The 57,671-nt window shown below is 55.9% G+C and carries 56 protein-coding genes (1 of these 56 running past the window's edge); 17 read left to right on the forward strand and 39 right to left on the reverse strand.

Annotation, left to right across the window (positions count from 1 at the left end):
* From tuf to fkpA, 9 genes are all read right to left on the reverse strand, one after another.
* The coding region (gene tuf / locus RZ35_RS15960; protein WP_026744202.1) for an elongation factor Tu at positions 1–943 on the reverse strand (943 nt) is incomplete at its 3' end.
* 68 nt (positions 944–1,011) lie between these two features.
* Positions 1,012–3,120 (reverse strand): elongation factor G, encoded by a 2,109-nt coding sequence (gene fusA, locus RZ35_RS15965; RefSeq protein WP_026744203.1) that lies wholly within the window; start codon positions 3,118–3,120, stop codon positions 1,012–1,014.
* A 95-nt stretch (positions 3,121–3,215) separates the two neighbouring features.
* A complete protein-coding gene (rpsG, locus tag RZ35_RS15970) occupies positions 3,216–3,686 on the reverse strand; it encodes a 30S ribosomal protein S7 (protein ID WP_009111198.1) in 471 nt (156 codons plus the stop codon).
* Positions 3,687–3,782: 96 nt separating this feature from the next.
* Positions 3,783–4,157, reverse strand: coding sequence for a 30S ribosomal protein S12 (rpsL, locus tag RZ35_RS15975; protein WP_021013355.1), 375 nt, complete (start codon positions 4,155–4,157; stop codon positions 3,783–3,785).
* A 129-nt stretch (positions 4,158–4,286) separates the two neighbouring features.
* Entirely contained in the window at positions 4,287–4,574 is a 288-nt protein-coding gene (gene tusB / locus RZ35_RS15980; protein WP_026744204.1) for a sulfurtransferase complex subunit TusB, read from the reverse strand.
* Between the two features lie 10 nt (positions 4,575–4,584).
* Positions 4,585–4,944, reverse strand: coding sequence for a sulfurtransferase complex subunit TusC (gene tusC, locus RZ35_RS15985; protein WP_026744205.1), 360 nt, complete (start codon positions 4,942–4,944; stop codon positions 4,585–4,587).
* Between the two features lie 14 nt (positions 4,945–4,958).
* Entirely contained in the window at positions 4,959–5,348 is a 390-nt protein-coding gene (gene tusD, locus RZ35_RS15990; RefSeq protein WP_026744206.1) for a sulfurtransferase complex subunit TusD, read from the reverse strand.
* On the reverse strand, positions 5,348–6,070 hold the full coding sequence (locus tag RZ35_RS15995) for a helix-turn-helix transcriptional regulator (RefSeq protein ID WP_026744207.1): 723 nt from the start codon (positions 6,068–6,070) through the stop codon (positions 5,348–5,350). The genes tusD and RZ35_RS15995 overlap by 1 nt, the downstream gene beginning before the upstream one ends.
* Positions 6,071–6,604: 534 nt before the next feature.
* The gene (gene fkpA / locus RZ35_RS16000; protein ID WP_026744208.1) at positions 6,605–7,441 is read right to left on the reverse strand and encodes an FKBP-type peptidyl-prolyl cis-trans isomerase; all 837 of its coding nucleotides are present in this window, start codon (positions 7,439–7,441) and stop codon (positions 6,605–6,607) included.
* Positions 7,442–7,657: 216 nt separating this feature from the next.
* On the opposite strand from fkpA, the gene RZ35_RS16005 reads away from it, so the two are divergent.
* Positions 7,658–7,876, forward strand: coding sequence for a SlyX family protein (locus tag RZ35_RS16005; RefSeq protein WP_026744209.1), 219 nt, complete (start codon positions 7,658–7,660; stop codon positions 7,874–7,876).
* A gap of 21 nt (positions 7,877–7,897) precedes the next feature.
* Here RZ35_RS16005 and qhpR read toward each other — a convergent pair whose 3' ends face one another.
* Together qhpR and RZ35_RS16015 are read right to left on the reverse strand one after the other, a co-directional pair.
* A complete protein-coding gene (gene qhpR / locus RZ35_RS16010) occupies positions 7,898–8,941 on the reverse strand; it encodes an AraC-like transcriptional regulator QhpR (protein ID WP_026744210.1) in 1,044 nt (347 codons plus the stop codon).
* 210 nt (positions 8,942–9,151) lie between these two features.
* Complete coding sequence (locus RZ35_RS16015) at positions 9,152–10,165, reverse strand: phosphotransferase enzyme family protein (protein WP_026744211.1); 1,014 nt, start codon at positions 10,163–10,165, stop codon at positions 9,152–9,154.
* A gap of 299 nt (positions 10,166–10,464) precedes the next feature.
* Here RZ35_RS16015 and eat point away from each other — a divergent pair, with 299 nt between their 5' ends.
* Positions 10,465–11,832 (forward strand): ethanolamine permease, encoded by a 1,368-nt coding sequence (eat, locus tag RZ35_RS16020; protein ID WP_026744212.1) that lies wholly within the window; start codon positions 10,465–10,467, stop codon positions 11,830–11,832.
* A gap of 91 nt (positions 11,833–11,923) precedes the next feature.
* On the opposite strand, the gene slyD is transcribed toward eat, so the two are convergent.
* The 4 genes from slyD to kefG form a co-directional block, all read right to left on the reverse strand.
* Positions 11,924–12,496 (reverse strand): peptidylprolyl isomerase, encoded by a 573-nt coding sequence (gene slyD / locus RZ35_RS16025; RefSeq protein WP_026744213.1) that lies wholly within the window; start codon positions 12,494–12,496, stop codon positions 11,924–11,926.
* Positions 12,497–12,586: 90 nt separating this feature from the next.
* Positions 12,587–12,790 (reverse strand): YheV family putative zinc ribbon protein, encoded by a 204-nt coding sequence (locus RZ35_RS16030; protein ID WP_026744214.1) that lies wholly within the window; start codon positions 12,788–12,790, stop codon positions 12,587–12,589.
* A gap of 32 nt (positions 12,791–12,822) precedes the next feature.
* Positions 12,823–14,634 (reverse strand): glutathione-regulated potassium-efflux system protein KefB, encoded by a 1,812-nt coding sequence (gene kefB / locus RZ35_RS16035; protein ID WP_026744215.1) that lies wholly within the window; start codon positions 14,632–14,634, stop codon positions 12,823–12,825.
* 1 nt (position 14,635) lies between these two features.
* The gene (kefG, locus tag RZ35_RS16040) at positions 14,636–15,187 is read right to left on the reverse strand and encodes a glutathione-regulated potassium-efflux system ancillary protein KefG (RefSeq protein WP_026744216.1); all 552 of its coding nucleotides are present in this window, start codon (positions 15,185–15,187) and stop codon (positions 14,636–14,638) included.
* A 127-nt stretch (positions 15,188–15,314) separates the two neighbouring features.
* Here kefG and RZ35_RS16045 point away from each other — a divergent pair, with 127 nt between their 5' ends.
* Positions 15,315–17,219: an ABC transporter ATP-binding protein gene (locus RZ35_RS16045; protein ID WP_026744217.1), complete on the forward strand. Its 1,905-nt coding sequence runs from the start codon at positions 15,315–15,317 to the stop codon at positions 17,217–17,219.
* 40 nt (positions 17,220–17,259) lie between these two features.
* On the opposite strand, the gene RZ35_RS16050 is transcribed toward RZ35_RS16045, so the two are convergent.
* The gene (locus RZ35_RS16050) at positions 17,260–17,865 is read right to left on the reverse strand and encodes a LysE family translocator (RefSeq protein WP_026744218.1); all 606 of its coding nucleotides are present in this window, start codon (positions 17,863–17,865) and stop codon (positions 17,260–17,262) included.
* 81 nt (positions 17,866–17,946) lie between these two features.
* On the opposite strand from RZ35_RS16050, the gene RZ35_RS16055 reads away from it, so the two are divergent.
* From RZ35_RS16055 to RZ35_RS16065, 3 genes are all read left to right on the forward strand, one after another.
* Positions 17,947–18,939, forward strand: a complete 993-nt coding sequence (locus RZ35_RS16055) for a hydrolase (RefSeq protein ID WP_026744219.1) — start codon at positions 17,947–17,949, stop codon at positions 18,937–18,939.
* Position 18,940: 1 nt separating this feature from the next.
* On the forward strand, positions 18,941–19,171 hold the full coding sequence (locus RZ35_RS16060; protein WP_026744220.1) for a YheU family protein: 231 nt from the start codon (positions 18,941–18,943) through the stop codon (positions 19,169–19,171).
* Positions 19,172–19,296: 125 nt separating this feature from the next.
* Positions 19,297–20,166, forward strand: a complete 870-nt coding sequence (locus RZ35_RS16065; protein ID WP_026744221.1) for a phosphoribulokinase — start codon at positions 19,297–19,299, stop codon at positions 20,164–20,166.
* A 36-nt stretch (positions 20,167–20,202) separates the two neighbouring features.
* On the opposite strand, the gene RZ35_RS16070 is transcribed toward RZ35_RS16065, so the two are convergent.
* Positions 20,203–20,610: an OsmC family protein gene (locus RZ35_RS16070; protein WP_026744222.1), complete on the reverse strand. Its 408-nt coding sequence runs from the start codon at positions 20,608–20,610 to the stop codon at positions 20,203–20,205.
* 322 nt (positions 20,611–20,932) lie between these two features.
* On the opposite strand from RZ35_RS16070, the gene crp reads away from it, so the two are divergent.
* Entirely contained in the window at positions 20,933–21,565 is a 633-nt protein-coding gene (gene crp, locus RZ35_RS16075) for a cAMP-activated global transcriptional regulator CRP (protein ID WP_026741314.1), read from the forward strand.
* 50 nt (positions 21,566–21,615) lie between these two features.
* On the opposite strand, the gene argD is transcribed toward crp, so the two are convergent.
* The 15 genes from argD to pilM all read right to left on the reverse strand — a co-directional run bounded on the left by argD (position 21,616) and on the right by pilM (position 34,718).
* Complete coding sequence (argD, locus tag RZ35_RS16080; protein WP_026744223.1) at positions 21,616–22,848, reverse strand: bifunctional acetylornithine/succinyldiaminopimelate transaminase; 1,233 nt, start codon at positions 22,846–22,848, stop codon at positions 21,616–21,618.
* A gap of 115 nt (positions 22,849–22,963) precedes the next feature.
* Positions 22,964–23,545: an aminodeoxychorismate synthase component II gene (locus RZ35_RS16085; RefSeq protein WP_026744224.1), complete on the reverse strand. Its 582-nt coding sequence runs from the start codon at positions 23,543–23,545 to the stop codon at positions 22,964–22,966.
* A 167-nt stretch (positions 23,546–23,712) separates the two neighbouring features.
* The gene (ppiA, locus tag RZ35_RS16090) at positions 23,713–24,282 is read right to left on the reverse strand and encodes a peptidylprolyl isomerase A (RefSeq protein WP_026744225.1); all 570 of its coding nucleotides are present in this window, start codon (positions 24,280–24,282) and stop codon (positions 23,713–23,715) included.
* A gap of 241 nt (positions 24,283–24,523) precedes the next feature.
* Entirely contained in the window at positions 24,524–25,528 is a 1,005-nt protein-coding gene (trpS, locus tag RZ35_RS16095; RefSeq protein ID WP_026744226.1) for a tryptophan--tRNA ligase, read from the reverse strand.
* Entirely contained in the window at positions 25,525–26,229 is a 705-nt protein-coding gene (locus RZ35_RS16100) for a phosphoglycolate phosphatase (protein WP_026744227.1), read from the reverse strand. Before RZ35_RS16100 ends, trpS begins: the two co-directional genes overlap by 4 nt.
* A complete protein-coding gene (gene rpe, locus RZ35_RS16105) occupies positions 26,222–26,899 on the reverse strand; it encodes a ribulose-phosphate 3-epimerase (RefSeq protein ID WP_026744228.1) in 678 nt (225 codons plus the stop codon). Before rpe ends, RZ35_RS16100 begins: the two co-directional genes overlap by 8 nt.
* Positions 26,900–27,019: 120 nt before the next feature.
* A complete protein-coding gene (dam, locus tag RZ35_RS16110) occupies positions 27,020–27,850 on the reverse strand; it encodes an adenine-specific DNA-methyltransferase (protein WP_026744229.1) in 831 nt (276 codons plus the stop codon).
* Positions 27,851–27,927: 77 nt separating this feature from the next.
* The gene (locus RZ35_RS16115; RefSeq protein WP_026744230.1) at positions 27,928–28,947 is read right to left on the reverse strand and encodes an SPOR domain-containing protein; all 1,020 of its coding nucleotides are present in this window, start codon (positions 28,945–28,947) and stop codon (positions 27,928–27,930) included.
* A 127-nt stretch (positions 28,948–29,074) separates the two neighbouring features.
* Positions 29,075–30,160, reverse strand: coding sequence for a 3-dehydroquinate synthase (gene aroB / locus RZ35_RS16120; RefSeq protein ID WP_026744231.1), 1,086 nt, complete (start codon positions 30,158–30,160; stop codon positions 29,075–29,077).
* Positions 30,161–30,212: 52 nt separating this feature from the next.
* Positions 30,213–30,734, reverse strand: a complete 522-nt coding sequence (gene aroK, locus RZ35_RS16125; RefSeq protein WP_026741304.1) for a shikimate kinase AroK — start codon at positions 30,732–30,734, stop codon at positions 30,213–30,215.
* A gap of 316 nt (positions 30,735–31,050) precedes the next feature.
* The gene (hofQ, locus tag RZ35_RS16130; RefSeq protein ID WP_074729270.1) at positions 31,051–32,337 is read right to left on the reverse strand and encodes a DNA uptake porin HofQ; all 1,287 of its coding nucleotides are present in this window, start codon (positions 32,335–32,337) and stop codon (positions 31,051–31,053) included.
* Positions 32,337–32,702, reverse strand: a complete 366-nt coding sequence (locus RZ35_RS16135; protein WP_051625602.1) for a HofP DNA utilization family protein — start codon at positions 32,700–32,702, stop codon at positions 32,337–32,339. The genes hofQ and RZ35_RS16135 overlap by 1 nt, the downstream gene beginning before the upstream one ends.
* 35 nt (positions 32,703–32,737) lie before the next feature.
* Positions 32,738–33,241, reverse strand: coding sequence for a hypothetical protein (locus RZ35_RS16140; RefSeq protein ID WP_026744233.1), 504 nt, complete (start codon positions 33,239–33,241; stop codon positions 32,738–32,740).
* Between the two features lie 41 nt (positions 33,242–33,282).
* The gene (locus RZ35_RS16145; protein WP_026744234.1) at positions 33,283–33,858 is read right to left on the reverse strand and encodes a PilN domain-containing protein; all 576 of its coding nucleotides are present in this window, start codon (positions 33,856–33,858) and stop codon (positions 33,283–33,285) included.
* The gene (pilM, locus tag RZ35_RS16150; RefSeq protein WP_026744235.1) at positions 33,858–34,718 is read right to left on the reverse strand and encodes a type IV pilus biogenesis protein PilM; all 861 of its coding nucleotides are present in this window, start codon (positions 34,716–34,718) and stop codon (positions 33,858–33,860) included. The genes RZ35_RS16145 and pilM overlap by 1 nt, the downstream gene beginning before the upstream one ends.
* A 96-nt stretch (positions 34,719–34,814) precedes the next feature.
* On the opposite strand from pilM, the gene mrcA reads away from it, so the two are divergent.
* The gene (mrcA, locus tag RZ35_RS16155; RefSeq protein WP_071999815.1) at positions 34,815–37,391 is read left to right on the forward strand and encodes a peptidoglycan glycosyltransferase/peptidoglycan DD-transpeptidase MrcA; all 2,577 of its coding nucleotides are present in this window, start codon (positions 34,815–34,817) and stop codon (positions 37,389–37,391) included.
* Positions 37,392–37,446: 55 nt separating this feature from the next.
* Here mrcA and nudE read toward each other — a convergent pair whose 3' ends face one another.
* Positions 37,447–38,010 carry an ADP compounds hydrolase NudE gene (nudE, locus tag RZ35_RS16160; protein WP_026744236.1) on the reverse strand — a complete coding sequence of 188 codons (564 nt, stop codon included), beginning with the start codon at positions 38,008–38,010 and terminating at the stop codon, positions 37,447–37,449.
* Between the two features lie 388 nt (positions 38,011–38,398).
* On the opposite strand from nudE, the gene RZ35_RS16165 reads away from it, so the two are divergent.
* The 5 genes from RZ35_RS16165 (at position 38,399) to pckA (ending at position 44,463) form a co-directional block, all read left to right on the forward strand.
* Positions 38,399–40,543 carry an intracellular growth attenuator family protein gene (locus RZ35_RS16165; RefSeq protein ID WP_026744237.1) on the forward strand — a complete coding sequence of 715 codons (2,145 nt, stop codon included), beginning with the start codon at positions 38,399–38,401 and terminating at the stop codon, positions 40,541–40,543.
* Positions 40,544–40,634: 91 nt separating this feature from the next.
* On the forward strand, positions 40,635–41,321 hold the full coding sequence (gene yrfG / locus RZ35_RS16170) for a GMP/IMP nucleotidase (protein WP_026744238.1): 687 nt from the start codon (positions 40,635–40,637) through the stop codon (positions 41,319–41,321).
* Between the two features lie 9 nt (positions 41,322–41,330).
* Complete coding sequence (gene hslR / locus RZ35_RS16175; protein WP_026744239.1) at positions 41,331–41,744, forward strand: ribosome-associated heat shock protein Hsp15; 414 nt, start codon at positions 41,331–41,333, stop codon at positions 41,742–41,744.
* A gap of 25 nt (positions 41,745–41,769) precedes the next feature.
* Positions 41,770–42,642 carry an Hsp33 family molecular chaperone HslO gene (hslO, locus tag RZ35_RS16180; protein ID WP_026744240.1) on the forward strand — a complete coding sequence of 291 codons (873 nt, stop codon included), beginning with the start codon at positions 41,770–41,772 and terminating at the stop codon, positions 42,640–42,642.
* 201 nt (positions 42,643–42,843) lie between these two features.
* Positions 42,844–44,463 (forward strand): phosphoenolpyruvate carboxykinase (ATP), encoded by a 1,620-nt coding sequence (pckA, locus tag RZ35_RS16185; RefSeq protein ID WP_026744241.1) that lies wholly within the window; start codon positions 42,844–42,846, stop codon positions 44,461–44,463.
* A 297-nt stretch (positions 44,464–44,760) separates the two neighbouring features.
* On the opposite strand, the gene envZ is transcribed toward pckA, so the two are convergent.
* Together envZ and ompR are read right to left on the reverse strand one after the other, a co-directional pair.
* On the reverse strand, positions 44,761–46,134 hold the full coding sequence (gene envZ / locus RZ35_RS16190) for a two-component system sensor histidine kinase EnvZ (protein WP_051625603.1): 1,374 nt from the start codon (positions 46,132–46,134) through the stop codon (positions 44,761–44,763).
* Positions 46,131–46,850 carry an osmolarity response regulator transcription factor OmpR gene (gene ompR / locus RZ35_RS16195; RefSeq protein WP_026744242.1) on the reverse strand — a complete coding sequence of 240 codons (720 nt, stop codon included), beginning with the start codon at positions 46,848–46,850 and terminating at the stop codon, positions 46,131–46,133. Before ompR ends, envZ begins: the two co-directional genes overlap by 4 nt.
* Before the next feature lie 249 nt (positions 46,851–47,099).
* On the opposite strand from ompR, the gene greB reads away from it, so the two are divergent.
* From greB to poxB, 3 genes are all read left to right on the forward strand, one after another.
* Positions 47,100–47,582 (forward strand): transcription elongation factor GreB, encoded by a 483-nt coding sequence (gene greB, locus RZ35_RS16200; protein WP_026744243.1) that lies wholly within the window; start codon positions 47,100–47,102, stop codon positions 47,580–47,582.
* Positions 47,583–47,940: 358 nt separating this feature from the next.
* A complete protein-coding gene (locus tag RZ35_RS16205) occupies positions 47,941–49,683 on the forward strand; it encodes a lysophospholipid acyltransferase family protein (RefSeq protein ID WP_051625604.1) in 1,743 nt (580 codons plus the stop codon).
* Positions 49,684–49,894: 211 nt separating this feature from the next.
* Positions 49,895–51,616 carry a ubiquinone-dependent pyruvate dehydrogenase gene (gene poxB, locus RZ35_RS16210; protein ID WP_026744244.1) on the forward strand — a complete coding sequence of 574 codons (1,722 nt, stop codon included), beginning with the start codon at positions 49,895–49,897 and terminating at the stop codon, positions 51,614–51,616.
* 21 nt (positions 51,617–51,637) lie between these two features.
* On the opposite strand, the gene RZ35_RS16215 is transcribed toward poxB, so the two are convergent.
* The gene (locus RZ35_RS16215) at positions 51,638–52,921 is read right to left on the reverse strand and encodes a citrate synthase (protein WP_026744245.1); all 1,284 of its coding nucleotides are present in this window, start codon (positions 52,919–52,921) and stop codon (positions 51,638–51,640) included.
* Positions 52,922–53,190: 269 nt separating this feature from the next.
* Between RZ35_RS16215 and RZ35_RS16220 the strand changes: the two genes are divergently transcribed.
* The gene (locus RZ35_RS16220) at positions 53,191–55,509 is read left to right on the forward strand and encodes a Tex family protein (RefSeq protein WP_026744246.1); all 2,319 of its coding nucleotides are present in this window, start codon (positions 53,191–53,193) and stop codon (positions 55,507–55,509) included.
* A gap of 46 nt (positions 55,510–55,555) precedes the next feature.
* Here RZ35_RS16220 and RZ35_RS16225 read toward each other — a convergent pair whose 3' ends face one another.
* From RZ35_RS16225 to RZ35_RS16235, 3 genes are all read right to left on the reverse strand, one after another.
* Complete coding sequence (locus RZ35_RS16225; protein ID WP_036153693.1) at positions 55,556–56,398, reverse strand: ABC transporter permease; 843 nt, start codon at positions 56,396–56,398, stop codon at positions 55,556–55,558.
* Entirely contained in the window at positions 56,395–57,390 is a 996-nt protein-coding gene (locus RZ35_RS16230; RefSeq protein WP_026744248.1) for an ABC transporter permease, read from the reverse strand. Before RZ35_RS16230 ends, RZ35_RS16225 begins: the two co-directional genes overlap by 4 nt.
* Before the next feature lie 25 nt (positions 57,391–57,415).
* On the reverse strand, positions 57,416–57,671 hold the 3' end of the coding sequence (locus RZ35_RS16235) for an ABC transporter substrate-binding protein (protein WP_026744249.1). 1,445 nt of this gene lie beyond the right edge of the window; the window shows 256 of its 1,701 coding nt (coding positions 1,446–1,701); the start codon falls outside the window, past its right edge — the gene reads right to left on this strand; the stop codon is at positions 57,416–57,418.

A 57,671-nucleotide genomic window follows, 5' to 3' on the forward strand; every position in this document is an offset into this window, starting at 1 on the left:
CTTTGCTCAGAATATAAACTTCTGATTCGAACTGGGTGTGCGACTTGATTGAACCCGGTTTAGCCAGTACCTGACCACGTTCAACTTCGTCACGCTTAGTACCACGAAGCAGAACACCAACGTTCTCACCCGCACGGCCTTCGTCCAGCAGTTTGCGGAACATTTCAACGCCGGTACAAGTCGTTTTAGTCGTGTCTTTGATACCCACGATTTCAACTTCTTCACCCACTTTGATGATGCCGCGCTCTACACGACCGGTCACTACAGTACCACGGCCGGAGATAGAGAATACGTCTTCGATCGGCAGCAGGAACGGCTTGTCGATAGCACGTTCTGGTTCCGGGATGTAGCTGTCCAGTGCTTCGGCCAGTTCTACAATCTTCGCTTCCCACTCAGCTTCGCCTTCCAGCGCTTTCAGAGCAGAACCACGGATTACCGGAGTATCGTCGCCCGGGAAGTCGTACTGAGACAGCAGCTCGCGAACTTCCATTTCAACCAGTTCCAGCAGTTCTTCGTCATCAACCATGTCGCATTTGTTCAGGAACACGATGATGAACGGAACGCCTACCTGACGACCCAGCAGGATGTGCTCACGAGTCTGCGGCATCGGGCCGTCAGTCGCTGCAACGACCAGGATCGCGCCGTCCATCTGGGCAGCACCGGTGATCATGTTTTTCACGTAGTCGGCATGCCCTGGGCAGTCAACGTGCGCGTAGTGGCGAGTCGGGGTATCGTATTCAACGTGAGACGTGTTGATGGTGATACCACGTGCTTTTTCTTCCGGCGCGTTATCGATCTGGTCGAATGCGCGAGCAGCACCACCGTAGACTTTCGCCAGTACGGTAGTGATAGCAGCGGTCAGAGTAGTTTTACCATGGTCAACGTGGCCGATAGTACCAACGTTGAGATGGGGTTTTGTACGTTCAAATTTTTCTTTAGACACGGCGTTATTCCTTACTCGAATGCCCCCTCCTCACGGAGAGAGCACGGGATCAATATGTTAAACCCGGATTATTTACCACGGGCTTCGATAACAGTCTGGGCAACGTTGTTCGGTGCTTCAGCGTACTTCAGGAACTCCATGGAGTAAGAAGCACGACCCTGAGTCTGCGAACGCAGGTCAGTAGCATAACCAAACATTTCTGACAACGGAACCTGGGCACGGATAGTCTTACCAGTAGCGGTGTCTTCCATACCTTCGATGATACCACGACGACGGTTAAGGTCACCGATCACATCACCCATGTAGTCTTCCGGCGTTTCTACTTCAACCTTCATGACCGGCTCAAGCAGGACAGGCTTCGCACGTTTAAATGCTTCTTTAAACGCGATAGAAGCAGCCAGTTTAAAGGCCAGTTCAGAGGAGTCGACGTCATGGTAAGAACCGAAGTGCAGACGCACTTTGATATCCACAACAGGGTAACCCGCCATCGGACCCGCTTTCAGCTGTTCCTGAATACCTTTGTCAACGGCCGGGATGTATTCACCTGGAATCACACCACCTTTAATTTCGTTAACAAATTCGTATCCTTCACCACCTGGCTCCAGCGGCATCATATCGATTACGACATGACCATACTGACCACGACCACCGGACTGTTTAGCATGTTTACCTTCAACATCCTTAACGGTGTCACGGATGGTTTCACGGTAAGCAACCTGCGGTTTACCGATGTTGGCTTCCACGTTGAATTCGCGACGCATACGGTCAACGATGATTTCAAGGTGCAGCTCACCCATACCAGCGATGATGGTCTGGTTTGACTCTTCGTCAGTCCATACGCGGAATGACGGGTCTTCTTTCGCCAGACGGCCCAGAGCCAGACCCATTTTTTCCTGGTCAGCTTTGGTTTTCGGTTCTACGGCGATAGAGATAACCGGTTCCGGGAACTCCATACGTTCCAGGATGATCGCGTGATCAGGATCACACAGCGTATCACCGGTAGTCACGTCTTTAAGACCGATAGCAGCGGCGATATCNCCTGCACGAACTTCTTTGATCTCTTCACGCTTGTTAGCGTGCATCTGTACGATACGACCAAAACGCTCGCGAGCTGATTTCACTGAGTTCAGCACGGTATCACCAGAGTTAACCACACCGGAGTACACGCGGAAGAACGTCAGGTTACCAACAAACGGGTCGGTAGCGATTTTGAACGCCAAGGCAGCAAACGGTTCTTTGTCATCGGAATGACGCACAGCCGGAGTGTCTTTACCATCGTCCAGAATACCGCTAATCGGCGGAACTTCCGTCGGTGCCGGCAGGTAATCAATAACCGCATCCAGCATTGCCTGAACGCCCTTGTTCTTAAACGCAGAACCACAGGTAACCAGAATGATTTCGTTATTCAGAACGCGCTGACGCAGTGCTTGCTTGATTTCTTCTTCGGTCAGTTCTTCACCGCCGAGATATTTATCCATCAGCTCTTCGGAAGCTTCAGCAGCAGACTCGATCAGGTTCTGGTGCCATTCCTGAGCCAGTTCCTGCATATCAGCTGGAATTTCTTCGTAGTCGAAGGTGATACCGTGGTCAGCTTCATTCCAGTTGATGGCTTTCATTTTCACCAGGTCAACAACACCAGTGAAGTGCTCTTCAGCACCGATAGCCAGCTGAAGTGGAACCGGATTCGCACCCAGACGGGTTTTGATCTGGTTTACCACTTTCAGGAAGTTCGCGCCCATACGGTCCATTTTGTTAACGAACGCGATGCGCGGAACATGATATTTGTTAGCCTGACGCCATACGGTTTCAGACTGCGGCTGAACACCACCTACCGCACAGTAAACCATTACCGCGCCATCCAGTACACGCATGGAACGTTCAACTTCGATGGTGAAGTCAACGTGCCCCGGGGTGTCGATGATGTTGATGCGATGTGGTTCATACTGCTTGGCCATGCCAGACCAGAAGGCAGTCGTCGCCGCGGAGGTGATGGTGATACCACGCTCCTGCTCCTGCGCCATCCAGTCCATGGTGGCAGCGCCGTCATGAACTTCACCGATTTTGTGATTCACACCAGTGTAGAACAGAATACGTTCAGTGGTGGTGGTCTTACCGGCGTCGATGTGTGCACTGATACCGATATTACGGTAGCGTGCAATGGGTGTTGTACGAGCCATTTGTTTCCTCTATTCCTAGGGCGTTCAAAGTAGTAAAAAACCCAAACGGGTTGGCCTTTGAGGCGCCCGCTGGGTTATTAACATCTACGCCGGTATTACCAGCGGTAGTGAGCGAACGCCTTGTTGGCTTCAGCCATACGGTGAACGTCTTCACGTTTTTTAACAGCAGTGCCTTTGTTTTCTGCTGCATCGGAAAGTTCGTTCGCCAGGCGCAAAGCCATGGATTTATCACCGCGTTTACGAGCAGCTTCTACGATCCAACGCATTGCCAGGGCATTACGACGAACCGGACGTACTTCAACTGGTACCTGATAAGTAGAACCACCAACACGGCGAGACTTAACTTCGACAGTCGGACGCACGTTGTCCAGAGCTACTTCAAAGGCTTCCAGGTGGTCTTTACCAGAACGCTGAGCCAGGGTCTCCAGCGCGGTATAGACGATTGCTTCTGCAGTAGATTTTTTACCATCTACCATCAGGATATTTACAAATTTGGCCAGTAATTCAGATCCGAACTTAGGATCCGGCAGAATTTTACGCTGACCAATGACGCGACGACGTGGCATGGAAATACTCCGTTGTTAATTCAGGATTGTCCAAAACTCTACGAGTTTAGTTTGACATTAAAGTTAAAACGTTTGGCCTTACTTAACGGAGAACCATTAAGCCTTTGGCTTCTTCACGCCGTATTTGGAACGGGATTGCTTACGGTCTTTAACACCTGAGCAGTCCAGCGCGCCACGAACGGTGTGGTAACGCACACCCGGCAAGTCTTTAACACGACCGCCGCGGATCAGGATCACGGAGTGCTCCTGCAGGTTATGACCTTCACCACCAATATAGGAGGTCACTTCAAAACCGTTAGTCAGACGAACACGGCAAACTTTACGCAGTGCGGAGTTCGGTTTTTTCGGGGTGGTAGTATATACACGAGTACATACGCCACGTTTCTGCGGGCATGCTTCCAGCGCTGGAACGTTGCTTTTAGCAACCTTCAGTGCGCGCGGCTTGCGTACCAGCTGGTTAATTGTTGCCATTCAAAAAGCTCCTGGGTTTTGCTTCGTAAACACGTAATAAATCGTCTCGTACTCGCACAAGGCAAAGTATAAGGACGCAGAATTTTAGGGCTGCCCGGATGAGGAGTCAAGAAATATACAAAAATACCGCTACCAGGCCATCTGTCCGGAATGCTGGGCCGTGAGTTTCACAAATTCATTATAGCCAACCAGCGCCACATTGCTCGAAATTTGAGCAGTCATTCCCCGCGCTGCGACATCTTCTTTTAGGGCATAAACGGGCACGCCCACTGCCAGTATCGGCACCAGCATCGCAGCACCAGCCTGCGCCGCCGTCACCCCATCCTGAAATAGAAGAATGGCATCTTCGCTTCCGACGTTGCGCAACATGGCATCTATATCGATCTGGTAGGGAGAGCGAGAAAGCGTATGCAGCATAAATGTCTCACTAAAAGGTAAGGACGGTATCGTAGGTTTTCAATGTCTGGGACAGTAATTCCGAAGGCTGTATTTCGACCGGTAGAACCCACTGGGTGTCTTTTGAAATGCCACGCTGCTGCAATGACCGCTCGCAAACATAACATTGGTCGATATCGTATAGTGGCAGGACGCCAAAAGTCGCGATGTAGTCGCGCATGAGAATAACGTCCGGCTGTTGCCCTGGCAGAAGCTGAAAAACGCCGTCCGAGAGGAAAAACACGCCAATATCTTCCGTCAATGCCGACATCGCCAAAAGCGCATCCAGCCCTTCTCTACCAGAAGCGCTGCCGTGTGGGGAATGGGTAAATACAAAAGCGACACGTTTCATAGTATGAGTCCGCGTTAAAATTGCACGACCCTGTCGCAGGTCAGTACGGATTGAGCCAGTTCGCCCAAACCGCTCAAACTGAACCCGGGCTGCAGGTTCGCGCCGTCCAGTTTTAGCTGAGCCGCCTGTTCGCTATCGGTGACGCCGCGGCGTAGCGCAGCCGCGACGCAGACATTCAACGCGACCTGATGCTCCTCATGCAAATGTTGCCAGGCCCGCACGATATCGAATTCGTCGTTGGCCGGGGAGGTCAACTGGTTCGCATTGAGTACGCCTTCCCGATAAAAAAATACGCTTTGAAGGCGATAACCTGCAGCCAGCAGCGTCTGCGCAAACTGGAGTGCGCTGCTGGACTGCTGGGTTCCATATGCCGGTCCGGTGACCAGCAGACAGTATTCCAACATTAACGATCGTGCCCGCAGAGGTCGCCGTTTTTGAACTGGCGAATATAGAGATACACGGTGTGCTTGGAGATATTCAACCGATCGGCGACCTGGTTGATGGCGTCCTTAATATCGAAAATCCCTTTCTCATACAGGTTAAGCACAATCTGCCGGTTCTTGGCGTTATTGGACACATTGCGATCGCTGTTCACCTCTTCGATGGTGAACTCCAGCGTTTGCGTGACCAAATCTTCCACTGAAGACGCAAAGTTAACGGAAGATGCCACCGCTTTAATCTCAGGCGGCATAAATGTTTGCATGATTTGCGAGAACGGCACGTCCAGATTCATGTTCATACACAGCAGACCAATCACTCGCTGCTCACGGTTACGAATAGCGATGATGATTGACTTCATCAGCATACCGCTTTTGGCGCGCGTGAAATACACCTGCGACACGCTGCTGTCTTCACCGGCCATATCATGCACCATCCGTAGCGCCATATCGGTGATAGGCGAACCGATTTTACGCCCGGTATGCTCGCCGTTCGCGATACGTACCGCGGAACATTTTAAATTTTCCAGCGAATGCAGCACGACTTCGCAGTGTTCACCGATTAGCATCGCTAAACCATCAACGACGGCTTCATACGACTTCAGGATTTCGTAATCCGTTTGGGAAAACGGACGTTCATCCAGCAAATCAAGCTCATTCGACTCTGCTGAAAGAAGCGAACTAGACATGGCAAACACCACCTTCAATGTCATTCAATTGATCGTATTGACAGGAGGGATAGTCTAACAAAACTCCTCTCTCTCGTCCCTGAAATTCGCGGCGTCATATCGAAAGGCTGATGCGATGAGACCTCCATGATGCCTGCATTCATCAGCATTTTTTCGCCCCAAAAAGGAACGGGAGGATCAGCTTGGGATTGGCTGCCGCGCTGGAGCAGTATAACGTCTGCGAAGGTTTTTGCCGCCTTTATCACACGGAGGAGAAAGATCGTTGAGGTACGACACGGTGCCCCAATCCGATGACGGAAGATAAAACACGATAGTGCGGACTATTCCGGTACCTGATATCACCATGTACGCGGGCGATAGTTTGCTTCTGCTTATTGAAATTCGCTATCAGCGACAAACGCTTATCGTCATGTCTACGTCATGAACTCGCGAGGTGGGATTTAAAGGCACCCAAGCCTTAGCACCTAAAGGCGCTATGTTCACACACAAAAAAACCGCAGGATGACCTGCGGTTCTTCGTGGCAAAGCGCTGTATTACTTAGCGCTTGGCTGAGCGGCTTTCTCGTCGGCTGGTTTTTCAGCTTTTGCAGCATCAGCCGCTTTCGCTTCCGCTTCAGATTTAATATCCAGCAGCTCTACGTCGAACACCAACGTCGAGTTAGCAGGAATGCCCGGTACGCCCGTTTCACCGTAAGCCAGGGCCGGCGGGATGACCATTTTAATCTTGCCGCCTTTCTTCACGTGTTTCAGACCTTCGGTCCAACCCGGAATGACGCCGTCCAGACGGAAAGAAAGAGGTTCACCGCGTTTGTAGGAGTTATCAAACTCAGTGCCATCAACCAACGTACCTTTGTAGTTCACCACCACGGTATCGCTGTCTTTCGGCACGGCACCAGTCCCTTCCTTGCCTACCTGGTAAAGCAGGCCGGAGTTGGTTTTCTTCACGCCTTTTTCTTTGGCGAAGGTATCGCGGTACTTGGTGCCTTTATCCGCGTTCTCTTTCGCATCCTGCTTCATTTTGGTTTTGGCCGCTTCTTTCACTCGACCTTCAAATGACTGCAGCGTTTTTTCGATTTCTTCATCAGACAGTTTGCTCTTGTCCGCAAACGCGTCCTGCACGCCTTGGATCAGCTGTTCTTTATCCAGCTTGATGCCCAGTTTTTCTTGCTCTTTCAGAGAATTATCCATGTAACGCCCCAGAGAGGCGCCCAACGCGTATGCCGCAGCCTGTTCATCATTGTTGAATTTTGCTGTTGTCGTACTTGTCGAGCTGCTATCGGACGCTTTTGCTGTCTCCGCGGCCATTGCTCCGGTATTCAAAGCCAGTGTCATTGTGGTCGCTAGCAGCGTTACTTTAAACAGTGATTTCATCCATCTCTCCAGCATCCGAGACCCCGTAGGTCCCGGTAATCATTTAAAAAGTCGAAACTACTATAGCTGTGTGTACGGAGACATTACAACGAACACACCCCTATCTTCGATAAAATTCCCTTATGGCGCTCATTGCGCCCTACTCCGACCATTTTTACTACCAGAAGTTTCCGCTTTCTGACAAACTCTACCGCTGACCGTCTGGGAGGAAGTCACATGTCGCAGCAATTACTCGAACAGCGCCTTGAACTACTGGAAAGCCGCATCGCGTTTCAGGAGATAACGATTGAGGAGTTGAACCAAACCGTGGTCCAGCATGAACTGGAGATGGCCAGAGTGCGTGAACAACTGCACTTGCTGGNGGATAAACTGAAGGCGACGGCGCCGTCCCTGATTGCCTCGCAGTCTGAAGAAACGCCGCCGCCGCACTACTAAATACATCGTTCAGCCGTCGTGCTAAGCCTTACGCCACTGGCGCGGACTGATACCAAACCAACGGCGAAATGCGCGGGAAAACGCACTCACCTCCGAGNACCCCAGTAAAAAAGCCATTTCAGAAATTGAGAGCTGCCGCTGCTGCAAATAGTGCGTCGCCATTTCACGGCGCACCTTTTCCACCAATTGAGTGAAGTTGATGCCCACATCCTTCAATCTCCGCTGCAGCGACCAGCTCGACAAACCAATATTCTCCGCCACCTCGTCCAGCGAAGGTTCTCCCTGTGAAAGCACTTGGCGCAGCTGGGCGCGCGCCATATCCACCACGCTCTGGTGCTGCACGTCGCTGTTCAACTGCCGCAGCGAATCCTGTATCACCAGCAGCAGCAATGGATCGTGTTCCGGCATGGCTTTGAGCAAATCGCGCTTGGGAATCAACAACGAGTTGAACGGCTGATCGAAGTAGACCGGCGCATCAAATACTTTGCAGTGCTCATGCCACTGTTCCGGCCGAGGATGTTCGAAATGCACCTCCCGCGGCGCCCAGTGCTTGCCTGCGGCGTGGCGCACAAGGTTCAGAATCATCCCCAACGTCAGCTCGGCATCCTGCCGGCAGTGTAGGATCGCGCCATGACGCACCTGATAGTCGAAACGCCAGCACTCGCCCTTATCAACCAGGCGAACCAGCGTATCGTGCTGATGAAATGGAAAAGCATGGGCAACGTTATGCAATGCCTGCTCGAGGGTGGCACTGCATAACCCAACATAGCCTATCAACCCGAGCGCCTGCGGTTTGAATTGCCTGCCGTAATGCAGACCAAAATTGGTGCAGTCGGAGTAACGCGCCGCCTCTTCCAATACGCGACAGTAGTTGACCAACCCGACACTGAGCGTTGGACAGGCCAACAGCTCCGGATCAATACCGCTAATGCCGAGAATGCGATCGGCATCGCCGCCATTATCTCCGATGAATTGACCCAAGCCTGAAGCCGCTGCTGCCAGTACGCCCCGGTGGCCGAGCGGAATTCCCACCGGCGGAGGAAGCCGAAATGACGGTGNTCCCATAATTTCCCCCTCTGTCATACAAGACGCCAAATCGAACAGAAAAAGCAATTTCCATACCAGCGGATGGCCCCGGTTGACGGCATTAGACCGTTAACCGGGAAAACCGTGGGATAAATTTGGAAGGCCGAAGAATACGGAGGAAGACGCGCCGGCAAAAATCAAAAAAAGCACTGCCGCGGTACAGCAGTGCGTTGCGATGGTGCAAAAATTTCAGGACGACGCGGATGTAGCGCCCACCGGTAGTGCGCCCACCAGATAAAGTCGACACAGCCTGACGGTATCGGGGCACCAACGTTCCCCCATGCTTTTGGCCTGTTCCGTTTGCTGATGGGAACCAATCCAGGCCGTCATCTGGATGCGCCGCTGCACAATTAGCGAAGGGATCACCGCTAAGTCGGCGTCGCTCAGGGGACAGATCTGTTGATAGCCCCTCAACCACCCCGCTACCCATTCAGGCGCACGCGGATGATGCTCCACAAAGCTGATGGCCGCCGCGAGATCGTGCAGATACCAGCCCAAACCGCAGTCATCGAAATCAATCACCCGAGTTTCTCCGCGCAGCAGCAAGAGATTCGTCAAACGCAGGTCCGCATGGATCAATCCGTAGCGCTGGGATGATTTACCGTAGTCGGCCAGCGCCGCGCTCACCCGCTTTATCGTTTCTTCGATAACCGGATGGTCGGACGGAGAAAGGTAGGGCGCATCCTGCCAGCGCCCCCAGTGCGCGTTCGGACCGACCATCGTATCGTGATCCCACACGATACGACGAAAGCCAGCAGGGGGCTGCCAACGGCGGCTGTGCTGATGCAGCCGGGCGGTGATCCGACCCAATTGCTCAAAGGCCACGCCATCCACATCGGTCGTCGGCATCTCGCCCTCTATCCAGTGAAAGAGCACGACGTTGCGTTCCACGCCGTCGCCCAACGACACGGTCTGCACCGCCCTTCCATCCCGCCCCACCAGCGGTTCCGGCACGATGATGCCTTCCTGACGCAATTCAGCCAGCCAGCTCAGTTCGCCATAAATGTCGTCGCGATGGTGATAGCCGGGCCGGNGAATGCGCATGGCATAGCGTTTTCCGTCGGCATCCAGCCGATAGGTCGCATTTTCCGAACGACACAACAGCGTCAGCGTTCCCTGAAGCTCGGCAGAGTAGCGGCCCATCGCTCGCTCCGCCAACCGGTTCATCGTGATGTCGTCAAGCGTATCGTATTGTTCTGCCATCGTAAGATCTCATCAAGGGAAGTGGCTTACAGACCCTCAGCATGTAATGACGGCCATTCCGATGCTTGACGTAAAGGCAGTAAAAGTTGACCGCAGACGACACCTTGCCCTCTCTCCTTTTCTTCTTTGACTCCAGAGCGCAAAAAACACCTCGTTAGTGTCAAGTATCCGCGCCCATAACGGCGTCATCATCGAGCGGATGCAGCCCTACCGCAGAAAACGCCCTTAGACTCCATAACCAACTGTTGTACCAATAAAAATGCGGTTGGTTTCATCCATACTTTAGAGGGGATAACGTCATGACAATGCAGTTGAAACCCACGTTGGGGGCCCTGCATCTTTGGGGGATCGCCGTCGGTCTGGTCATTTCCGGCGAGTATTTTGGCTGGAGCTACGGCTGGGGCGTCGCAGGTACGCTCGGTTTTTTGGTCACGACCCTCATAATCGCCGCCATGTATACCTGTTTCATCTTCAGTTTCACCGAGCTGACCACCGCCATACCTCATGCGGGCGGCCCTTTCGCCTACAGCCGTCGTGCTTTCGGCGAAACCGGGGGACTGATCGCAGGCATGGCCACGCTCATCGAATTCGTTTTTGCGCCTCCCGCTATCTCGATGGCGATCGGCGCGTACCTGAACGTGCAGTTCCCCGATCTGGATCCGCGCTATGCCGCGACAGGCGCCTATCTGGTCTTTATGGGGCTGAATATTCTGGGTGTGAAACTCGCCGCGATGTTCGAACTTTGCGTCACCCTGCTGGCGGTGTTCGAACTGCTGGTGTTTATGGGCGTCGTCGCCCCCGGTTTCAGCTTCAGCCGCTTTGTCGCCAACGGCTGGGCCGGTAGCGATAGCTTCGGGTTGCCTGCCCTATCCGGCATCTTCGCGGCCATTCCCTTCGCTATCTGGTTCTTCCTGGCGATAGAGGGCGCGGCAATGGCGGCGGAGGAAGCCAAAGATCCGAAGCGGACCATTCCCAAAGCCTATATCACCGGCATTATGACGCTGGTGCTGTTGGCGCTAGGCGTGATGTTGCTGGCGGGAGGCGTGGGCGATTGGCGAACGCTCTCCAACATTAATGATCCGCTGCCGCAGGCGATGAAAGCCGTGGTAGGCGCCAATTCCGGGTGGATGCACATGCTGGTCTGGATCGGGCTGTTCGGGCTGATAGCCAGCTTCCACGGCATCATTCTTGGCTATTCCCGGCAGTTCTTCGCCCTCGCCAGAGCAGGCTATCTGCCGAGCGGGCTGGCCAAGCTATCTCGCTTCAGAACGCCTCACCGAGCAATCCTCACCGGCGGCGTTATCGGGGTTGCCGCTATCTTCAGCGACGGCTGGATCAACCTCCAGGGAATGAGCCTAACCGCCGCCATGATCACCATGGCCGTCTTCGGGGCTATCGTGATGTATATCATGAGTATGTTAAGCCTGTTCCGTCTGCGTCGAAGCGCACCCGAGCTGGAACGGACCTACCTGGCGCCCGGCTACCCGGTGATTCCGGCGATTGCCCTGGTGCTGGCCTGTTTATGCCTGTTGGCGATGCTGTGGTTCAACCCCCTCATCGGCACCCTGTTCATTGCGCTGATGGCCGCGGCCTACATCTACTTCCTGCTGACTAAGGCCCAACGATTTAATGCGCCGCAGGATGACATGCTGATGGGAAAAGAGTGATTTTGCAGCCTGACTGCCTTCAAAAACATCAGACGTAAAAAAACCCGGCCTGCATGACGCAGTGCCGGGTTTTTTAGAGATGAAGCCGCCCTTAGTGCTGGCAGCCGCATCCGCCGTGACCGCCGCAGCCGCCGTTACCATGGTCATGATCATGGTCGTGATCATGGCCGCCGCAGCAACCTTCGTGGTCATGGTCGTTTTCGCCATGAACGTGACCGTGCTCCAGCTCTTCCGCCGTGGCTTCGCGAATGGCGACGACTTCAACGTTAAAGCTCAGGTTCTGACCCGCCAGCATGTGGTTGCCGTCAACCACAACGTGCTCATCCTGCACTTCAGTAATTTCGACAGGCACCGGACCCTGGTCGGTTTCAGCCAGGAAACGCATGCCGACCTGCAGCTCATCCACACCCATGAAGACATCTTTCGGTACGCGCTGTACCAGATTTTCGTCATAGTTGCCGTAAGCCTCGTTCGGGCCTACTTTAATATCGAAACGTTCGCCGGCCGCGCGGCCGTCCAGCGCTTTTTCCAGGCCGGAAATCAGCGAGCCGCGACCGTGCAGATAGTCCAGCGGTGCACTCACCGGAGACTCATCAACCAATACACCGTCTTCTGTACGTACCTGATAGGCCAGGCTGACCACCAGGTCTTTTGCTACTTTCATGATATCTCCTACCGTTGGAAATCGCTTTGGCGCAAATTGTAGCTGAAAAACATTTCCATTACTGCACGGAATCCAAAATCGCTACCACGCTTATTCAGGATGAAACATGCCGATAATGTGCCCAACCTGACGCTCCGCATTCTGCTGCTTTGCCTCGGGCCGACTTTGTCGATAGCCGCACTTGACGCAGACCACGACTTCCTCGACATCTTCAATCCCGACCGTCAGGGTATCCTGCGTATGACACTCAGGGCAAACCGCACCGGCAATAAACCGTTTTCGTTGCGTCGACATGATGTTTTTCCGTCCAATCAACCTGTGAGCGATTATGTTTCGTCCCAATCATCCAGCCGCCGGCGCTCATGCTGCATCTCACGCTGGAAGATATCTTCCAGTTCACGACGGGCCTCTTTGACCCGCGAAATCTGAGCGCCTTCGCCTTCGGCCTGACGTTCCGGCATCAGTTCGCGCAGCATACGCATATCCAGACGGCGGAAATGCTGTTGCGATCGATGGGCCTGATGGGGATGCATCCCCAGAGAGACCAGCGTTTTCCGCCCCAGCTCCAACGCACTGGAAAACGTTTCGCGGGAAAATTGCGTCACGCCTGACTGTAAAAGCTCGTGCGCTTCCACACGACCGCGGGCGCGGGCGAGGATTTCCAAATGCGGGAAATGCTGCTGGCATAGATGCACGATGGCCATCGTATCTTCAGGATCGTTGCAGGTGATCACGATCGACTGCGCCTGCTCCGCGCCCGCAGAACGGAGTAAGTCCACCGAGGTGGCGTCGCCGTAATACACCTTATAACCGTAGCTCCTCATCAGACTGACTGCGCTGATATCTCGCTCAAGCACGGTAATCCGCTTTTTGTTCGCCATCAGCAGTCGGCCAATCACCTGACCAAAGCGCCCGAAGCCCACAACAATCACCTGCGGCTCATCGTCTTCCACATAGTGNTTTTCCGTCGACTCTTCCGGGGCGTTGTAACGGCGCGCCAGGATACGGTCGATCAACTGCATCAGTAGCGGTGTCACCATCATCGACAGGGTTACGGTGACCAGCAGTAGCGGCAGTTGATCGCCTTGCAGGACATGCTGAGCCGCCGCCGCGGAGAACAGCACGAAGGCAAACTCGCCGCCCTGACTCAGTACGCCCGAGAACTGTAGCCGTTCCGACGAACGCAGTCCGTAGATCCGCGCCAACACGTAGAGGATGAGGCCTTTAACGGAAACCAGAATCACGACGCCCAGCAGGACCTCAACGATGTTGGCGTACAACACGCCGAGATTAAGCGCCATCCCCACCGAGATGAAAAACAGCCCCAGCAGCAGCCCTTTGAACGGCTCAATGGAAATTTCCAGCTCATGGCGATATTCGCTCTCCGCCAGCAGCACGCCGGCAATAAAAGTGCCGAGCGCCATCGACAGGCCCAGCGCCTCCATAAACAGCGCAGAGCCGAGAACCAACAGCAGCGCGGCGGCGGTAAACACTTCACTCACGCCGGAGGCGGCGATAAATCGGAACAGCGGACGCACCAGATAACGTCCGCCAATCAGCATGCCGCCGAACGCCAGCACCTTCATCACGACATGCTGCCAGTCGTCGATCTGCCCCTGAACGCCCGACAGAATAGGGATCAATGCCAGCGCGGGAATAACCGCCAGATCCTGAAACAGCAAAACGGAAAAACCGAGCTGCCCGGATTCGTTGCGGTTCATCCCTTTTTCACGCATCAGCTGTAGCGCCATCGCAGTGGATGACATCGCCAGCCCAATCCCGCCAATCAGGGCCGACTGCCAGGAAAATTGACTCATGAACAGCACGCCGCCCAGTATCGCAGCGCTAAGCAATACCTGACCCGCACCGATGCCGAAAATAGATCGTCTCAATTTCCATAATTTGGCCGGGTTGAGTTCAAGTCCGATGATGAACATCAGGAACACGACGCCCAGTTCAGAGAAATGAAGAATGGCGGAAACGTCGCGAATAAAACCGAGTCCCCAAGGACCGATAGCGATACCGGCCAGCAAATAGCCCAGCACCGCGCCGATACCAAGACGCGCGGCGATAGGCACCGCCAGTACGGTGACGAACAGGAACAAAACCCCCGCGCTCAGGGTCGAAGCGCTATCCATCTCAGTGCCCTCCCTCAGACAAAGGCGCCGCCAGCCAATCTCCATAGCGATGGGCATGCTCGCGCAACGCGTCGCGAGACATGCGCCGCGCGTTGTAAATCACCAGCGGTTTCATCCAGCGCATGTGGCACATCGTCGCCGTCATCTCGAAAGGACGCAGCACATCATCCATAAATGAGTGCTGGCGGCCTTCCGAGGTGTAGCGGGATTCCGGTTCGCCTGTCGTCACCACGCTGCGCCAGTATTTGCCCGATAAGGCATTACCGCCGGCGCCGTTGGCGAAGCCGCGGCTNAATACGCGGTCGAGCCACTCTTTCAGTAACGCCGGGCAGCTATAAGTATAAAGCGGATGTTGAAACACGATGATTTGGTGCTCTCGCAGTAACTGTTGTTCATGGTGGATATCAATGAAAAAATCAGGATAGTTCGCGTACAAATCGTGTACCGTCACATGTTCCAAACCCTCGGCGGGTTGTAATAACAGCTTATTCGCCACCGAGTCCTGTAATTCCGGATGGGCAAACAGCAGCAGAATCTTGGGTGGCTGCGACATCATTCCCCTCCAAAGCGTCGTCATCGTAGATATTTTCCGCTACCATGCTGCGCAGCGGGGATTACCAGGACGCTGCCGCCCTGAATCTTGATCCATAATTTAACATATTCTCATTATTTGGCGCTTTATGATTGTCTTCTCCTCTTTACAAATTCGACGTGGTACGCGGGTACTGCTGGATAACGCCACGGCGACCGTCAATCCGGGTCAGAAAGTGGGTCTGGTCGGTAAAAATGGCTGCGGAAAATCGACGCTGCTGTCCCTGCTGAAAGGAGAAATCAGCGCTGACGGCGGCAATGCCACTTTTCCTCAGCACTGGTCTCTCGCCTGGGTCAATCAGGAAACGCCAGCGCTGGAGCGTCCTGCAATAGAGTATGTGATAGACGGCGACCGGGAATTTCGCCAGTTGGAGAGCGAACTGGCGCACGCCAACGAGCGCAACGACGGCAACGCTATCGCCACCGTGCACGGCAAGCTGGATGCGATCCTCGCCTGGTCGATCCAGTCTCGCGCCGCCAGCCTGTTGAACGGGCTGGGGTTCAGCCAGGAACAGCTGCAACAGCCCGTCAGCGCTTTTTCCGGCGGCTGGCGTATGCGCCTCAATCTGGCGCAGGCCCTACTCTGTCGTTCCGATCTCCTGCTGCTGGACGAACCGACCAACCATTTGGATCTCGATGCGGTCATCTGGCTGGAAAAATGGCTCAAAAATTATCCCGGCACGCTCGTGCTGATCTCCCATGACCGGGATTTTCTTGATCCTATTGTCAACAAGATTCTGCACATCGAGCAGGAATCCCTGTTTGAATACACCGGCAACTACACCTCTTTCGAACAACAGCGCGCAACGCGGCTTTCTCAGCAGCAGTCACTGTATGAACACCAGCAGGAACGCGTTGCGCACTTGCAGCATTACATCGACCGTTTCCGCGCCAAGGCAACCAAAGCCAAACAGGCGCAGAGCCGCATCAAAATGCTGGAAAAAATGGAGCTGATTGCGCCAGCGCATGTCGACAATCCGTTCCGTTTCAGTTTCCGCGCGCCGCAGGCGTTGCCCAATCCGTTGTTACGGATGGAGAAAGTGAGCGCGGGTTACGGCGACAAGCTGATTCTGGAATCCATCAAGCTCAATCTGGTGCCCGGCTCGCGTATTGGTCTGCTCGGCCACAACGGCGCCGGGAAATCCACGCTGATTAAACTGCTGGCGGGAGAACTCCAGCCGCAAAGCGGCGAAGTGGGTCTGGCGAAAGGCGTTCGACTGGGTTATTTCGCCCAGCATCAACTGGAGTATCTGCGTGCTGACGAATCGCCGCTGCAGCATCTGACCCGCCTGACCGAGCAGGAAACCGAGCAGCAGCTCCGTGACTATCTGGGCGGCTTCGGCTTTGGCGCCGACAAAGTGGTCGAGCCGACCGAACGCTTCTCGGGCGGTGAAAAAGCGCGTTTAGTACTGGCGCTGATCGTTTGGCAGCGCCCTAATCTGTTATTGCTTGATGAACCGACTAACCACCTCGATCTGGATATGCGTCAGGCTCTGACCGAAGCCTTGATCGATTTCGAAGGCGCCTTGGTCGTCGTCTCGCACGATCGCCATCTGATTCGCTCCACGACGGACGACCTATATCTGGTTCACGACCGCCGGGTGGAGCCGTTCGACGGCGATCTGGAAGATTATCAACAGTGGCTGCTGGACGCGCAGAAACAGGACGCCAGCGAATCGACACCGGCCAAAGAAAGCGCCGGCAACAGCGCTCAGGCCAGAAAAGACCAGAAGCGACGCGAGGCTGAGCTACGCACCCAAACCCAGCCGCTCCGCAAGCAAATCACCAAGCTGGAGCAACAAATGGAAAAGCTGAATAACCAGCTGGCGGAGTTGGAAAACCGCCTGGCGGATACGGCGATTTNCGACGCCAGCCGCAAAGCGGAGCTGACGACCTGCCTGCAGGAGCAGATCGCCGTCAAAGGCGAACTGGAAGAGACCGAAATGGGCTGGTTGGACGCGCAGGAACAGCTTGAGCGGATGCTGCAATCCTGATAATGCTGGGCAGGCGTCATAGCCAGCCCAAGCGTTTCGGTTAATGCCAAATCATCAGCACGCAGGCGGCGGTCAGCAGCCCCATAAATAGGTTGAATATCCGCCATGACCGGCGACTGCGCAGCATTTTACCGATCATCGTGCCGAACCCCAGCCAGACTATACCGGCAACCAGATTCACGCTGAACGTGGCGATGCTGATGGCGACGACTGAACCCACGTATTCACTCCCGGAAAGGCTGAAACCGGCCACGGCGCCCAGCGCCATCAGCCAGGCCTTCGGGTTCAGAAATTGCAACAGACCGCCTTGATAAAAGGGCATCGGACGCGGCGGCGCCGTTTGCGTGTCGAGCACCTCATAGCGAGCGCTGGCGATCTTGTACGCCAACCACAGCAAATAAGCGCTGCCCAAAATTTTGAGCGCGAGGTGAAGCGAAGGATAGAGTAGAATCAGGCTCCCCAGTCCCAGCGCCACCAGCAGCAGGACACTTTGCATCCCTATCATGATGCCGACCATCAGCGGCATGGAGCGGAGAAAACCAAAATTAGCAGCAGAAGCAGTAAGTAGCATATTATTGGGGCCTGGGGTAATCGCTGCAACCCACAGGAAGCCAAGCATGTAAAGAAACAGATTGAAGTGCGCCATGTAATTGAAAAGGCCTTCTAACAAACGAATTTGCAGTTCTTCAACCTAGCAGCGTGATGTCGCCGGTACAAGCTTTTGACTATGAATATTCATCCCACGACTAGCCAGATGTTTCGTCCCCTGGCCGGTATGAACAACCCCCACTTGCAAACCTTGCTTCCCCGTCTGTTGCGGCGACGCGCGCTGCTCAAACCACTCTGGCAAACGCTTGAACTGCCGGACGGCGATTTTCTCGACCTGGCCTGGAGCGAAGATCCCATGCTGGCTCGCCATAAACCTCGGGTGGTTCTGTTCCACGGGCTGGAGGGCAGCTTCTACAGTCCGTATGCGCATGGTCTGGTGGCCGCCTGCCACCAACGGGGCTGGCTGTCCGTCGTCATGCATTTTCGCGGCTGTGGCGGCACGCCCAATCGCACGCCCCGAATGTACCATTCCGGCGAGACCGAGGACGCCCGCTATTTCCTGCGCTGGCTGAAGTCTACCTACGGCGATGCGCCGACCGCCGCTATCGGCATCTCGCTGGGCGGCAACATGCTGGCCTGCCTGCTCGGTCAGCAGACTGNCGGGCCGTTACTAGACGCGGCGACGGTCGTTTCCGCACCGCTGATGCTGGAACCGTGCTGTCGGCATATCGAAAAAGGCTTCTCACGCTTTTATCAGCACTATTTGCTGCGGCTACTGAAGCGCAATGCCATCCGCAAACTGGCGGCTTATCCGGATACGCTACCGGTTCACCTGCATCAACTGAGAAAAATTCGGGGACTGCGGGAGTTCGATAACATTATTACCGCGCGCATTCATGGCTTTACCGACGCCAATGACTATTATGAGCGCTGTAGCGCCTTGCCTATACTGCCGAAGGTCCGGACGCCGCTGTTGATCATCCACGCCAAGGACGATCCGTTCATGACGGAGGATGTCATTCCTGCATCCACCTCGTTACCGCCTAATATTGAGTATCAGCTGACGGAGTACGGCGGACACGTTGGCTTCGTGGGCGGCTCGTTATTAAAACCGAAACTGTGGCTGGAGCAGCGTATTCCCGACTGGCTCACCCCACATCTGGAGCGATAAGGTGATTATTCCCTGGCAAGAACTCGCGGCGGAAACGCTGGAGAATCTGATTGAGTCCTTCGTCCTGCGCGAAGGCACCGACTACGGCGAACATGAGCGCACCCTGGAGCAAAAGGTGGCGGATGTGCGTCGCCAGTTGGAAAGCGGCGACGTGGTGCTGGTCTGGTCCGAACTGCATGAAACGGTCAACCTCATGCCGCTTACCCAGTTTAAAACCAGTCACGATTCATAACGGCATAAACCCCGCCTGCCGATACAAAATTGGCGTGGCGCATCGGCGCAAACAGGGTAACAATGAAGGCCGAATTCCCGGCGTTTCCCGCAGGGTTTTACCGTCAATTGCGGAGTTGCAGCCCTATGTCGCATCAACACCCTATTATCGCCGTGACCGGTTCCAGCGGCGCCGGCACGACCACCACCAGTCTGGCATTTCGAAAAATTTTTCAGCAGTTGAAAATCCGCGCCGCAGAACTGGAAGGCGACAGCTTCCACCGCTATACCCGTCCGGAAATGGACATGGCTATTCGCAAAGCGCGCGATCTGGGCCGCCACATCAGTTACTTCGGCCCGGAAGCCAACGATTTTCCTTTGCTGGAACAGACGTTTGCCGACTACGGCAGCCAGGGGACCGGACAAACCCGCAAGTATTTGCATACCTACGATGAAGCGATCCCCTACAACCAGGTGCCCGGCACATTTACGCCCTGGGAGGCCATGCCCGATCCCACGGATGTGTTGTTCTATGAGGGCTTGCACGGCGGCGTCGTCACCGAGCAGCACAACGTGGCTCGCCACGTCGATCTGCTGGTTGGCGTAGTGCCTATCGTGAATCTTGAGTGGATCCAGAAGCTGTATCGCGACGTCAACGAACGCGGGCACTCGCGTGAAGCGGTCATGGACTCCGTCGTCCGCTCAATGGAAGACTACATCACCTACATCACGCCGCAGTTTTCACGCACGCATATCAACTTCCAGCGGGTGCCGACCGTCGATACGTCCAACCCCTTCGCGGCGAAAGCAATTCCGTCGTTGGATGAGAGTCTGGTGGTCATACATTTCCAGCGCCTGGAGAATATCGACTTCCCCTATCTGCTGGCCATGCTGCAGGGGTCGTATATTTCCCATATCAATACGCTGGTGGTGCCCGGCGGTAAAATGGGGCTGGCGATGGAACTGATTATGATGCCGCTGGNGCAGCAGCTACTGGAAGGCAAGACGATCACGTAAGAGCGTAACAATACGGCCTGAACGGCCGTATCTGTATCAATCGAGGGTAATCACTTCGTGACTGTGCGTGATAGTCACCGACGCGCCCAGCATCAACGCCACCGAGCAGTACTTGTCTGCCGACAAGGATACCGCGCGCGACACGGCTTGTTCGGTCAGCCCTTTGCCGGTCACGATGAAATGCAGGTTGATGGCCGTGAACAGCCGGGGCGCTTCCTGCCTGCGCTCGGAGGTGAGACGCACCTCGCAGTCCGTCACATCGTGACGTCCTTTTTGCAGAATAGACACGACATCGATAGCGCTGCATCCTCCCGCCGACATCAACAGTACTTCCATCGGGCTTGGTGCTTTGTCGCCCGCATTGCCGTCCATAACAATCTGGTGGCCGGAGGCGGATTCGCCGATAAATGTTAACCCTTCAACCCATTTCACCCGCGCTTGCATAGCCTTACACTCCCACTCAACTTTTTTTGAAATTTTATCGCGCTTATGTAGAAAATGCCTGAGTATCAAGGCGTAATCATGCTGAAGCGAGACAACACAAGACAGTACTCTCAACCTGTGTTACAAACAGAGGCAGCATCCGGTGCGTTCTGCGCAATGTTGAAAACAGCAGTTTGCAGAGTCACCTGACAAAGAGGTTTCAGTCAATTCCCTGACAGATTTCGCCCATCGAAATTTGAATTATAACTAGAGTTATCATGCCTTACAGGGAACTCTGGGCCCTGTGATTTACGTAGTGAATTACAACAGAGGATAACAGCGAATGGTTCTCGGCAAACCGCAAACAGACCCGACTCTTGAATGGTTCCTTTCTCATTGCCATATTCACAAGTACCCCTCAAAGAGTACGCTGATTCACCAGGGTGAAAAAGCAGAAACGCTTTACTACATTGTAAAGGGTTCCGTTGCCGTATTGATAAAAGACGAAGAAGGGAAAGAGATGATCCTTTCTTATCTGAATCAAGGGGATTTCATTGGTGAGCTAGGCTTGTTCGAAGAAGATCAGGAACGTAGCGCCTGGGTGCGAGCCAAGAGCGCCTGCGAAGTGGCAGAGATTTCCTATAAAAAATTCCGCCAGCTGATTCAGGTCAACCCCGATATTCTGATGCGCCTGTCATCCCAGATTGCGCGAAGACTTCAGGTCACCTCCCAGAAAGTGGGCAATCTTGCATTTCTTGACGTCACTGGCCGCATCGCACAGACCCTGCTAAACCTTGCCAAACAGCCTGATGCCATGACGCATCCAGACGGCATGCAGATTAAAATCACTCGACAGGAAATCGGCCAGATTGTGGGCTGCTCTCGCGAAACCGTCGGCCGAATACTAAAGATGCTGGAAGATCAGGAGCTGATTTCAGCACACGGTAAAACCATCGTGGTCTTCGGCACTCGTTAGCCTCAACACTAGACTTATGAACAGCGCGCAACGCGCTGTTCACGCTCCGCTTAGAGATTCGATTCGCCCTTAACCACCCGAGCGACCGCTCTCGCAAACAGCGCCATACCCTCATCAATATCGTCCAGTTCAATCACCAGCGACGGCACAAAGCGGATAACGTCAGGACCCGCGACCAGAATCATCACACCCAACTCGGCGGCAGCCGTCAGAAAATCGCGCGCCCGGCCATGCCATTGAGGNTTCAGCTGTGCGCCAAGTAACAGGCCCATGCCGCGCACACCGTCGAATATATCGAATTGTTGATTGATGGCGTCCAGCGCGGAAATAAAGCGATCGTGTCTGGCGGAAACGCCCGATAGCACTATTGGTGTATTAATGACGTCCAATGCCGCTTCCGCCACCGCACAGGCCAGGGGATTGCCGCCATAGGTGGTGCCATGAGTGCCGACCTTCATGACAGAGGCGACGTCCTCGGTGGTCAGCATCGCGCTGATGGGGAATCCGCCGCCCAACGCCTTGGCGGTCGTCAGAATATCAGGCGTCACGCCATAGTGCATATAGGTAAACAGCTCGCCGGTACGCCCCATGCCGCACTGCACCTCATCAAACACCAGCAGCGCCTGATGTTGATCACATAGTTTTCGCACGCCTTCCATAAATGCCTGCGTGGCCGGCAGCACGCCGCCTTCGCCCTGCACCGGCTCCAGTACCACGGCGCACGTATGATCGTCGATCACCGCCTTCACCGCATCCAGATCGTTAAACGGCACATGAATGATATCGGCGGGCTTCGGCCCGAATCCGTCTGCGTACTTCGGCTGCCCGCCGACCGAGACGGTAAAGAGCGTGCGGCCATGAAATGCCTGATGGAAAGCGATAATCTTGGTTTTATACGGACTGAATCGTTCGATGGCGTAGTGACGCGCCAGTTTGAAGGCCGCCTCGTTGGCTTCCGCGCCCGAATTGGCGAAAAACACGCGTTCAGCGAACGTCGCTGCAATCAGCTTGCTCGCCAGTCGCAGCGCGGGTTCGTTGGTGAAAACGTTGCTGGTGTGCCACAGCGTTTCGCCCTGGGTCTTGAGGGCATTCACCAGCGCAGGATGGCAATGCCCCAACGCCGTAACGGCGATACCGCCGGAAAAATCGATGTATTCCTTACCCTGCTGATCCCATACCCGGCTGCCTTTCCCCCTCACCGGTACGAACTGAGCCGGTGCATAAACAGGAAGAATGACCTTATCGTAGGTATCACGCGTTACTGCGGTTTTATCTGTTGCCATCTGCTGCCCCGCTTTAAGATTTCATGTTTAATTTGAAATTATAGTCATCAAATATGCATAAAAAATCAAAGACAGGCAATTATTAATCCGCATGGATAGCCAATAAGCGGCGGACTCATTCTCCGTGCAGAAAATTACGCAACAGCTTATGCCCCTGCTGACTCAAAATGCTTTCCGGGTGAAACTGCACGCCCTCCAGCGGCAGACTCCGATGACGGATCCCCATGATTTCATCCAGGGTTCCTGCGCTATTTTCCGTCCAGGCGGTGATTTCGAAGCAGTCCGGCAGCGAGGCGCCGTCGACGATCAAAGAGTGATAGCGCGTCACCGTCAGCGGCTGCGCCAACCCGGTGAAAACGCCGATGTCACGATGGCGGATTAGAGAGGTCTTACCGTGCATGACTTCGCGTGCGCGCACAACCTGAGCGCCAAAAGCCTGACCCAGCGCCTGATGCCCCAGACAAACCCCTAAAATCGGCAACTGCCCGGCAAAATGACGAATGGCTTGCAGCGAGATGCCCGCTTCGTTCGGCGTACAGGGACCCGGCGATATCACCAGATGCTGCGGCGATAGGCATTCAATCGCCTCAAGACTCAGCTCATCATTACGCTTGACCACTACCTCCTCGCCCAGCTCGCAGAAGTATTGGTACAGGTTGTAGGTAAAGGAGTCGTAGTTATCTATGATCAGTAACATTCATCACTCTGAAACAAGCTGGCGATAGCAGGAAGAGCGCCCTGTTATCGCGCAGAAAGAGGATTCAAGACGGGATAGGGCAACCAAACATGCTCCCGATGAAAACAAACGCCGGGAGCATGCTATAAAAGCCTCGGCGAACAACGCCAGAGCCTTAATGGCCGTAATTATTTGATGATCTTGGCGGACTGGATGACGATCGGCTTGATGGGCACGTTTTGGTAAGGCCCAACGTTCTCCGTCTGCACCTGGGAAATCTTATCCGCCACATCCATCCCCTTCACTACTTTGCCGAAGACGGCATAGCCGAAGTCGCGCTGGCCATGATCCAGAAATGCGTTATCCGCCACATTGAGGAAGAACTGGCTGGTGGCGCTGTCTTTCTCACTGGTACGCGCCATCGATATCGTGCCGCGCAGATTACGCAATCCGTTGTCAGCTTCGTTTTTGATCGGCGGATTGGTCGCCTTCTGTTTAAGATCGCTGGTGAATCCCCCTCCCTGAACCATAAATCCTGGGATAACGCGGTGGAAAACGGTGCCGTTATAGAAACCGCTATCGACATAACTCACAAAATTTTTCACTGACTCGGGCGCTTTTTGATCGTCCAGCGCCAGTTCGATATTGCCGGCCGAAGTGGTAAGCAACACGTGCGTTGATGCGGTTGCAGCAAAGGCTGGCGAGAACGCTGACAAACTAAATACGGTCGCTATCGTTGCCAATATACGTTTTGACATGAAGAATTCCTTTTAGGGGCCAACTACAGAAAGCGTATCGATTGTAAATAGCCGCCTGTCCGCGCGCTACCGATTTACCTTTTTTTACGCAGGACTGAAAATCGGGCTGACAGCCGCAATCCGGCTGATGTGGCGCTTTTCACGGTGGTGACGTCGATATCGCTGACCTGAAACGAAAAAGACGAGCCGCCTGGCTCGTCTTCGGATCTTGTGGATATCCGCGCAACGGGCGTTCTATGGCTTATGGACGAGCGACGAACCCAATGGCGTCATAGACCTTGTTCAGCGTCTGACTGGCGCGCTCACGGGCCTTCTCGGCGCCGTCGCGCATTACCTGCTGCAAATAGGCTTCGTCGTTGCGGAAGCGATGATAACGCTCCTGCAGTTCGCCCAACATGCCGGACACCGCTTCCGCCACGGCGCCTTTCAGGTGACCATACATCTGGCCTTCAAACTCCTGCTCCAACTGCGGGATAGATTTCCCCGTGACGCCAGAGAGGATATCAAGCAGGTTCGACACGCCCGGTTTATTGGCGATGTCATAGCGCACTACCGGTGGCTCATCCGAATCGGTCACCGCGCGTTTAATTTTTTTGGTCACCGCTTTCGGATCTTCCAGCAGGCCAATGACGTTGTTGCGGTTATCGTCCGATTTGGACATCTTTCTGGTCGGTTCCAGCAGCGACATCACGCGCGCGCCGGACTTGGGAATAAACGGTTCCGGCACCTTGAAGGTGTCGCCGTACAACGTGTTGAAACGCTGAGCGATATCACGGCTCAGCTCCAGATGCTGCTTCTGGTCTTCCCCCACCGGGACCTGATTCGTCTGGTACAGCAGGATATCCGCCGCCATCAGCACCGGATAACCGAACAGCCCGGCGTTAATGTTTTCGGCGTAGCGAGCGGACTTGTCCTTGAACTGGGTCATGCGGCTCAGTTCGCCGAAGTAAGTGTAGCAGTTCAGCGCCCAGGCCAGCTGTGTATGCTCAGGTACGTGCGACTGTACGAAGATGGTGCTCTTCTGCGGGTCGATCCCGCAGGCCAGATAGAGGGCCAGCGTATCCAGCGTCGCTTTCCTCAGCTGTTCCGCATCCTGACGAACCGTAATGGCATGCAGATCCACGATGCAATAAATGCAATCATAATCATCCTGCATATGAACCCACTGACGTAACGCACCCATGTAGTTACCAATGGTCAACTCGCCAGACGGCTGCGCGCCGCTAAATACAATGGGCTTACTCATGCTAATACTTCCTGATTATCTGAAATAGACGGTCCGACAAGGGACAAGAGATCCGCAAAGCGATCTAACACCACATTCGGGTGGCTTAGGGCTATCGCTTCGCCATAGTTATAGCCGTAGGTCATACCGACGCTCGGGCAACCGGCCGCCTGAGCGGCTTGTATATCATTACGAGAATCGCCGACGAACAACAATTCGTTCGCTCGCAATCCCAGCTTTCCCAACACCAGATAAAGCGGCGCGGGATGAGGCTTCTTACTCGGGACATCATCGCCGCCAAGCACTAACGTAAAGTAGGCGTCGATCCCGAGCGAACGCAACAACGGCGCCACGAAAGGCGTCGGCTTATTCGTCACCAGCGCCATAGGGACATTGCGAGCAGCCAGCGCGTGCAGCGTATCTTTGACCTCGGGATAAAGCTGGCTGCCAGCATCGACCGTTTGCGCGTAGGCGATATCAAACTGCTTGCGCACGGACTGCATGCGCTCAGGAGAAGGCTCGATGTCGGCCCAGCGCAGCGCTCGCTCGACCNCTTTATCGGCGCCGTTGCCGATCCAGGTTGCCAGTAGTGCTTCACCCGGCTCGGGCAGGCCTTGAGACCGCATCGCTATATCCAGCGCCTGAGACAGGCCCGGCGCGCTGTTAACCAGCGTGCCGTCGAGGTCGAAAGCTAGCCCGCGCNCAGCGATAAGTTCATCCATGGGACACCTTCGCTAATTCCTGACGCATGTTATCGATTACCGCCTGATAGTCAGGCTGATTGAAAATCGCCGNCCCCGCCACAAACATATCCGCTCCGGCGGCGGCAATTTCACCGATATTGTCCACTTTGACACCGCCGTCGACTTCCAGGCGGATGTCATACCCGCTGTCGTCGATCAGTTTGCGCACCTGGCGCAGTTTGGTAAGCGTGGAGGGAATGAACGATTGTCCGCCAAAGCCCGGGTTGACTGACATCAGCAGAATGATGTCCAGCTTATCCATGACGTAATCCAGGCAACTCAATGGCGTCGCCGGGTTGAGCACCAATCCCGCGCGGCAGCCGTGATCTTTAATCAGTTGCAGCGATCGGTCGACATGCTCTGAGGCTTCGGGATGAAAAGTAATGTAACTGGCGCCGGCCTCGGCAAAGTCCGGGATGAGGCGATCCACCGGCTTGACCATCAGGTGTACGTCAATCGGGGCGGTAATGCCGTAATCTCGCAGCGCCTTAAGCACCATCGGTCCCATGGTCAGATTGGGCACGTAATGATTATCCATGACGTCGAAGTGGACGACATCGGCTCCCGCCGCCAGCGCTTTGGCGGTGTCTTCTCCCAGCCGGGCAAAGTCAGCCGACAATATAGACGGGGCGATTAAAAACGGTTTCATTCGCTTCTCCAAACCATCAAGTCTGCATATTGCTGCCGAAGCCACTTCGGGTTCAAAAGGACTCGTACAGCCTCTGTGTTGGCGACAACGCGGGGCTTCACTCAGCCCAGCCTAATGTTTTTACCCTAACTCGACGCCGCGGTACAAAGCCAGCAGTTCGTTCACCTTGCTGCGCCCGGCGATATTGCGGCTAATCGTCCGCCGGGCCTTGACCACGTAAAGGGAAGAGGCCGACTGATACCATTCACGCGTCAGCTCTGTATCGTGATTGGATATCAGAACCGGTATTTGGCTTTCCGCCGATAGCTGTTCCGCCAGCTGCGCCAAACCGCGCTGATCGTCGTGATTAAAATTATTGGTGTGGTACGCCGTAAAATTCGCGGTGGCGGACAGCGGCGCATAAGGCGGATCGCAATACACCACCGATCCCTGCTTCGCCTTCGTCAACGTGTCCCGGTAGTGCTCGCAAACGAACGTGGCATTTTGAGNCTTTTGCGCAAACCAGCGCAGTTCGTCTTCGGGAAAATAGGGTTTCTTGTAACGCCCGAACGGCACGTTGAATTCGCCGCTCATGTTATAACGGCATAACCCGTTGTAACAGTGGCGGTTCAGATAGAGGAACAGTAGCGCGCGTCGGTAGGCGTTATCACAAGCATTAAATTCACTGCGCAGCAGATAAAAAACCTCCGAGGTATTCATTTCTTGCGTGAATAACTCGCGGGCATCGCGGATGAAATGTTCCGTTTTGGTTTTAACGATATCGTAAAGATTAATGAGATCGCTGTTGATATCAGCCAGGATGTAGTTGTCGTAGTCGGTATTGAGAAACACCGAGCCGGCACCCACAAAGGGTTCGATTAAGCAATCTCCCGCTGGTAGATATCGGCGAATCTCTTCTACCAGCGGATACTTACCACCAGCCCATTTTAAGAAAGCGCGGTTTTTCTTCATGCCGTCGTTAGTTACTCATACTTTTCAGAGCCGCGGATTGTACTCTGTTTCAGACAGCACATCAGGGCTAATTGGTGTTACTTACTTAAGTCCTGCTTCACCTGTCGGATCGGCTTAACCCATGGTTTTTTGGCCTGAACATCGGCAGGCAGTGATGCAACGGCGCGTTTGGCTTCATCCGAGGAAGCGTAAACACCGCTCACAAGCACATACCAGGGTTTGCCATCCCTTTGAGTCTGATAGACCCAGTAATTCGTCAGCCGCTGCGATTTAGCATAGGCCTGCAACGAACTCTCGCGGGACGCACCGCTAAGCTGAAGCGTAAAGTGGCTGGCTGACGCGTTTTGAATCGAACCATTCGCCTGGCCGCCGCCAGCCGATGCAACCGGTTTGCTTGACGGCGCTGGAGTGATAGCCGTCGTCGGTGCTTTGGATACGCTGCTGTTTTTTGCGGGAGCTTTATGCGACAGGCCATTGGCATCCGTATGGCGAGATTTCTCCGTGCCGGGACGCAACGGCGTCGTTGTCTCACGCGGAGGGCGCGCTTTGCCGCCTGGTAACACCGAAGCCGGCGACGTCGGCAAAGTCACTTCTGAGCCAGCGCTGTTCTGCGCCACCGCATTCAACTGCTGCTGTTGCTGCGGCTGAGAGAGCGTATCCATCATATTGCCCGACAGCTCAATACGTTGCTGGTTCTTGTTCTGAGCGGGTAACGGCGCCTGAGTGGGCGCTTCCGCGACAGGAGGCGCACTCAACGACTGCGGCTCGCCAGCTGGCGTCTGGCCGGGAACCTGCGTTTGAGGTGAGGCCAGCGCGGTGGAGCCGGTGGTTGAAGCCGAAGGCGATGCAAGCTCAATGCTCTTCGAACCGCCGCTAGAGGAAGCGCGCGGCGTCACATCCTGACTCGGCGACTGAAGCGCGGCACCAACGGCAACAATCAGCAGCACCAGCACGATAATGCCGACGCCAATCATGACATGCTGTTTGGATAACGCCATGCTGGGCAGAGTGAACCCCTGTTTTCTTTTTTGCTGGCGCTGTGGCCGACGATCGCTGGTATCCGGCTTCAGCTCGTCTTCCGGATTGAACTCACCCATCTATACCCCTCCCATTGAACGGCAGCTGCTCGTGGTGATGCAACCGCCGCGAATAGCTATATCATCAGGTATCATAGTACAAATAAAAACCATCGCCCCTACAGGGAGACTTCTCACTAAGTCTATGTCAGGGAAGACAATCAGCAATGGAAGCCAGAACCACATCATGGGCGACGCCGCTGCGTATTTCAGCCTGGCCGATAGCCATAGGCAATATCAGGCGCAGCTCACCACCCAATACTTTTTTATCGCGCATCATGTGCGGCAGATAAGACTCGGGAGTCATTGAAGCCGGCCCCGTGATCGGCAGTCCGGCTCGCGTCAATAACGCTTTGATACGATCAACCTCTGCCGAACCCAGCAGGCCGAGACGATATGCGGCCTGAGCGGCCATGACCGTACCGACCGCCACCGCTTCGCCATGCAGCCAGTTGCCGTAGCCCATTTCCGCTTCGATAGCATGGCCGTATGTGTGGCCTAAATTCAGCAAGGCGCGCAGGCCGTTTTCGCGTTCATCGGCCGCGACGACTTCCGCCTTGAGTTCACAGCAGCGTCGAATACAGTAGGCCACAGGGGCGTTTTCTAACGCGCGCACTGCGTCGATATGTGTTTCCAGCCAGGCGAAAAAGTCGCTGTCGAATACGATGCCGTATTTGATGACTTCGGCCAGACCGGAAGAGAGTTCGTTGGCAGGCAGCGTTTTCAGACAGTCGATATCTATCACCACGGAGGCCGGCTGATAGAAAGCGCCAATCATGTTTTTGCCTAGGGGATGATTCACCGCGGTTTTACCGCCGACGGAGGAATCCACCTGAGCCAAGAGAGAGGTCGGAACCTGAATGAAGCGAACGCCGCGCTGATAGCAGGCCGCTGCGAAGCCGGTCAAATCACCGATAACGCCGCCGCCCAGCGCCACCAACGTGGTGTCCCTGCCATGGGGTTTCTCCAATAGCGCGGAGAAGACCTGATCAAGTATCGTCAGAGATTTATACTTCTCTCCGTCGGGAAGAATCACCTGATCAACCCGCACCCCTACATTTTCCAAAACGGTCCGCACGGCGTCCAGGTAGAGCGGCGCCAATGTATCATTGGTCACCACCATAACCTGATCGCCCGCCTTTAACGGCAAAAAAGAGTCTGCGTTGCTGAATAATCCAGCGGCTATCGTAATGGGATAACTGCGTTCCCCGAGAGTGACGATAATTCTTTCCATGCGCGTTCCATGACCTGTCGGAAGCCCGTAGAGTGCAGGCGGCTATACAAAATCAGTTGTTTTCCAGCATGCTGATGATCTGGTTGGCAACTACCTTGGCGCTTTGTTCATCGGTGCGAATCGTGATGTCTGCGATTTCTTCGTACAGTGGATTACGTTCTCTCGCTAACGCTTCCAGTACTTCGCGCGGAGGGGCCTCAACCTGCAACAATGGGCGCTTTTTATCACGCTGAGTGCGGGCTAACTGCTTCTCGATGGTGGTTTCCAGATACACGACAACGCCTCGCGCAGAAAGGCGATTGCGGGTTTCGCGTGTTTTCACCGAACCGCCGCCGGTTGCCAGCACGATCCCTTGTTTCTCCGTCAATTCATTAATGACTTTCTCTTCGCGCTCGCGGAAGCCTTCTTCGCCTTCCACATCAAATACCCAGCCCACATCAGCCCCGGTACGTCGCTCAATTTCTTGATCGGAGTCGAAGAACTCCATGTTGAGTTGCTGAGCTAACTGACGGCCAATAGTGCTTTTGCCGGCACCCATAGGCCCAACCAGAAAGATATTGCGTTTCTCTGCCATTTTTTTGGTATTACTAAGAAATTCGTTAATGATAACCCGCCCCGCCATGTAACCTGCGGCGGAACCTAAACTGAAACCTCATGAGCGATAGTGCGAGAATCAGACGAAAAATTATCTCAATACTCAGGGTAGTTTGGCAACCTAATAAAATTTCACATTATCCAAACAAGGATGATGTAAGTTATCGTCATCGCCGGTGGAACGACACTTCAGTACTCAATTCGCTAATCCTTGTATGCTAAAACCGCCGCATCGTCAAACGGTGAAGGGAATTATTGATAAAATGCGCAGTTTTCCCTCATCACTATCGATAAAGCTATAACTCTGTCTGTGGCGCGTCGTGAATGAGCGTCGGCGTGATGAAGATCACCAGCTCGCGCCGGGTGTTTTGCTGACTGCGGCTTTTAAACAGCCCGCCGACGACTGGCAACTGACCCAGTCCGGGCACGCGATTTTCAGCCTGATTTTTCTGCTGCTGAAAAATACCGCCTAAAACAATTGTTTCACCATCGGTGACCGTGACCTGCGTTTGAATTTCCTGCTTATCAATCGCCAATATTTCTCCTTCGCCCTGTTTAATGGCTCTTCCCGGCATGTTTTGGCTAATAAGCAGATTCAGGCTGATGCGGTTTTGGGGCAGCACGCGCGGCGTCACCTCCATACCCAATACCGCTTCTTTGAACTCTATCGACGTCGAACCACTCGCGCCGCTCGACACCTGATAAGGGATCTCTGTCCCCTGCTTGATGCTGGCCGTCTGCCGGTGCGCTGTGAACAGCCGCGGACTGGCAATAATCTCGACCGCGTTTTCCTGTTCCAGCGCCTGTAGCTCCAGATCGAGCAGTCGGCCATCAAGTCGGGCGAGGTGGATGCCAGCCTTAATCGCGGGCGTCGTGATCGGCAAATCGATATTGAAGTTGTTCACGCTAAGGCCTTTACCCGGCCCCACGCGCTCGCCCAGACCCCAGTTCACGCCCAACGATTCCAGCTGTTCGCTGCCGATCGTTACGATGTGAGCCGTCAGTCGAACCTGAGCCAGCGGTTTATCCATTTCGCGAATCCAGGCTTTAATCTCCGCTACCGCCGCCGCTTCGTCCCTTATCAGCAACGTATTGGTACGTTTATCCGCCGTCACCCGGCCGCGTTCACTCAATAGCGTGCCGCGTTGCCCCTGTAAACCAGCGGCAACGTCGCTCGCCTCCGCGTATTGCAGCATTAGAGATGCATTTTTCAAGGGTTTCGTATGCTGCACCTCCCGCTCCGTCTGCGGCACGTCTGAGAACTTCCCGCGGGTGTACACCATCAGCACATCGCCTTCCCTCTCCAACGTCAGATCGGCCATTTTTAACGTGATGTCTAACGCCTGCTGCCAGGGAACGTTATTCAACTGCAGGCTGATGTTTCCCTCCACGCCAGGCGCGACAACAAGGTTCAATCGCTGGTGGTCCGCCAACGCCTGTAACGCGCGCGCGACCGGCACATCATCAAAAGCCAGCGAAACCGGGAGCGCCTCCTGCGCCATGACAGGTTGATGGAAGCAAAGACACACCAGCAGCACATAGCGAAACGTCGCTTTCCGCATGCATAAAACACGACAAAACATCATGGCGCGCCTCCTTGTGCCCAGTTGAAAAAAGGTAGAGACAGCGGAATTTCCGACACCGGACAATCGCCTTGCGGAGGAAAAATCCGTAGCGTTCGATGCGCACGATCCAGCCGCACCTTCAAGCCTTCAGTTGGGGTCGCCGTCTCGTCGTACCTCACCCTCAGCCATCCATTTTCCGCCTGCTTTACCCATCCCACCCAGCGCGACATATCGCCAACCAGCCCCAGCAGCCGCCATTGCTCCAGGGACGCAGGCATAGCGCAAGGCACAGTCTGCGGTTGAAACGGGTCCCTTTCCGTCGCCGGAGGAGGAGTCCGCGCAGCGCCCGAGTTCAATGCCAGCAACAGGCAAGCCATCGCCATGCATGATTTTCCGTTGAATAACACTGACGCCACTGTCATCGCGGACCTCCCGTTTTCGGCACGGCGGTACGCAGTAGGAGTTCGGTTCGAATGCCCTCACCGCCCCCCGTCATCACCAGTCGATCGATGCGGGGGACGGTAGTGGAGCCGTTCAGCCGGCTAATGAAGCGCCGTATGCCCACATAGTCTGCATTAAAGACCAGCAGCCATCCGCTTTCGTCGCTCTCATTGACGTCAGGCGACAATGGGGACCAGGAGATAAGCTGGCCGCCGGACTCACGCAGCGCCTCCGTAGGTAAAACGATACCCTGTTCCCAACGCGTCTCCGCCAACGGCCGCGACGCTGAACGCGGCGGCAAGGCGGCCGGAGCAGGTAACGCCGTCAGCCTTTTCTGCCACTGTGCTACCGCCTTCTGCTCTCTTTGCCGCTGTTCCTTCAGTAACGCCGTTTGCTGCCGCAATCCGCTGTTCACCGAGCCCCAAATCACCAGCGAAAGCGCCGCTACCAATCCACACTGCGTCGTTAACAGCGCTCGCATCGGGGTATTGAACCATCGACAAACGAATGGGGAAACCTGCCTCATTTCTCTCTTCTCCCAACAGGCGACATCCCACGGACGTTCTCCATTTCTCCCAATTGCAAGGTGAACTCCAGCAACGCCGCATTCTTCGAATGGCGGCGGGTTTGTCGAAGCTGGGGGGCTGCAGCCAGCGGGTGTCCCGCCAGACGNCTGGAGAAATCGACAACCGTCTGATAATGATGACTCACCCCCGACAGCAGCAGACCGCGCTCGCTGTCGCTGATTTCCGTCAGCCATAGCGCATCCGGCATCAGCCGGGGGAGATATTTCAAGAGTTCCTGATAGCGCCGATTATGCCGTTTCCCCTGCTCGCTTAACGTCTGTTGGGCCTGTTTGAACGCTTGTTGCTGAGTGGTCAGGAGAACGCGTTGATACTGCGTCTCATACGACTGCCTGGCTGATTGCAGTTGGGTAATGCGCTGCGTCAGCGTCGCGTGCCGTCGTTGAGAGGCCAAGTAGTCTCCCGCGATGATGAACGCCGCAATCGCAAGCTGCACGGTCAACAGGAGGCTCCAGAGGCGAATACGCCGCATGAGCCGACGGCGCCGCCACGGAAGCAAGTTGATAACCGGCATCAGTCATCCCCCGGACGCAGCGCCANCCCGGCCGCGATAGCGAATGTCGACGGTTCCATCGGCAACGGCGCTTGCTGATAGTTGAACGCCACCAGCGGCGACCACGGGATCAGCCGTTCCGTTTCGCCGACATCCCTATTCGAGACCGACGAACTCAGGTAAATCGGATAGTGTGCTGAAGCCGGGAAGCGCTCGTCTATCTCACTGATGCAGTCGAGCAATGTGGCATGTTCGCCCCGGTCTTGCGAAGTGAACGTACCAAAGTGCAGCGGCTGTCCGACCGGAGAGATCCACAGCCAGCTATCCTTAAAGCGGTGCAGCAGCGGCGCATGAGGAGAAATACCGACTTGTCTGGCTACGCAGCGAAGGGCGCAGGGACTGATATCCACCACATCGGCATACAGACCGGCTTTGGCCAGACAGGACAACCATGCCGTCAGCGCTGTTTTTCTGGCGGCCGTCACCAGCACGGTATCCGGTGTATGCGGGTCGTCGCGATAGTCGAGCGCCAGCGCTTCCACACTCACCGGAAGCGTCTTCGACGCCATCTTTTCGATATATCCGCTGCGTTCCGGCTCACGCAACCGGGGATCGGGAGCCACCATTCGGTGTTGGAATATCAGCGCTGGCGGTAGTGCGATGCGCAGAGAAATGAAGCGCGGCAACTCACGCCGCCATTGATGAAGCACCTCACAAAGTGAGTCTGGATCATGTAGACTACCTGCGCGTAACGTATCGCCCGGCAACGGTAATTGCCACCAGTGGCGCAGTTGCCAGCCATCGCGGCGACGTTGCACCGCCAGAGCGCGCACGACGCCATTTTGTATATCCAATCCAACCCGCCAGATGTGGTAAGCCATGTTCGATCTCCTTATCGTCAGCCAAAAGAACGTGTTCTCAGCGCTGGCTTACCTTTATACTTAGCGCCCGATTGCTTATAAACTATTCAACCGCTACTGAATGGAAAATCTCAGGNGAAGCTCGTAAAGTATTTATTCATCCTTGTAGTAACTTGCATTCTGCTGGGAGCCGCCTCGCTCTATGGCCTTTATCGCTATATTGAGCCCCAGTTACCCGATGTCGCGACGCTCAAAGACGTTCGTCTGCAAACCCCGATGCAGGTATACAGCGCCGACGGCGAGCTCATCGCTCAATTCGGCGAGAAACGCCGCATTCCGTTGCAGCTGTCCCAAATCCCGCCCGAGCTGGTACACGCCTTTATCGCCACTGAAGACAGCCGCTTCTATGAACACCACGGCATCGACCCCCAGGGCATCCTGCGTGCGGCATCGGTTGCGATGTTGTCAGGCCATGCGTCCCAAGGCGCGAGCACCATCACTCAGCAGCTGGCGCGTAACTTCTTCTTAAGCCCGGAGCGCACGCTGCTGCGTAAGGTCAAAGAGGTCTTTCTCGCCATTCGCATCGAGCAGATGATGACGAAGGATGAAATCCTCGAGCTGTATCTCAATAAAATCTATCTGGGGTATCGCGCATACGGCGTCGGCGCGGCAGCTCAGGTCTATTTTGGCCGCACGGTGGATCAGCTGACGTTGGGAGAAATGGCGATGATCGCCGGCCTGCCCAAAGCGCCGTCGNCCTTCAACCCGCTCTACTCGTACGACCGCGCGCTCGCTCGCCGCAACGTGGTTTTGTCACGCATGCTGGATGAAAACTACATCACTCGGGGCCAGTACGATTTGGCACGAAGCGAGAAATTGGATGCCGACTACCATGCGCCCAAAATCGCCTTCTCCGCGCCATATATGGCGGAGATGGTGCGTCAGGAGATGGTGAAACGGTATGGCGACGGCGCCTATAACGATGGCTACAAGGTCTATACCACCATTACCCGGAAACTTCAGCAGGCCGCTGATGAAGCCGTGCGCAACAACGTGATCGACTACGATATGCGCCACGGTTACCGCGGCGCAGACCAGGAATTGTGGAAAGTCGGTATGCCGGCCTGGCCTGAAAAGAAAATCGTTGAAACCCTGAAAAAACTGCCGGTCTACGGGCCACTGCAACCGGCGGTAGTCACGGCCTCCGCCGCCGATCAGGCCACCGCGACCTTATCATCAGGCGAAAAAGTCGTTCTGCCGATGGAAACCGTACGCTGGGCCCGCCCATTCAAAACCGNCTATTTGCAGGGAGCCGTACCGCGACGCGTGACGGATGTCCTGCAGGCAGGTCAGCAGATCTGGGTGCGTAAAGTCGACGACGTCTGGTGGCTGGCTCAGTTGCCCGACGTCAATTCAGCGATGGTGTCTTTAGACCCGAACAACGGCGCCGTGCTGGCATTGGTGGGCGGCTTCGACTTCAACCAGAGCAAGTTCAACCGCGCCACTCAGGCTTTGCGCCAGATCGGGTCGAACATTAAACCGTTCCTCTATACGGCGGCGATGGACAAAGGGCTGACGCTCGCGACCCTGCTAAACGACGCCCCGATTACCCGCTGGGATCCGGGCGCCGGTTCCGACTGGAGTCCGAAAAACTCCCCGCCGCAGTACGACGGCCCCATCCGACTTCGTCAGGGTCTCGGACAGTCGAAAAACGTCGTGATGGTACGCGCGATGCGCGCGATGGGCGTGGACTATGCGGCCAACTATCTGGAGCGCTTCGGTTTTCCACAGCAAAACATTGTGCACACCGAGTCGCTGGCGCTTGGCGCCGCTGCATTCACTCCGCTACAGATGGTTCGCGGCTATTCGGTGATGACGAACGGCGGCTATTTGGTCGACCCGTACTTCATCAGCAAGATCGTCGATGACTTTGGTAATACGCTGTTCGCCGCCGAACCTAAAATTGTCTGCAATACCTGTAATTTGCCGGTGATTTACGGTGAAACCCAACGTTCCGTCGAGCTGTCTCCAGATTCAATGGAAAATGTTGCCACGTCGCAGGAGCATCCACAGCCCAACGCCGCGCCGCAGCCCGACCCGATTACTCCGCCGGAAGCGGCACGACAGGCCAATCAGCCTTATGCGCCGCACGTCATCAGCACACCGCTGGCCTTCCTTATCAAGGATGCCATGAACAGTAATGTCTTCGGCGAACCAGGCTGGATGGGAACCGGATGGCGCGCAGGAAAAGTGCTGCAACGCCATGATATCGGTGGGAAAACGGGGACGACTAACAACTCCAAGGATGCTTGGTTCTCCGGCTATGGACCAAATATCGTGACGTCCATCTGGATTGGCTTCGACGATCATCGTCGCGATTTGGGACGTTCGACCCTCTCGGGTGCGATCCGCGATCAGATTTCCGGATACGAAGGGGGCGCCAAGAGCGCGCAACCGGCCTGGGATAGCTTCATGAAAGTCGCACTTAACGGCGTACCGGAGCAGAAAACCTCGCCGCCGCCGGGCATTACCACCGTCACTATCGATCGCATCACGGGCATGCTGTCAGACGGGGGCGGTAACAGTCGTCAGGAGTACTTTATTGATGGGACGCAGCCGACACAGCATGCGACTCATGATTCCGGCACGACGTTGTACGACGCCGGCAGCGGTCAATCCGAGGAGTTATTTTAATTCCGCTATCAGGCAGGCGCGCTGTCACCAGCGCGCCTGCCTGTAGAGTGCGACGCTATTTCAGGGGAGACGGCGAAAAGAGGTGGGCATGCGCCAGGAATAGCGCACTAACGTTGCGAGCCTCCCGAAAATCCGCCTCCTGCAATAGCGACATCATCCGCGCCTGCGGCCAACGGACAGGGATCAACGGCTCCGGCTCATCGCCTTGTAAGCGCTGAGGATAAAGCCCACGGGCAATGACGATATTCATCTGACTGGAAAAATAGGAAGGGGCCAGCGTCAAGGTCGCCAGTAGTTCGAAATGCTCCGCACCAAATCCGACTTCTTCCTTCAATTCTCGGTCAGCCGCTTCAAACACCGTTTCCCCCGCATCGATCAGCCCTTTGGGAAAGCCCAGTTCATACTGTTCGATCCCCACCGCGTATTCGCGGATCAGCAGCAGGTCATCGCCGATAACCGGCACAATCATCACCGCCTCCCGTCCGGAAGGACGCATCCGTTCATACACGCGGCGCTCGCCGTTGCTGAACTCTAGATCCACCGATTCAACATTAAACAGACGCGAGCGGGCTACGGTTTCAACCCCGAGAATTTTGGGTTTTTGCAGGTTATTTTCCATAGAAGCCCCGGTTACAGAGGAAATTGACTGACGCTGACCGCACAGTTGGAAAAATACTGGTACTCTTCACAGCAGGGGCCACATGGGCATTTTGCGGCAATCGCGTTGCTGCCTGCAACTTTACCATACCAAAACAACAATATTGCAACACCTTAAAAACATAAGCTTCACTTATGTAAACCAGATAGGCACTTGGATGAAAAAAAATAGGATTATCCTCATTTTTGTTCATGTCTGGCCTTGTTAGCATCCAAGGATCAAGACAAGAATATATAAATTCAGTTAGCAAAGGCAGCCAGCAAAGCTAGATGGGATAATTTAGCCTATGTATCTTTGTTAGTATCCAAAAAAAAACAGAGGAAACCTGACGCTATTGGATGGTAATGATATGAGTACAATACTCATCATATTGTCTGTATTGTTAGCCTGTCTGATTGCGGTAGGGGGTTTCATTGGCTATCGCATGTATCGTCGTTTTCTTTTTGCCAAACGCCTGCCCGTAGTCTCTGGACATCGCCAGCTGACCTCGACGGAACGCAAGGCTGTAGAACAATATTTGGTGTCGAGAGATGCTGGCAATACGCTGCCGCTTACCGCGTCGGCGTCTTCCCCACGTCTGACCCGTTCTCTGCTCAGCAACCGTGTATATCCCATTACGCACAGTATTACCCGCTATGGGCTTAGCACCGATGCGCCGAATAAATGGCGATACTTCATTGATACACAAGAAGTTCACCTCCCTCCCAGCTGGGAACAATACATCACACAGAATAACGAGATCGAACTGATCACCACGCGTTCGATGCCGCTGGTCATTTCGCTTAACGGACACTCGATCACGGAATATATCAACAACAGAGATTTCTCGAACAACCGTGAACTGCCGATCGGCAATGCGTCGATTCTCCCGGAGGAAAACGAGCATACCGAACTGCTTTCCGTGCGGAAGGAAACGCGGGAAGAGTACGCCACGCATCGTTCTCGCGGGATTAAAGACGCCGCCATACTTTGCTGCGCCTTTTTGCTTTTGGTCTTCAGCCTTAACAGCCCGCTGGCAGTGCTACCGTGGCTGGCTGCCACAGCCTGTATCCTGGCCGCATGGAGCTGTTGGCAGCTATTTCGAGCTCCCCGTGAAAAAGAGCTGCAGGATGTTCACTGTCTGAATGGCACGCCACATTGTCTAGGACTTTTCGGCGAATCGAACCAAAGCCGTCTTGGCAACATCTCTCTCGGGAACATTGATCTGATTTACCCGCCGCACTGGCAGCCTTATATCGGTCACGATTTGGGGAAAAAGACTGATGTGGACATTTACCAGAATCGGCAGGTCGTTCGACAGGGAAAATATCTGTCGCTTCATAATGAAGTGAAACGCTTTCCCTTGCAGAAACGCGGCAAAAATTTGGTGCTGGCCTGCGGCGCGCTGTTCAGCCTTTTGCTGCTGTTGAGCTACGTTCCGCTCGATCTACCGCTTAAGCTCAGCCTCGCTTGGATCAAAGGCGCGAATAACATCAAAGTCACACAGGTCGACGAACTGGAGAAGATGCCGCTCCATGTCGGCGATACCTTGCAGGTGCGTGGCACCGGCATGTGTTACGTTCCGCCGGTCGATCACGGCCCTACGCCTCCCAGCACGTCGGCTTTCCAGCCCTTCGACTGTTCCGCCATCTATTGGAATAAAGCTGACCCGCTACCGCTGCCTGAATCCGATATCATCGAAAAAACCATCGCCCTGCGCGCCACAGTCAACGAACAGCTGCATCCCTCAACAAATGGCGACGGGGCTAGCTCACCGTTAGCCAGCGCGATTCAGAAGTCCGGCATGATTCTGCTCAATGATTTTTCCGACATCGTACTGAAAACCGAAGACTTGTGCGAAAAAGAAGAGGACTGTACGCGTCTGAAGAACGCGCTGATCAACCTCGGCAATGTGAAAAGCTGGAACGTTTTGGTCAGGCGCGCCAGCTCTGGCGCGCTGAAAGGCACCAGCGTGATACTGCGCCCCGTGAGTGCCGAAACGCTGGATACTCTGGTCAACAACGCCACGGACTACTTTTATTTGCAAGAGCTTCGCAACGCCACCAATGCGTTGAACAGCCCACCGCCGGCCGGGTTCCTGATCCGTAGCGATGAAGGCAACCAATTCGTCACCCACCCAGAACCGATGACGCCGCTGGTCGAGTATCGGCCAGCGGAACAATGGCAGGAATTGCAGCGTTTGTCCGCGATGCTGCTGCACACTTCCTTTGAAGCCAGCGGCGTGATCACGGCGATCGCGTTGGACGCCAACGGCACTCGCCATATCTCCCTTCATAGCGAACCCGATGCGGTCACGCTGTGGCGCTACCTCGGCAGCAGCGTGCTGCTTCTGCTGTTTACGAGCGTGTTTATTATTAACGTCGTGCAGTTGGTCATGAAACACCGCCGCAGCAAACAGCGTATTGCCGATATTCAACAGTATTACGCCAGATATCTGGCGCCGGAGACCTCCGCTACACCAGCGTTACACGGCAGCGCCTCTCGCCCGTCGTGAAATCATCAGCCTTGAACCGGTATACTGGCGTACAGACAACCTCAGCCTGACGGCCGCTTCCGGCGGCAATGGCCTTTTTGCCGGAGAGATGATGATGTCCGAACTCGATTGGAAAGAGATAGATACCGTGCTGCTGGATATGGACGGCACCCTGCTTGATCTCGCTTTCGACAGCTATTTTTGGCTCCAGTTGGTGCCGCAATCGCTCAGCGAAAGGCGCGGTATTTCGCTGGAAGAAGCGAAGGAACTGATGGCGCACGAATATCAGTCCGTTCAGCACACGCTCAGTTGGTACTGCCTCGACTATTGGAGCCAGCAGTTGGATCTGGATATACGTCAGATGACGCGCGACATCGCTTCACGCGCCCGGCTGCGGGACGACACCGCGCCGTTTCTTCGTGCATTAAGGGATAGCGGTCGCCACACGGTTTTGCTGACTAACGCCCATCCGCACAGCCTATCGGTCAAAATTGAACGCACGGGACTCGATCAGCACCTTGATTTATTACTTTCCACCCATACTTATGGCTTTCCGAAAGAAGATCAGCGTTTATGGCAGGCGGTACAAACTCAAATCGGATTCGACCCGGCAAGAACCTTGTTTGTGGATGACAGCGAACCCATTTTGGATGCGGCCAAGACGTTCGGGATCGGCTATTGTCTGGGCGTCAGCAACCCAGACTCCAGCCTGCCCGAGGGCAAAATGTTTCATCGTCATCCCGCCACCAACGATTATCGGGCGCTGATCCCCGCTTTGACAGGCGAAACCGGTTTTTGAGGAGCATATATGAGCAAAGCCAGCCAGCATGAAGACAACGCCGCGGTCCGGCTGGACAAGTGGCTATGGGCGGCCCGAATTTACAAAACCCGCGCCATCGCCCGCGATATGGTTGAAGGCGGCAAGGTTCACTATAACGGTCAACGCAGCAAGCCCAGCAAACTGGTCGAGCTGAATGCCGAGCTAAAATTACGTCAGGGCAACGACGAACGCACCATTGTGATCCTGGAAATCTGCGCGCAGCGCCGTTCCGCGCCTCAGGCGCAGGCGATGTACCAGGAAACCGAGGTCAGTATCGAAAAACGGGAAAAAATGGCGCAGGCAAGAAAAATGAACGCGCTGTCCATGCCCCACCCCGACCGTCGCCCAGATAAAAAAGAGCGCCGGGATTTGATTAAATTTAAATACAGCGACGCGGACTAACCCGCCGTCGCCGCGAGAAAATATTATGTCCACACACGATCAATTGCACCGTTACCTGTTTGAAAGCCACGCCGTTCGCGGTGAACTGGTCACGGTCGGCGACACGCTCCAGCAGGTGCTGAAGAATCATGATTACCCGGCCCCCGTGCAAACCCTGCTCGGCGAACTGCTGGTGGCTACCAGCTTGTTGACCGCTACGCTGAAATTCAGCGGTGACATCACGGTTCAGCTACAGGGCGATGGCCCGCTCAAACTGGCCGTCATCAACGGCAACAACGCTCAGCAGATGCGCGGCGTGGCTCGCCTGCAGGGAGACATCGCCCCTGAAAGCTCGCTGCACGACATGATCGGCAATGGCTATCTGGTGATCACCATCACGCCCACCGAAGGCGAGCGCTACCAGGGTGTCGTCGGCCTCGAAGGCAACACCCTGTCCGCCTGCCTGGAAAACTACTTCCAGCAGTCAGAACAGCTGCCGACGCGCCTGTTTATCCGTACCGGCGAGCACGACGGCAAACCTTGCGCCGCCGGTATGCTGCTGCAGGTGCTGCCAGCCCAGGAAGGTCACCGAGACGACTTCGATCATCTCTCTCAGCTGACGACCACCGTGAAAGGCGAGGAACTGTTCTCTCTGCCCGCCAACGAAGTGTTATATCGCCTGTATCATCAGGAAGAGGTGACGGTGTATGAGCCTCAGTCGGTCAGTTTCCACTGCCACTGCTCGCGCGAACGCTGTGAGAACGCCCTGCTAACACTGTCGGAAAGCGAAGTGGACGATATTCTGGCACAGGACGGCAACATCGACATGCATTGCGATTATTGCGGTAGCCATTACGTCTTCAACGCGGCCGACATTGACGATATTCGTCAGTCCGCCTCACGCACCCACCTGCACTAATCCCACCGCTGAAGAGGGCGCCGTCAGACGCCCTTTCTTTCTCATTCTGTGCTCTCTATCACATTTTTATTACTTTTGCGTCACAAGATTAAGCAAAGTTATTAAAGAATTTATTTAATTTTATGATAGTTCTCGTAGTTAAAATAAGCTCTGGCCCTACACTAAGAGGCAGTTGGACAATACCCATTGAGGAGTAGCCACATGGAGATTAACGGCCAGATGTCACGGGCGCTTTCCGCTTACGGCATTCACGACATCCGCGAACTCGTCTATAACCCGAGCTACGATTTACTGTTTAAAGAAGAAACATCTCCTACATTAGAAGGCTACGAACGCGGCGTCGAAACCGAGCTGGGTGCTGTCGCCGTCAACACCGGTATTTTCACCGGCCGCTCCCCTAAAGATAAATATATCGTCCGTGATGACGTGACGCGCGATACCGTCTGGTGGTCCGATCAAGGCACTGGCAAGAATGACAACCATCCCCTCAGCCAGGACGTCTGGCTACAGTTGAAACAGCGAGTCGGCGAGCAGCTCTCCGGGAAACGCCTCTTTGTCGTTGATGCCTACTGCGGCGCCAACCCCGACAGCCGGCTGAAAGTCCGTTTCATTACCGAAGTCGCCTGGCAGGCGCATTTCGTGAAAAACATGTTTATCCGTCCCAGCGACGACGAACTGCGCGATTTTGTCCCAGACTTCACCGTGCTGAACGGCGCGAAGTGCACCAATCCTAACTGGCGGGAACAAGGACTCAATTCAGAGAACTTCGTTGCTTTTAACCTTACCGAAGGCATCCAGCTGATCGGCGGAACGTGGTACGGCGGCGAGATGAAGAAAGGGCTGTTCGCCATGATGAACTACCTGCTGCCGCTAAAAGGCATCGCCTCCATGCACTGCTCCGCCAACGTCGGCGAAGCGGGCGACGTCGCAGTCTTCTTCGGCCTTTCCGGCACGGGTAAAACCACCCTGTCCACCGATCCAAACCGCCAGTTGATTGGCGATGACGAACACGGCTGGGACGACGACGGCGTCTTTAACTTCGAAGGCGGCTGTTACGCCAAAACCATTAGGCTCTCCAAGGAAGCCGAGCCGGATATCTACGGCGCCATCAAGCGTGACGCGCTGCTGGAAAACGTGACCGTGCGCGCGGACGGCAGCATCGACTTCGACGACGGTTCGAAAACCGAAAACACCCGGGTTTCTTATCCGATCGATCACATTCCAAATATCGTCAAACCGGTTTCCAAAGCGGGCCATGCCACCAAGGTCATTTTCCTGACCGCCGACGCGTTCGGCGTGCTCCCGCCCGTATCTCGCCTGACGTCCGATCAGACGCAGTATCACTTCCTGTCCGGCTTCACCGCCAAACTGGCCGGGACTGAGCGCGGCATTACCGAGCCAACCCCAACATTCTCCGCCTGCTTCGGCGCCGCCTTCCTCACGCTGCATCCCACACAGTATGCCGAAGTGCTGGTGAAAAGGATGCAGGCCTCCGGCGCACAGGCCTACCTGGTAAATACCGGTTGGAACGGCACCGGCAAACGCATTTCTATCAAGGACACGCGGGGCATTATCGCCGCCATCCTGAATGGCAGCATTGAGGAGGCGGAAACGAAAACGCTGCCTATCTTCAATCTGTCTGTCCCGACCGCGTTGGCCGGCGTGGACCCATCGATTCTGGATCCGCGCGATACCTATGAGAGCGCCGCACAGTGGCAAGCGAATGCCGAAGATCTGGCTCAACNCTTTATCGCCAACTTCGACAAATACACCGATACCCCGGCAGGAGCTGCGCTGGTCGCCGCCGGTCCGAAGATCTGATCCGTCATCAGCGACTCCACAACGAATGCCTGCAACCGCAGGCATTTTTTTCCAAGGAACAGAACGAAGATCGACGTCATCCAATTCAATGAGCGTTGAATATCAGGGAGAATGGCAGGGGAGCTGCGGGAACGAAGTGGCGCAGAAATGACGCTCGCTATCTCTGCGTACACAACCCTCCAGTACAAAGCCCATCTCGAAATGAGCAGATTAACCGGAAAGCGAATTTAACGACGAGCAAAACGCAGAGGTATCGCCGGTAGGGAAACCGGCAATAGAGATAAAAGCGCATTATCTTTAGGCCCCGGGGAGATTATCCGCCGTGTCGACCGGTTCGAGGNCCGTTCTGCTGTAGGTCATCGGCAGATAGACCCTAACCAGCAGTCCCCCTCGTTCGCTACTGCCCACTTCCAGTGAGCCGTGATGCGCGTCAATGATGCGCTGCACAATAGCCAGCCCCAGGCCGGTGCCGCTGGTACTACGGGCGCTGTCGCCGCGGACAAACGGCTGGAACAGATGTTTGAGGTTCTCGGGAGCAATNCCTTCTCCATCATCCTCCACCTGGAACCAGGCGCGCTGGAGTTCGCTGCCGCTGCTGACGCGGATCCAGCCATTGCCGTAACGGGTGGCGTTGACCACCAGATTCAGCGCCGCGCGTTTGATGGAAAGCGGACTGGCATTGACTAACAGTTCCCCCTCCCAAAACTCGCTGTCGATTTGACGTTCATAACCGCTTTCCGAAGCGACGACCTCACCCAGAATACTATTGAGGTCGGCGATCTCCATCTGCATCTCCTGACCGGTACGCAGATAGTCGATGAACTGTTCGATGATGGCGTTGCACTCTTCGATGTCTTTATTGATCGACTCCGCCAGATACTCATCCTCTTTATCCATCATCTCCGTCGCCAGACGAATACGCGTCAGCGGCGTGCGCAAATCATGGCTGACGCCCGCCATCAGCAGGGTGCGATCGTCCGCCAGGAGCTTGACCCCTGCCGCCATCTGGTTGAAGGCGCGCGTCACCGATCGGACCTCAGACGCGCCATACTCCCGCAGCGGCGGCGGAATAATACCTTTCCCGACCTGTAACGCTGCGTGCTCCAGCTCCACCAACGGTCGGTTTTGCACCCGGATAAACAACCAGGCGCCGCCAATCACCAGCAGCATAATCGCCAGGGTATAACGGAAGAGCGGCGAGAAATCGCCCTGATGAATTTCGGTCAGCGGCACGCGTACCCAGATGTCGGGAGACAGCCAGGTTTTCAGCCATACCACCGGGGTATTTTTACTGACTTCGACCCGCACTTCCGTCGGACCGCCCAGCTGCTGCGCCATCTGCTGGCTCAGAAACTGGTAATGCTGCGCCCAGCGCAACCCGCTCTCTTCCGCTGCGGCATTGGTGTACAGCGAAATGCCCAGCTCCCGGTAAATTTCACGCCGAAAGGCCGGCGGCACTTCCAGCGTAGAACCGTCTTCCAGCTGCAGCTTATCGGTCATCAGCATTCTGACCTCATAGGCCAGCACCTTGTTGAACTGCTGCAAACTCGGCAGGATGGCGAAGTTCAGCACGACAAGATAGGTGGTCACCAGGCTGACGAACAGCAGGGTGACGATCAGCAACAGCGTACGGGCGAAGGAGCTGCGCGGAGAGAAGCGCCAGCGTCTCATGCCTTACTGCCGTCCGGGACGAAGACGTAGCCCAGACCCCAGACGGTCTGAATATAACGTGGGTGCGCCGGATCTTCCTCGACCATGCGGCGCAGGCGGGAAATCTGTACGTCGATGGAACGCTCCATCGCGCTGTATTCGCGACCACGGGCCAGATTCATCAGCTTATCGCGAGACAAAGGCTCACGCGGATGGCTGACCAGCGCCTTCAATACGGCGAACTCNCCGCTGGTGAGCGGCATCGGCTCGTCGTCGCGGAACATCTCACGCGTCCCCAGGTTCAGCTTGAATTTGCCGAAAGCGACAATCGCTTCTTCCTGAGACGGCGCGCCCGGCAGTTCGTTCGCCTGACGGCGCAGCACCGCACGGATACGGGCCAGCAGTTCACGCGGGTTGAACGGTTTTGGAATATAGTCGTCCGCGCCGATTTCCAGTCCGACGATGCGATCGACTTCTTCCCCTTTCGCGGTCACCATGATGATCGGCATCGGGTTGCTCTGGCTGCGCAGGCGACGGCAAATAGACAGGCCGTCTTCGCCCGGTAGCATCAGGTCCAGTACCATCAGATGAAAGGACTCGCGCGTCAGCAGACGATCCATCTGTTCCGCGTTGGCGACGCTACGTACCTGAAATCCTTGTTCGGTCAGGTAACGCTCTAATAGCGCACGCAGACGCATATCGTCATCAACGACCAGAATTTTGTAGTTCTCTTGCATTTTATTCTCCAAAGACGGGATGAACGCCTATGTTGATATTGTTCAAAACTTGTTAAACACTGGACAATCTTTTCTGGTTTATATTCTAATCATAATTGTTACAAACCATATAAAAATACGTTGTAATCAAACATTTCCTTTGTCCATATTCGAAGATAATGACATATAGACAACATGAATTCCGTTATCGTTGACAGACGTGCCGTCGTGACACCGAGATTTAATAACATAGATTTTTAACCGAGACGTATGAAAACCGATCTTATTACCCGAGAAGGATATGAGNCCCTGCATCAGGAGCTCAACTACCTGTGGAAAGAGCGCCGACCTGAAATCACAGAAAAAGTCGCCTGGGCCGCCAGTCTGGGCGACCGCAGCGAAAATGCCGACTACCAGTACAACAAACGCCTGCTGCGTGAGATCGACCGGCGCGTCCGCTACCTGCGCAAACGCCTGCAGGTAGTGCGAGTGGTGGATTACTCGCCGCAGCAGGACGGCAAAGTCTTTTTCGGCGCGTGGGTAGAGGTTGAAAACGAAGACGGGGACGTGAAGCTGTTTCGCATTGTCGGCCCGGACGAAATATACGGCCGCAAGGACTATATCTCGATCGACGCGCCGATGGCTCGGGCACTGCTGAAAAAAAGCGTCGATGAAGAGGCGGAGGTGCCGACGCCGACCGGGAGAAAAACCTGGTACATCAATAAAATCGCCTACGGTACAACAGCTCCATAGCGTCGCTATCATTCATCCGCCGCCCACATTCACAGGCCAGGCGGATGCGTAAAAATACCGCGACATCACAACAACAAAGCGCCTAAAGCCTTTATTTCCGGCGGCGCTTTTCACGTCAGGAAATAACCTCGTTCGCACGTAAAATCGTTATTTTCCAGAGTTATCAACGCGCTATTTTTACGCTTACGATGAAATGAAACGCGCAATATCGCGTCGCTTAACAGCCATTATTGTTGCGGCGATGAAAGTACGCCAAATGCGCCGCAGAAAAAGCGAAATTACCGACTTAATCTAATCTGAAATATATGTGTCATTTTTATCACTTACCGTGATTCTTGGTGATCATGGAGATCCGAATATGTTCAGCTTAGACACCTTATTGCAGGATCTGGCTCCGCATAGACACACGCCAACCTGGCAACGCACGGTATTACGAACGCTGTTATTCGAGCAGGAAATGCAGCAGTTCGCCCAACGAAATCCCCACCTACGGGGGCTCGATCTGGTGGAGGAAATACTGGACTATTTCGACCTCAACTGCGAAATGGTGGAAGGCGATTTGGAAAACATTCCCAGCCACGGTCCGGTGGTTCTGGTGGCGAATCATCCCATCGGATCACTGGATGGACTCGCCCTGCTGCGGCACGTCGCCAGCGTCAGGCCGGATGTCCGTATCGTTGCCAGCCAGCTGCTTTCCTACATCGAACCGCTGAAATCGCTGTTCTTCTCCGTCGACAACTTCAGCAACCGCACCAACCGACAGCAAATCGCCAACATTCAAAATCATCTCCATCAGGATGGCGCCGTCATTTTGTTCCCCGCGGGAGAAGTCTCGCGCATTAGCCTGCATGGGATCCGCGACGGCCACTGGCACAGCGGGTTTATCCGCATGGCGGCCAAAGCGCGGGCGCCGATTGTTCCGATCCACATCAAGGGCCGCAACAGCGGACTGTTTTACCTTTCCTCCCTGATTTATCGCCCATTATCCACGCTACTGCTGGTGAGAGAGATGTTTCATCAGCGCGGCAATAAATTAAACCTGCGCATTGGCCCGCAAATCCCTTACGCGACCTGGAGTCAGGGAGAGTGGCAGGCCAACGATATGGCGGCCCGCTTCCGCCGCCATGTTTACCGGTTAGGTCAGGGCAAGCCGGGCTGCTTCGCCGGGGAGAAACCTATTGCGCTGTCGGAGGATCGGTCGCGACTGAAACAGGCGCTGACCGACTGCGACGTGCTGGGCACCACTCCGGACGGTAAAACGATTTATCTCTATCAGCGTAAAGACGAAGACTACTCGCCGATTCTGCGGGAACTGGGCCGCCTGCGGGAAATCGCCTTTCGCGCCGTCGGCGAAGGCTGCGGGCTGCGACGCGATCTAGATCACTTCGACGACCACTATCTGCATCTGGTGCTGTGGGACGAAGAGAAGCTGGATATCGTAGGGGCCTACCGTTTCACCCCCACCGCCCATCAGGACCCGCATCAGCTGTATAGCCACAGCCTGTTTCAGTATGGCGGCGAGATGGGGACAATACTCGCCAACGGTATCGAGCTGGGTCGCAGCTTCATTCAACCCAAGTACTGGGGCAAGCGAGGACTGGAATATTTGTGGCTGGGCATCGGCGCCTATGTGGCGCGCTTTCCGCAGTACCGTTATCTGTTCGGCCCGGTGTCACTGTCCGGTACGCTGCCCATCACCGCCCGGGACCTGCTGGTGGCGTTCTATCGGCTGTATTTCCCGCCACGTCAGCCGCTGGCGCGGTCGCGGCGTCCTTACCCCGCATCGTTGCCGGATGTGCTGAAGCAGTTCCAGGGCAACGATTATCAGCAAGACCTCACGCGCCTAAAGAGTATGCTTAACAACCTCGGTTGCGCGATCCCCACGCTTTACAAACAGTATTCCGAGCTGTGTGAAACCGGTGGCGTGCAGTTCATTGACTTCGGCATCGACCCGGACTTCAACAACTGCATCGACGGACTGGTGCTGGTGGACTTACAGCAGCTCAAACCCTCGCGTTATCAGCGCTACATCGCGCCGTTCGCTGCGGAATCCGCGCCTGCATATGCGCCACAAGGCGATAAAGCCGACACCCCCGACTAACCGCGACAAACAGAGGATGCGGAGAGGCTATTCTCCTTCCCGTTCCTCAGGCGCATCCCGCTGCATCCCCAGATGTCCGGCTGACAATCCCAACATCAGTTCACACTTTTCACCGTCTCGGCAAGCCCGTGCGGCAGGTTATTCAACTACGCTTGTCTGAATATACTTCGCCATCGAAGAGATGCCACATCGTCGTAAGGAGCGAAAGCGTATGAAGCAAACCGTTGCCGATTTCGTTGCCAAAACGCTGGAAAGCGCCGGAGTGAAACGCATTTGGGGAGTCACGGGCGATTCTCTGAACGGGCTGAGCGACAGCCTGAACCGCATGGGCACCCTTGCTTGGATGCCGACCCGTCACGAAGAGGTCGCCGCCTTCGCGGCAGGCGCCGAAGCACAGTTGACCGGAGAACTGGCCGTCTGCGCCGGATCCTGCGGGCCAGGCAACCTTCATCTGATTAACGGATTATTCGACTGCCATCGAAACCATGTTCCGGTTCTCGCCATCGCGGCGCACATTCCGTCCAGCGAGATCGGCAGCAACTATTTTCAGGAAACCCACCCGCAGGAACTGTTCCGCGAATGCAGCCACTACTGCGAACTGATTTCCAACCCTGAACAGCTTCCGCAGGTGCTGGCGATCGCCATGCGTAAAGCGATCCACAATCGTGGCGTTTCGGTCATCGTACTGCCCGGCGACGTCGCGCTGAAGCCTGCCCCGGAAGGCGCGTCGNCGGACTGGTATCCGATCCCGGCGCCGCGCGTACTGCCGGTGGACAGCGAGTTGCACAAACTGGCGGAGCTGCTGAACGCCGCTAAAAACATCACTCTGATGTGCGGCAACGGCTGCGCGGACGCGCATGATGACGTCGTGCAACTGGCGGCCACGCTACAGGCGCCGGTCGTTCACGCGCTACGGGGCAAAGAGAACATCGAATACGACAACCCCTTCAGCGTCGGGATGACCGGACTCATCGGCTTTTCTTCCGGCTACCACGCGATGATGAATGCCGAGATGGTATTGCTGCTGGGCACGCAGTTTCCCTACCGCGCGTTCTATCCGACGAACGCCAAGATTATCCAGATCGACATCAACCCCGGTAGTATCGGCTCCCACTGCCACGTGGACATGGCGCTGCTGGGCGACGTCAAATCTACCCTGACGGCGCTGCTCCCATTACTGGATCAGCAGGACGACCGCCACTTCCTTGATGAGGCGTTGAAGCATTATGCGGACGCGCGCAAGGGGCTGGACGAGCTGGCGGAACCGAACGACAAANAGGAGATTCATCCCCAGTATCTCGCCCGACAGATCAGCCACTATGCCAGCGAGGACGCCATCTTTACCTGCGACGTCGGCACGCCGACCGTCTGGGCCGCACGTTACCTGAAAATGAACGGCAAACGCCGTCTCATCGGCTCCTTCAGCCACGGCTCCATGGCCAGCGCGATGCCTCAGGCGCTGGGCGCGCAGTCGGTCGATCCTAACCGGCAGGTCGTGTCGTTCAGCGGCGATGGGGGCTTTACCATGCTGATGGGCGATTTTCTGTCCGTCGCCCAGCTCAAACTGCCGGTAAAAATCGTGGTGTTTAATAACAGCGCGCTGGGATTTGTGGCGATGGAGATGAAAGCGGGCGGCTTCCTGACGGACGGCACCGAACTGCACAATCCCAACTTCGCGGAGATCGCCAATGCCTGCGGCGTTAAGGGACTCCGCGTGGAGAAAGCCTCCGAGCTGGACGCCGCGCTGGAAGAGGCTTTCTCCCACGACGGCCCGGTGCTGCTGGATGTCGTCACCGCCACGGACGAACTGGTGATGCCGCCGGAAATCAAACTGGGACAGGCCAAGGGCTTCAGTCTGTACATGCTGCGGGCCATCATCAGCGGGCGCGGCGACGAAGTGATTGAGCTGGCGAAAACCAACTGGCTGCGCTAGCCGCCCGCCATCGCAACACGGTCAGTCGTTTAATGCGGACCGAAAGTCCCGCAGCGGCTGGCCGTTGTACACCTGACGGGGACGATACAGAGTCAGTCCCCGCTCGTGCATCTCTTTCCAATGGGCAATCCAACCGCTGGTGCGCCCCACGGCGGCAATGACCGGGAACATCGCGGGCGGCAGGCCCATCGCCTTAAGAATCACCGCCGTGTAGAAGTCGGCGCTGGGGTACAGCCGATGCTCAAGGAAATAAGCGTCGGTCAGCGCCACATGCTCCAGCTCCATCGCCACCTGTAGCAGGTCGTCGGCCATGCCCAGTTCGTTGAGCACCTCGTAACAGGTTTTACGCAGGATCGCCGCGCGGGGGTCAACGTGGTGGTACACCGAATTGCCGAATCCCATCAGATGCATCGCACTGCCGCCCTCTTTCGCCCGACGCACGAACTCCGGAACGCGATCCACCGTTTTGATTTCGCCCAGCATGCGCATACAGGCTTCGTTCGCGCCGCCGNGTCGCGGTCCCCACATCGACGCCAGGCCCGCCGCAATACAGGCGAACGGGTTGGCGCCGGATGACCCGGCGGCCCGAACCGCCATCGTCGACGGACACTGCCCATGGTCGGCGTGCAGGATCAAGATTCGGTTCATCGCCCGCTCCAGCACCGGATTCACCTCATACTTTTCCGCCGGAATAGAGAACAGCATGTGCATGAAATTCGCGGTGTAAGAGAGCGTATTGCGCGGGTAAACCGCCGGTTGCTCAATGGAGAATTTGTAGCTCATGGCGGCCAGCGTCGGCATCTTCGACAGCAGCCGCACCGCCGCCAGCTCTCTGTCCTCCGGCTGCTCCACATTCAGCACATCGTGATAAAACGCGGCCAGCGCCCCAACGACGGCGCACATCAGCGCCATAGGATGAGAATCCCGACGAAAACCGCTGCACATCCGGCTGATCTGCTCGTGGATCAACGTATGGCGGGTAATCGTCTCTGAAAATGTGTCGTACTCCTTCCGTGTGGGCGCTTCGCCGTGCAGCAGGATGAAGCAGACCTCAAGGAAATCGCACTGTTCCGCCAGCTGTTCGACGGGAAAGCCGCGATGCAGCAGCACGCTGTCGACAGGGTCGATATAGGTAATGGCGGACTCGCAGCCCGCCGTGTTGGCGAAGCCGGGATCGAAACTGCACAGATTGCGCTCGCCTAAGGGACGGACATCCACCGCCTCTCCCCCCATCACGCCGCGGCGAATCTCCAGCTCAATGTGTTCCTGCCCGCCCACCGTCAGCGTGGATGTTTTTACTGTCATGCCTCAATCTCCCGACCGAATGAACGCACTTACCCCGTCGTACTGGCGTAGGCGGTCTAAAATCACCATGGCATCGCTGCCCCGTGTTCATTTAATACGCTAATTCCGCGTTACGTCACAACAATCTGGCGTAATTTTGATGCAGATAAACTTTCGCCGCAGCCCGCTTGCGCACCGCGTCTGCGCCGGCTGGCATTTTTCGCCGTCAATCCGTATAACTATCGCAAGCTTTTACACCCCCTTAATTGAAGACGAGTGATATTAACCTCATGAATGCCTCATTAAGCCATATCATCGCCCAGGAGCTGAACGCCCGCACCGAGCAGGTCAGCGCCGCGGTTCAACTTCTGGACGAGGGAAACACCGTCCCTTTCATCGCCCGTTACCGTAAAGAAGTGACCGGCGGGCTGGATGATACGCAGCTGCGTCAGCTGGAAACCCGGCTGGGTTACCTGCGCGAGCTGGAAGATCGTCGCCGGACTATTCTGAAATCCATCGACGAGCAGGGAAAACTGACCGACGATTTGGCGCAGTCCATTCGCACCACGCTCAGCAAAACCGAGCTGGAAGATCTCTACCTGCCGTATAAACCCAAACGCCGCACGCGCGGCCAGATTGCTATCGAAGCGGGCCTGGAGCCGCTGGCGGACAGCCTGTGGAACGACCCGTCCCAGACGCCGGAAAACACCGCCGAAGCCTATGTTGACGCCGATAAAGGCGTCGCCGATGTCAAAGCGGCTCTGGACGGCGCGCGCTACATTCTGATGGAGCGGTTCTCCGAGGATGCGGCCCTGCTGGCGAAGGTGCGCGACTATCTGTGGAAAAACGCGCATCTGGTCTCCCGCGTGGCGGAGGGCAAAGAGGTGGAAGGGGCGAAGTTCCGCGACTACTTCGACCACCACGAGCCTATCGCGCAGGTGCCCTCCCATCGTGCGCTGGCGATGTTTCGCGGCCGCAACGAAGGCATTCTGCAACTGGCGCTGAACGCCGATCCGCAGTTCGACGAGCCGCCGCGTGAAAGCTACTGCGAGCAGATCATCGTCGACCACCTGGGCCTGCGCCTGAACAACGCCCCCGCCGACGGCTGGCGTCGCGCGGTCGTCAACTGGACCTGGCGCATCAAGGTGCTGATGCATCTGGAAACCGAGCTGATGAGCAGCGTACGTGAAAAGGCCGAGGACGAAGCCATCAACGTCTTCGCCCGCAACCTGCACGACCTGCTGATGGCCGCGCCTGCCGGGATGCGCGCCACGATGGGGCTGGACCCCGGCCTGCGCACCGGCGTTAAAGTCGCGGTCGTAGACGCCACCGGCAAGCTGGTGGCGACCGACACGATCTACCCGCACACGGGTCAGGCCGCCAAAGCGGCCGCCAGCGTTGCCGCGCTGTGCATGAAGCACCAGGNGGAACTGGTCGCCATCGGCAACGGCNCCGCCTCGCGCGAAACCGAACGCTTCTTCCTCGACACTCAGAAACAGTTCCCCGCAATCAACGCCCAGAAGGTGATCGTCAGCGAAGCGGGGGCCTCGGTGTACTCCGCGTCCGAGCTGGCCGCGCTGGAGTTCCCTAATCTGGATGTTTCGCTGCGCGGCGCGGTATCTATCGCCCGCCGACTGCAAGACCCGCTATCCGAGCTGGTGAAGATTGAGCCGAAATCCATCGGCGTCGGCCAGTACCAGCACGACGTCAGCCAGACGCTGCTGGCTAAAAAGCTGGATGCGGTGGTGGAAGACTGCGTGAACGCCGTCGGGGTGGATCTGAACACCGCGTCCGTGCCGCTATTGACCCGCGTCGCGGGCCTGACCCGCATGATGGCGCAGAATATCGTCAACTGGCGCGATGAGAACGGGCGCTTCCTTAACCGCGCGCAGCTATTGAAAGTCAGCCGTCTCGGCCCCAAAGCGTTCGAACAGTGCGCCGGCTTCCTGCGCATCAACCACGGCGACAACCCGCTGGATGCCTCGACGGTTCACCCGGAAGCCTACCCGGTGGTAGAACGCATTCTGGCCGTCACCGAGCAGAAGCTGCAGGACCTGATGGGCGACGCCAATGCGCTGCGTTCACTGAAAGTCAGCGAATTTACCGACGAACGGTTCGGGATCCCGACGGTGACCGACATCATCAAAGAGCTGGAAAAACCGGGACGCGACCCGCGCCCTGAGTTCAAAACCGCCAGCTTCGCCGAAGGCGTGGAAACGATGAACGACCTGCTGCCGGGCATGATTCTGGAAGGGGCCGTCACCAACGTCACCAACTTCGGCGCCTTCGTGGATATCGGCGTCCATCAGGACGGGCTGGTGCATATCTCCTCGCTGGCGAACCGCTATGTGGAAGATCCGCACACGGTGGTCAAGGCGGGCGATATCGTTAAGGTGAAGGTGCTGGAAGTGGATTTGCAGCGTAAACGTATCGCGCTGACGATGCGCCTGGATGAGCAACCGGGTGAAACCGGCGCTCGCCGAGGCAGTCAGGATACAGCCCAGCCGCGCAGACAGGCCGCCAACAAACCGCGTCCGCGTGCGGGCGGGACAGCGGCCGGCAACAGCGCGATGAGCGACGCGCTGGCGGCGGCGTTCAAAAAACGCTAACGCCTTACCTACAAGAGGGAGCGCGCGACAGGCGCTCCCTCTGCGTTCAGAGCACCGGCAGCACGTTGCGCTTACGACGCAAACGCGGGTTCAGCGCGGTGTGCAGCGCATCACTCAGTAGATTCAGCGCCATCACGGTCAGCATAATCATCACGCCGGGGATCGCCGTCATATACCATCCGGTCCTCAGCGCATCCCGTCCCGTCCCGATCATCGCCCCCCAGCTCACGACATTGGGATCGCCCAACCCGAGAAAGGACAGCCCCGCCTCAGAGAGAATGGCATTGGCGATCAGCAGCGCTGTGGAAACCACCACCGGCGTCCAGGCGTTCGGCAGGATTTCACGGAAGATCAGGTGCAGATCGCTCGCGCCGAGCGAAATGCTGGCGCTCACGAACTCCCGCTCGCGCAGCGCCAAAAACTCCGCACGCACCAGTCGGGCAACGCTGGTCCAGGAGGTGATGCCCAGCGCAAAAATGAGGGTGGGGAGGGAGGGTTGCAGCACCGCCACCAGAATAATGGCGAGCAGAAACGCCGGGATGGTCTGAAACAGCGTGGTCACGCTGGTCAGTACGCTATCGATGCGCCCCCGATAGAAGCCGGACAAGACGCCGACGGCAATACCGATCAGCAGCTCCATTGCGGTTGATGCGACGCCAACCAACAGCGACACGCGCGCGCCGTGAAACACGCCCGCCAGAATATCCCGCCCCATCAGATCGGTTCCCAATGGAAACTGCGCATCCTGNCCCGGCCACAGATAGGGCATGCCGACCATATTCAGCGGATCGTCGGGAAAGAGCCGGGATGCCAGACACGCCATCGCCGCTACGCCCAGCAGGATCGTCAGCCCTATCAGCGCGGAAGGTTGTAATAACCAGCGCATCATATTTCTCCTTTCTCTCTTCGGGCCACCGCGCGCCGCCGGCGCGGGTCCAACCCGGCATGCACGATATCCACCAGAAGATTGGACAACACGACCAGTACGCTGCTGAACAGCAATACGCCCAGCAGCACCGGGATATCCCGGCTACGGATGGCATCAAACGACAGCTGTCCCAGTCCCGGCCACGCGAAGACCGTTTCCNCCACGATGGAACCGCCCAACAGGGCGCTGCTTTGAAGGCCCAGCATCGTGATCACCGGGAGCACGGCATGACGCAGCGCATGACCGAAAATCACACGGCCTTCGCGTGCGCCCTTCGCCCGCGCGGTGCGGATAAAATCCTCCGAAAGCGTTTCAATCATGGAAGCCCGCGACAGCCGCGCATACACGGCCATGTAGTAAATCGCCAGCGTTAGCACCGGCAGCACCAGATGCGTCGCCACGTCCCACAGCTGTCGCCAGCCGTGGTAACCCGCACCGATAGCCTGCCAACCGCTGGCCGGCAGCCACCCCAATTTGACGGCAAACAGGACGATCAGCATCAGCGCTACCCAGAACATCGGCGCCGAATAGCCCAACGTGGAGAGAACCGAAATCGCCGAGTCCGCGATGCCGTGGGGACGACGCGCCGACGCCACCCCCAGCAGCACGCCGCCCACGGCCGACAGCAATAAAGCCGTGCCTACCAGCAACAGGGTGGCGGGTAATCGGTCCACAATCAGGCCCATGACCGGCTCGCCGAAACGGAACGAAAAACCCAAATCGCCCTGCAACAGCTGTCCGAGATAAGCCAATAGCTGAGCCAGTACCGAACGGTCCAATCCGTACAGTGCGCGCAGGTGCTGAATCAGCTCCGGCGAGGCGTTCCCGCTCTCGCTGGCGATGACATCCACCAGATCGCCGGGCAGCAGCTTGAGGAGAAAAAAGTTCAGCGTGGCGATGCAAACCACGATGCCCGCCAGCTGCAACAGCCGGAAAAAAAGATGTTTCGTCATAAGTGCGTCCGCCCGCCGTNCGGCGTTATTTTTTGTCGAGCCATACCTGAGCGAAATTGTTCTGGCTGTGATTGAAGGTGTCCGTCACGTTGCGCAAATTTCTGGCCCAAATGCCGAACCACTTGAATTCGAACAGGTTAATCTGTGGAAGATCGCGCTGCACCACGCGCTGTAACTCATCATAAAGCGCCCGACGCTTCACTGGATCCACCTCAATCTGCGCGGCTTCGATCAGCCTGTCCGCCTCGGGGCTGGCGTAACCGGAGGCATTTGTCCAGGGC

The organism is Lonsdalea quercina subsp. quercina (genome assembly GCF_000688655.1).
Taxonomy (GTDB): domain Bacteria; phylum Pseudomonadota; class Gammaproteobacteria; order Enterobacterales; family Enterobacteriaceae; genus Lonsdalea; species Lonsdalea quercina.

Coding starts and splice junctions, on each gene's coding strand:
- rpsG (WP_009111198.1), bottom strand. CDS start 3,686: ATGCCACGTCGTCGCGTCATTGGTCAGCGTAAAATTCTGCCGGATCCT.
- rpsL (WP_021013355.1), bottom strand. CDS start 4,157: ATGGCAACAATTAACCAGCTGGTACGCAAGCCGCGCGCACTGAAGGTT.
- tusB (WP_026744204.1), bottom strand. CDS start 4,574: ATGCTGCATACGCTTTCTCGCTCTCCCTACCAGATCGATATAGATGCC.
- tusC (WP_026744205.1), bottom strand. CDS start 4,944: ATGAAACGTGTCGCTTTTGTATTTACCCATTCCCCACACGGCAGCGCT.
- tusD (WP_026744206.1), bottom strand. CDS start 5,348: ATGTTGGAATACTGTCTGCTGGTCACCGGACCGGCATATGGAACCCAG.
- RZ35_RS15995 (WP_026744207.1), bottom strand. CDS start 6,070: ATGTCTAGTTCGCTTCTTTCAGCAGAGTCGAATGAGCTTGATTTGCTG.
- fkpA (WP_026744208.1), bottom strand. CDS start 7,441: ATGAAATCACTGTTTAAAGTAACGCTGCTAGCGACCACAATGACACTG.
- eat (WP_026744212.1), top strand. CDS start 10,465: ATGACAATGCAGTTGAAACCCACGTTGGGGGCCCTGCATCTTTGGGGG.
- slyD (WP_026744213.1), bottom strand. CDS start 12,496: ATGAAAGTAGCAAAAGACCTGGTGGTCAGCCTGGCCTATCAGGTACGT.
- RZ35_RS16030 (WP_026744214.1), bottom strand. CDS start 12,790: ATGTCGACGCAACGAAAACGGTTTATTGCCGGTGCGGTTTGCCCTGAG.
- RZ35_RS16050 (WP_026744218.1), bottom strand. CDS start 17,865: ATGGCGCACTTCAATCTGTTTCTTTACATGCTTGGCTTCCTGTGGGTT.
- RZ35_RS16070 (WP_026744222.1), bottom strand. CDS start 20,610: ATGCAAGCGCGGGTGAAATGGGTTGAAGGGTTAACATTTATCGGCGAA.
- crp (WP_026741314.1), top strand. CDS start 20,933: ATGGTTCTCGGCAAACCGCAAACAGACCCGACTCTTGAATGGTTCCTT.
- RZ35_RS16085 (WP_026744224.1), bottom strand. CDS start 23,545: ATGTTACTGATCATAGATAACTACGACTCCTTTACCTACAACCTGTAC.
- ppiA (WP_026744225.1), bottom strand. CDS start 24,282: ATGTCAAAACGTATATTGGCAACGATAGCGACCGTATTTAGTTTGTCA.
- trpS (WP_026744226.1), bottom strand. CDS start 25,528: ATGAGTAAGCCCATTGTATTTAGCGGCGCGCAGCCGTCTGGCGAGTTG.
- RZ35_RS16115 (WP_026744230.1), bottom strand. CDS start 28,947: ATGGGTGAGTTCAATCCGGAAGACGAGCTGAAGCCGGATACCAGCGAT.
- aroB (WP_026744231.1), bottom strand. CDS start 30,160: ATGGAAAGAATTATCGTCACTCTCGGGGAACGCAGTTATCCCATTACG.
- aroK (WP_026741304.1), bottom strand. CDS start 30,734: ATGGCAGAGAAACGCAATATCTTTCTGGTTGGGCCTATGGGTGCCGGC.
- hofQ (WP_074729270.1), bottom strand. CDS start 32,337: ATGTTTTGTCGTGTTTTATGCATGCGGAAAGCGACGTTTCGCTATGTG.
- RZ35_RS16135 (WP_051625602.1), bottom strand. CDS start 32,702: ATGGCGATGGCTTGCCTGTTGCTGGCATTGAACTCGGGCGCTGCGCGG.
- RZ35_RS16140 (WP_026744233.1), bottom strand. CDS start 33,241: ATGCGAGCGCTGTTAACGACGCAGTGTGGATTGGTAGCGGCGCTTTCG.
- nudE (WP_026744236.1), bottom strand. CDS start 38,010: ATGGAAAATAACCTGCAAAAACCCAAAATTCTCGGGGTTGAAACCGTA.
- RZ35_RS16165 (WP_026744237.1), top strand. CDS start 38,399: ATGAGTACAATACTCATCATATTGTCTGTATTGTTAGCCTGTCTGATT.
- yrfG (WP_026744238.1), top strand. CDS start 40,635: ATGATGTCCGAACTCGATTGGAAAGAGATAGATACCGTGCTGCTGGAT.
- hslR (WP_026744239.1), top strand. CDS start 41,331: ATGAGCAAAGCCAGCCAGCATGAAGACAACGCCGCGGTCCGGCTGGAC.
- hslO (WP_026744240.1), top strand. CDS start 41,770: ATGTCCACACACGATCAATTGCACCGTTACCTGTTTGAAAGCCACGCC.
- RZ35_RS16205 (WP_051625604.1), top strand. CDS start 47,941: ATGTTCAGCTTAGACACCTTATTGCAGGATCTGGCTCCGCATAGACAC.